This window comes from Psychrobacter sp. CLB018 (assembly GCF_041222815.1).
In the GTDB taxonomy this organism is placed as follows: Bacteria; Pseudomonadota; Gammaproteobacteria; order Pseudomonadales; family Moraxellaceae; genus Psychrobacter; species Psychrobacter faecalis.
Genome location: NZ_CP166085.1, coordinates 1 through 57,671, shown reverse-complemented (window position 1 = coordinate 57,671; position 57,671 = coordinate 1). Strand labels below are relative to the sequence as shown.

The following is a 57,671-nucleotide window of genomic DNA, read 5'->3' as shown; positions in this document are numbered from 1 at the left end:
AAAAAAGGGAGAGCCTGAGCTCTCCCTTTTTTTATATCGACGAGTTTTTATAGTCCCTATATTTACAGTCACTATATTAAGCGCTTAAACAATCACGCTGTCACCCTACCTTGACAATTTTTTATTGAAAACGCGCTTCCATTTCTTCTAAATTTGTCATCGCTAGCAACAGCTTATCTTCATTGTCGCTATGCTGCTGCTGGAGCGCAGTTTGCTCATCTAACAACAGCAATAAATCAGCTTTGCGACTTTCTTCGTACAACTCAGTATTGGCAAGCTTGGTTTCTAAGATGGCCAATTTTTCATCAATTTCAGCCAAAGCTTTTTCTGTATTTTCAATCTCACGGCGTATCGGTGCGGTGAGCTTACGCTGCTCAGCGGCCAATTTGCGCTGCTCTTCTTTGCTAATCAAAGGCTGAGCGGCTTTATTACTTGCAGGTGCAGTTGACGCTTTACTGCTCACTTGGTTGCCTGATTGGCTGGTTGATGGTTTGGTTATTTGACTGTTTGCCGAACCTGTATCTGTTTCACGTGAAACAGATTTCTTATCGTCTTTTTTGTTCTTTTTCTTACCGGTATTTTTGTCCGAGGCATTTTCTTGTTTGCGCTTTTCTGCTAGCCATTTACCGTAGTCGCTGATATCGCCATCGAACTCGTCGATTTGGCCGTCATGCACTAAAAACAGCTCGTCGCAGACATTGGCAATCAGCTCACGGTCATGCGATACCAGCACCACTGCCCCTTTAAACCCTTGCAGGGCGATGGTCAAAGCCTGACGCATTTGTAAGTCTAAATGGTTAGTTGGCTCATCGAGAACCAGCACGTTTGGACGCTGCCAAACGATTAATGCCAAAGTCAAACGCGCGCGCTCGCCACCAGAGAATAGCTCACTTGCTGTATCGATACGGTCGCCGCGAAAGTCAAAACTACCAAGGAACGAGCGCAGTTCGGCATCAGAGGTTTTGCCTGCTAGGCGGCGCAGCATTTGCATCGGTGTCGCTGCGGCGTCTAAAGTATCCATTTGATGCTGATTAAAATAGCCAAGCTTTAAGGTGTCAGAGACGCGATAGCTGCCTGATAAAATACCAATTTCGCCAACCAAGGCTTTAATCAAGGTCGATTTACCCGCGCCATTCATTCCCAACAAACCGAGGCGGGTGTCGGGCGTTACTTGGACGTTGGCATTATGCAAAAGCGGCGTCTCGCTATAGCCGATATCAGCATTGCTCATTTCTATCAGCGGCGAGCTCATATTGGCCGGCTCATAAAAGCGAAACGAGAACGGATTGTCCGCCATCATCGGCGACAGCTCTGCCATGCGCTCAAGCTGCTTGATGCGGCTTTGCGCTTGTTTGGCTTTACTGGCCTTGGCACGGAAACGACGAATAAAGTCGTCCAAATGGGCTTTGGTCGCTTGTTGCTTCTCAAACGCTTGCTGCTGCTGCGCCATACGCTCGTGACGGGTACGGATAAACTGCTGATAATTACCCGTATAAAGGGTGATTTTTTGTTGTTCGACGTGCAAGATATGACCGACGGTGGCGTCCAAAAACGCTTGGTCATGCGAGATAACAATTACCAAACCGGTATAAGCATTAATCCAAGTCTCAAGCCAAAGAATGGCGTCCAAATCCAAATGGTTGGTTGGCTCATCAAGGAGCATTAAATCGGCGCGGCTCATCAAGGTTTTGGCAAGGTTTAAACGCATACGCCAGCCACCCGAGAACCCTTCAACGGGCAATTCATGCTGACTGGTCTTAAAACCAAGACCTGCCATGATTTGGGCCGCTTTGGTCGGCGTCCGATAGCCGTCAATCTCATCAAACTGCTGATGCAAAACGCCAATCTGATCGTCACTGACACTGCTTAAATCATTTAACGCCGCATTAATCTCATACCACTGCTCATCACCGCTTAGCACATAATCTATCGCCGTCTGCGTGCTCGCCCCGACTTCCTGCGCCATGTGCGCCACCTGCCAGCTATCAGGAATGCTGACTTCGCCTCTATCAAGCGTCACTTCGGTATCGCCGGTGCCCATTTGCGTCAATAATAAGGCAAACAAGGTCGATTTACCGGTGCCGTTATTGCCCGTCAAGCCAACTTTGTGGCCCGGATGGAGCTGAAAGCTTGCCCCTGCAAACAACTCACGACCATCACGGCGAACGCCAACGTCTTTAAATTCGATCATATAATTTCTTCATCTCAACAATAATATAAAACATAAGGCAATAAAAACATCCGTCTGGCATGTTTACAGGCGGCTATTATTTCAAACGCTTGGCGCATAGGCAAACGATTAAATAACTATTTTAAATTCAACCCTTTATACAGCTAAAAACCACTTGCTATCATAATAGCTTACGAACGATTAAAAATTTGGTAACTAAAACCGCTATTTGACATGTAAAACTACTATATAGTTGCAAACCCTGCTGTCACCCTTGACAAATCAATCAGCACCCCAATTATGTTATACTAGTAAAACACTATTGACATCATGCAGTTAGGTATTTGAAATTGGGCCTTTAAAGTTAAGTAGCGGCCGCAGTGCTATTCGCCAAACCGCTATGCCACAATATTTCAATGCTAAGTTATATTGCTAAAATGTTACATTACTAAATGCCTTAACAAATATAAAAAATTTTACCGTAGCCTAGGCGTTATCAGCCGCTACTTATCAGTCGCCCTATCCAGTATAAATAGACGACCTCGCAGAAATAAAAAATAAATCATTTGATTTTAGCAACTGAGGTAGATATGAACGAATCAGCCAATCAATTTAATCCAAGTACAAGTCAACCAGTCGACCCAACCGCCTTAAACCTGACCGATAGCGCGGCAAAAAAAGTACGTCGCCTACGTGAAGAAGAAGGTGATAGCAATCTTATGCTGCGTGTCTATGTGACGGGCGGCGGCTGTTCAGGTTTCTCTTATGGCTTTAACTTTGCCAATGAGCTCAATGAAGATGATGCCAATTTCGATAATGACGATGTGACCTTAGTCGTCGATTCGCTAAGCTATCAATATTTGCAAGGCTCGACCGTCGACTATACCGAAGGCTTAGAGGGCGCACGCTTTATTGTCACCAATCCAAACGCCACTACGACTTGCGGCTGCGGTTCATCGTTCTCACTTTAAGTAAGTCGAGATAATAGTTTCGTTATAGAAGTAGCCTAGTCAAGCAATACAGTCCGTTTGGATAAAACTTAGTATACAATCGTAAACTGAAAAAGTCGTTTTTGACCGATAGTCTGGTAAAAAGCGGCTTTAGTCGGTTTGCGATTGTTTTTTTATAGGAATGTGCTTAAATCCCGCCTTCTTTTGAGTAGCTAGACTAATTAATCCTGTATTTTAGTGAGCGCTTAACATGTTTTGTAACGCTACTATTTGCGAGCCTTTTATTAAAAGATTTTTGTGAGAAGATTTTTTATTAAAGGATTTTGCTCATAAAGAATAATCACTAAAAAATAATCCTACCTCTATCCCAAATTATTAAGGCATACCCTCATGGCGAAGTTATCACTTGACGCATTAAATGACATTGACGGCTTTATCGCCGCCGCCCTAGTAGACAGCGAATCTGGTCTTGCAATGGCTACTCTTGGTTCTGGTATTGACCTTGAGCTAGCAGCGGCTGGCAACACCGAAGTACTACGCTCTAAGCGCAAAGTAGCAGCAGCGCTAAATTTAGATGAGAACATCGAAGACATTCTTATCACTTTGAGCAAGCAGTATCATTTGCTACGTCCATTAGTACGTAATGACAACTTGTTTTTATACCTTGTACTTGACCGTCAAAAATCAAACCTTGCCATGGCGCGTCATATTCTAAAAGGTTTTGAGACTGAACTAGAATTTTCGTAAGCCTGTTTATATTAAGTAATGAGTTATCTAAAGCATCTACCTGATAAGTAGATGTTTTTTTGTTTTCTAGGTATTTACTTTAAGCCATTAGATTTGGTTAATAACTGCGCGGAGCCGCCATCTTTACAAGTCAAATAACCGTTATTTGAGCGCCAGTGAAGCTTACTGTATTTGTAATTGTACGTGGTTTTTGGGGCGGCTTTGGGCTAAACTGACGTGATTCTATAACCCATTTTTTCGGTTGCACAGCGATTGCGTGGCGACCGACCATAACTAATAACAACAGATGACTATTATGAGTAATTTTGCGAGCAGCTTTGTCGATTTTAAAATTCCAAACTGGTTTGATAGCAAGCATTTAAGCGGCATGCTGCGCGGTATTGAAAAAGAAGGGCTGCGGGTTAAACCTGATGGCTACTTGGCACAAACTCCACATCCAGCCAAGCTTGGCTCCAAGCTCACGCATCCATTTATCACCACCGATTACTCTGAAAGTCTGCTCGAACTTATTACTGACCCAAAGACTTCTCCAAAAGAAACACTAACCATGCTGCGCCAATTGCATTTATTGGTTTATCAAGGTATGCCTGAAGGCGAGCTGATGTGGCCATTGTCAATGCCGTGTATGCTGTCATCAAAAGATGAAGATATTCCGCTAGCAGACTATGGCAGCTCTAATACGGGTAAGCTAAAAACCCTCTATCGTAGTGGACTTGGTATCCGTTATGGTCGCCGTATGCAGACGATTGCTGGTTTACATTATAACCTGTCATTTGGCGATGATTTATTTGCCGCATGGCAAGCGCAAAGGCCAAACGCGCAAGATTTGACCCTGACAGAATTTAAAAATGACAAGTATCTGGGATTGATTCGTAACTTTAAACGTCTGACCAGTTTGGTACTGTACTTATTAGGGGCAAGCCCTAGCGTTTGTCCGTGCTTTGTGTCAGGTATCGACCATGATCTTGAGCTGCTCAATGACTCAACCTACTATAGACCGACGGCGACCAGCCTACGTATGGGCAAGCTTGGCTATACCAACAGCGTGCAAGAACATCTCGATATTCGTTATAATAATTTGCCCGAGTATATCAAAGGACTGCGCCGTGCGATTCAGACCCCGCATGCAAGCTTTGAGAAACTTGGCTTAGACGATGCCGACGGTAATCCGATACAAATCAATGACCATATTCTACAAATAGAAAATGAATACTATAGTCCGATTCGCCCCAAACAAATCGCGATGAGTGGCGAGAGCCCAACCGAAGCGCTTGAGCGCCGCGGTATCGCTTACGTTGAGTTTCGTGCTATCGACCTTGACCCTTATAGCGATATTGGCATTCGTTTATCTAGCGCCTGCTTTTTAGAAGTGATGGCATTATACTGCCTGCTCAGTGATTCGCCAGAGCTCATGCCAGCAGAAGAAGAAGCGTTGGCGGTTAATGTCGAGCGCGTGGTCAACGAAGGTCGCCGCGAAAACTTGCAAATCATTAATAATGGTGATGAGCAAACCCTTGAAAGCTGGATGCTTATGCACTTAAGCCGTATGCAGCCATTGGCAGAGCTGCTTGACGCGCATTATGGGGGTAATGAATATCGGACAGCGGTTGCCTTGATGCAAGGTAAAGCGGGGCATCCTGAGTCAACCATCTCAGCACAAGTGAACTCGGATAGTGAACGTTTGGGTAGCTTGTGGCAGCTTGGCTTTACTTTGGCGCAGCAGCATCGTGAGTCGATATTACAGCAGACGTTGAGCCCAAACACCCAAGCCAAATATGAAGTACTGGCGGAAAAATCTATCTTGCAGCAGGCAGAGCTTGAAGCTGCCGAAACCGAAGATTTTATGGAATTTTTACAACAGTACCGTTAATGGTTGATTAATTTGACCTTTTAACAGTCTACTTTTTGTTAGTTTTATCCTATATCAATGAGCACTTTATAAGAGTATTCGCCCCATGCGACAGCTGACCACTTACCGTAATCTACAAGTGTTTTTAGTAATCATGGCCGTGATCGGCATGAGCTTTGCGCTATTTTTCTTACAGCGTTATATGGGGTTTTCGCCTTGTCCGCTATGTATCTTTCAGCGCATCGGTCTGATGATTATGGGCGGCTTTGCTTTGATTGCCGCTATATTTGACCCAAAATCAAAAATCGTCCGCTTACTATTGTGGCTTGGCAGTTTGGCAGGTATTGGCTGGGCAGCAGTAGTTGCCGGTCGGCACGTATGGCTACAGCATTTGCCCGCCGACCAAGTGCCCTCATGTGGACCCGGCTTAGATTATTGGCTTGATACCCTACCGATGCAGCAAGTATTAAAAGAAGTATTTGCCGGCTCTGGTGAATGCGCGTCTATTGAGTGGACGTTTATGGGTTTGAGTATCCCTGAGCAATCTTTGATTTTATTTAGCATTTTGATATTGGTACATGTATTAATTTTATGGCGTATCGTGCGCCCTGCACGCTAACCTGCTTCTACTACCCTTATGAGTAGCCAATAACCGTCCTGCATCAATGCATGGACGGTTATTTTTTTGGCTCATATTTCAGGCGTTTTTAGCACGGTTAAAGCCATAGCGTTTAATTAACGACACGCTCTAGTCACTTTTACACTTTGATATATCCAAGGTGTTTATTTACCCTATTGGAATAACGGTAGTCTTAATTGCGCTTTAAACGTATATAGCTGGTGTTTCCAAAGCCAAATGGCGAAGTGTGTTATCAAAACCATGAGGTCTATCACATAATTTAACGAAGTGAGGGTCGCAAGCACTGCCTGTTGGCGCTAAGATTGTCCCTTACAATTTCTTTAACTTTTACCAAGACTTTAATTAGTTATCCTACTGACAAGGCTTAAACCCACTATTAAAAAATGTTTTTTGGTAACATTATGATTACTATCTTACCCTATTCCTCCGCTGCAATTACCGCTATGAGACGCTGTACGCGCTCCTTGCTAGCGCTGCCGCTCTGTTTGCTACTCACGAGCTGTGATAGCGCCTCATCTTCTACGACTGCCAATAACACAACAACGCAAGGTGCTCAGACTACTAATACGGTGGCACTTGTTGACTTGCAGGATATTGATGTTCAAAACAATCTGACCGACGCTGCAGTGAATGAGACAAATAATGCAGAAGGCCAATCACTGATAGCAGCGGCAAACTCAAGTGATAACAGTCGCCGCGCGCCGATGATTTCGGCCGCCAGTAGCGACAGCAGCTTACAAGCCACCTTGATGGGCGATTATGGCGGTGTGGTACCGTGCGCTTCTTGCGATAATATCGAGATTACCTTAAATTTGTTCGCTGATGGCTCTGTGCTAAAAACTAGTGTTTTTAATAATGCGGCGCCGACCGTTCCGCCTTTGTTAGAATCAGGGGTTTATCGCCAAGATGACGATAAAATCACCATCGTTTATGAGAGAAAAAACATCGAAACCTATAAAATCAGTGACAACCATTTGATTATGATGGACACTGATGCCAATCTTAACGATGACTACACCCTTTCTCGTAAATAAATAACTGCCTACCTCAGCCAAATTGAGAGTCCACACAACGCCTACCGACTAGGCGTTTTTTATTGGTCATCTTATGGTGTTTACTTTACAATGAGGCTTTGATTATTGGGCTGCCTACCGAACTGCCAGCTCTACTAATCACTGTTGGCTGACATTCAAGCTCAATTCCCTTTTTTCAAGCGTGTACGGAACATCTATGCATATTCATATTCTTGGTATTTGCGGTACTTTTATGGGCTCGCTAGCGTTACTGGCGCGCAGCCTTGGGCATACTGTCACAGGCTCAGACGCCAATGTCTATCCGCCGATGTCCACCCAACTTGAAAATGCGGGCGTGACCATTGCCGAAGGTTATTTGGTCGAACATTTGCAGCCAGCGCCTGATTTGGTAGTGGTTGGGAACGCTATGAAGCGTGGCATGGATGTTATCGAATATATGCTCGATAGCGGTCTGCGCTACACCTCAGGGCCGCAGTTCTTATCCGAGCAAGTGCTGCAATCGCGCCATGTCATTGCCGTGGCAGGTACGCATGGTAAAACCACCACGACCACCATGCTGGCGTGGATATTACATTATGCCGGTATTGATACAGGATTTTTGATTGGCGGCGTGCCCTTGGTTAATACTAGTGATGAACACCTGCAACAAGTCTTTGCCCATAGCAGCTATTTGGGTGCTAAAAAAGTCGCTGATGGCAGTGGAGGAAAAACCGGCTACTTCGTTATTGAGGCCGATGAATACGATTCAGCGTTTTTTGATAAACGCTCAAAGTTCGTCCATTATCGCCCGCGTACCGCTATTTTAAACAATCTTGAATTTGACCATGCCGATATCTTCGCTGACCTAAACGCCATCCAAACCCAGTTTCACCATATGGTGCGCATGATTCCAAGTAGCGGCAAAATCATTATGCCAGCGGCGACCATTAGCTTAGAGGAGACTTTAGCAAAAGGTGTTTGGACGCCAGTTTGGCGGACGGCGGTTATTGATAAACAGTCAGTTGATCATAAAAAAGACGAGCAGAATTTACAGCACACTAACGACTGGCAAGCCGAACTTATCAGCGCTGATGGCGGTCAATTTAGCGTCAGCTTTGTAGGGAACGATGAGCATACAGCGATCGTCGATTGGTCGATGAGCGGTATTCATAACGTCAATAATGCGCTAGTTGCGGTTGCCGCCGCTTATAATGTTGGTGTCGATATTAAAACCGCCTGCGCAGCATTATCCGCTTTCGCTGGTATCAAACGTCGTATGGAGCTGATTGGCGATGTCAACGACATCTTGGTATTTGATGATTTCGCCCATCATCCGACCGCTATTACGACTACCTTAGATGGCGCTAAAAAGAAACTGGCAGACAGACGGATTTGGGCGATTATCGAGCCGCGCAGCAACACCATGAAAATGGGCATTCACCAAGACAGCTTGGCTGAATCCGCCGCCCTCGCCGACCATACTTTATGGTATGAACCAACCGGACTTGAATGGGGCCTAAAAGACGTCGTTGATAATGCCAAAGCTAACAAGCCCAATATCGCAAGCCAGCAAGTATTGTCTAGTACCGAGGCGATTATTAGGTATATTATTAATAACGCTCAAGCGGGCGATGCGATTGTCATTATGTCGAATGGCGGCTTTGAAGGGATTCACCAGCGTCTATTGACCGCGCTGCGCAATAAATAAATCTCCACTTATATAGCAAGCGTATTAAAGACTGATTGTTTCTAAAAGCATAGTTCGTTAAACGAGCTATGCTTTTTTTATAGCTAGTTTCCTTCCTATAGATAGCTCCTTCAACGTTTATAAGTCCATATAATTATTTGAATAATTTACACATGATAGTAATCAACACTTTGTTACGTTAGCGACTTTACTACCTTTTTAACCTGCCGTTTACCTATTTCATCTGCTTGATAGCAAATATGGCTTTTTTCTCACATAGCCCGTACACAGATAACATTTCGTCGTTACTTTTTATAGTGGCTAATGATTACAATGAGTTCATCAAATAAGTAACAGATTATAAATAACCATATAAATTAAAAACATTAGGAGAATAACAATGAGCTTTATTTGGATGATTATCGTAGGTTTGGTCGCAGGTTTATTGGCACGCGCTATTAAACCGGGCAACGACCCGATGGGTTGGATTATGACCATCGTATTGGGTATCGTTGGTGCGATGCTTGGTGGTTTTGTCGCCGGCTTAATCGGTATCAATGCTGATGGCGGCTTTACCGGACTTATCTTCTCAGTAATCGGTGCGATTATCTTACTGTTTATCTATGAGATGATTATGAACAAACGCCGCGTATAACAAGCGCAAGCCATTACTCGTATTAAATTAGAGCATATGAAAAAGGTCTTACCCAGCGTAAGACCTTTTTTAATGACTGCACTTTCTATGTGGATTATGAGCTATAAGTTTTGCTTATGTTATTACCTAAGAAAAACTGGCTATTGATATGCATTACTTTTGCCCCCATTTATCTTATAATATCAGTCCTATTTTATCTTTATCATTGAGGTGAGCCTTATGGCGTTACTCCCTATTTTAAGCTATCCCGACCCGCGCTTACGCACGATTGCTAAGCCTGTCAAGGAAGTTACGGCTGAAATCAAAACCTTAATCGCCGATATGATTGAGACGATGTATGATGCCCAAGGTATTGGTTTGGCGGCAAGCCAAGTCGACCGTCATATTCAGCTTATCGTCATGGATTTATCGGAAGATAAAAACAGCCCAAGGGTATTTATTAACCCGAAAGTTACGCCATTGGTAGAAGAAAAGCAGCCGTACGAAGAGGGCTGTTTGTCGGTGCCTGAAGTCTATGATAAGGTTGAACGTCCAACCAAAGTACGTATCGAGGCCTTGGATGAAAATGGCAATAAAATTGATGAAGAAGTCGAAGGCTTACTTGCCGTCTGTATCCAACATGAAATGGATCATTTAAATGGCGTCATCTTTGTCGATTATTTATCGCGTCTTAAACAAACGCGGGCGCGTGATAAAGTGCGTAAAGTGCTTAAAATACGCGAAAAACAGGGCGAGCAAATCGCGGATAAACAGCCACAAACCACCAACTCTTAATACATTTATATTTTAAGCCACGTTTGTTGTCCTATCATTATCGTTAAAAATAATGGCTTTATGATGATAAAATTGGCTTTTATATCCTAACGTTTTAATTCTCTGCTATTTTTATTCTCCGACATTCACTGTCTTCATTAAAGGTTTCCCCACCATGACCATGATCAAAATTGACCAATATTTTGACCCTGCCGGCTGGCAGAAATTTACCAAAGCTGCCGAAGGTCGCGAAACCCCGTTTTTGGTGGTCGACTTAAGCCGCATTAAAACGAAATATGCGGAAATGGTTGGTTTTTTTCCAAAGGCGAAGATTCATTATGCTATGAAGGCAAGTCCTGCGGTTGAAGTCATTAACTTATTGGCTGAGCTTGGGTCAAACTTTGACTGTGCGTCTATCTATGAGCTGGATCGGGTGCTTGATTGCGGCGTTGAGCCATCGCGTATCTCTTATGGCAACACCATTAAAAAAGCGCAGCATGTCAAATATGCCTTTGAAAAAGGTATTGATTTGTATGCAACCGATTCTGAAGCGGATTTAAAAAATATCGCTAAGCACGCGCCTGGTTCAAAAGTATTTGTGCGTATCTTAGTACAAGGCTCTGAAACCGCTGAATGGCCGCTATCACGTAAATTTGGTTGCCATCCAAATATGGCAATTGACCTGTTGATTCAAGCGCGCGAATTGGGCTTGGTGCCGTATGGTATCTCGTTCCACGTCGGTAGCCAGCAAAAAGACGTGGCTGCTTGGGATGATGCGCTCGCCAAGGTCAAATATATGTTCGACTGGATGAAAAATGAGGAAGGTATTAAGCTGCAAATGATTAATTTGGGCGGCGGCTTTCCGGCGAACTATATCAGCGAAGTCAATCCGGTCAAAGTCTATGCAGAAGAGATTACCAGTTATTTGACTGATGACTACAATGAAGATGAGATGCCAGAGATTATCCTTGAGCCTGGTCGTTCATTGGTTGGCGGCTCGGGTGTCTTGGTCAGCGATGTGGTGCTGATTTCGCGTAAATCAGATACGGATTTGACCCGCTGGGTATATACCGATGTGGGCTTATTCCAAGGCTTAATCGAGACTCTAGGCGAAGCGATCAAGTATCCTGTCTATACGCCTAAAATGGAAACCTCAACCAGCGAAGGCACGGTTGTATTGGCAGGGCCAACGTGTGACTCAACCGACATCATGTATGAAGAAGCGGGTTATCAGTTGCCAGAAGAGCTAGAGATTGGCGATAAAATCTTTTGGTTAACCACGGGTGCTTATACCAACTCGTATTCGTCGGTCGAGTTCAATGGTTTTCCGCCATTAGAGGTGGTTTATATTGATTAATTTTTAACCAATTAATATCAATAACAGTAACAGTAACAAAGCGCGGTACTGCTTATCACAGTGCCGCGCTTTGTTATTTTTGCTTCGCGACAACATTAATAATCAGCTACTGTACCAATAATGAAATAGGTACGCTATTACTGCTATTTAACGTCCTATTACTGGCATAACCTGAGCTTTGGCTTTGATTGTTTTGTGAGATTTGTCCAATATTGACCCACTGCCCACGTGGGACGACAATGGTGCTATTCAATATTTGCCCTTGCACGCTATTATTATAGCCATAGCGATTATAAGAAGGATTAGCGCGCACGAGCTGTTCTTCTACTTGGGATAATGTTACTTCGACCTGCCCGTTCGGTAGTAGCCTTGGCATCACCGTAATCCCTTGCGTCGTCGGCAATAATACTTGCTGCTGAATAATAATTTGCCCCGCTAGACGTTTATAGGTCGGATAGCTATTGGCAATATAGCTTTGGTTTAATGAGTAAAGCATGCCGGTGCTGATGCTTGCTGCACTGCCAGACAAGGTTTGTACTTGATATAAATTATTACTTTGTTGTTGGCTATTACTTTGGTTGATTACGCCAGTACCTTGAATACCGTGATTACTAATAACAACCCGACCTTGCTGGATATTACCTTGGGATTGCCGACTATTACCGACACGCACAGCAACGGTCAACGCCTGCGGTTGACCGTCAATCTGACTAAGTAACTGCTGTACTTTTTGATAATTAGCAGCCGTGGTATGTAATACGAGCTTATCTTGATAAGTCGACACCGTACCGCCATCGCGACTGCTACTTAACTCTTGACGCACCGCTGGTAATAAGCGCTCGCCACCATAGGTATGAATCACATAAGTTTGATAAGCGGCCGCTTGTACGACGATTGGCAATACCGTTAAACTTAAGGTAAATGCTATCAGACACGTATAACTTATGATTTTGGTAGCTTTTATCATAGCCAGCGTACGACTAAAATAGGCTATTAGATGTTCGCTAAACTTATTCATGTCTGACTCCTAGCAGTCATTCTGCTTTATCAATAAATAACCGCTACCAAACCATCAATGAGAAACCTTAATATTTTAGGCTTTAGTCATTTAACCCTAAAACATCCTGCATGTTATATTGTCCAACTTCTTGCTTAATCACCCAAGTTGCCGCACGTACCGCACCAGCGGCAAAGGTCATGCGCGCTCGGGCACGATGGGTAATTTCAACCACTTCACCGTCAGCGATAAACATTACGGTATGATCACCGATGATTTCACCGCCGCGTATCGCATGAATGCCAATACTGCCAGCTTCGCGCTCGCCCGTTTGCCCTTCGCGGCCATAAATGGCAACGTCTTTTAAGTTCTGTCCGCGCGCTTCTGCAACCGCCTCTGCCATCATATAAGCCGTGCCCGATGGTGCGTCGATTTTGTGTTTATGATGGGCTTCGATAACTTCTACATCGGCATCATTGCCAAAGGCTTTTGCGGCCATAGCGAGCAGCTTTAAGGACAAATTAACGCCCGTTGAATAATTACCCGCATAGACGATAGCGATTTGCTTACTGGCTTCTTTTAATACTTGCTCTTGTTGCTCATTAAAACCTGTGGTGCCAATCACCATCGCAACTTTATTCGCAGCGCAGATTTGCATATTTTGCTCGGTCGCATCCGGCAAACTAAAATCAATCAGCACATCAATGTCATTAATAACGGCTTTTAAATCATCGACAATTTGTACCTCTAGGCGGCCAATCGCTGCAACTTCGCCAGCATCGGCGCCGACAAGGCTTGAGCCTTGACGTTCAATCGCGGCATTTAGCGTGGTTTGTGGGTTGTCCTGTACGGCTTCGATAAGCATACGTCCCATACGTCCGCCAGCACCGATGACACCAACGTTAATAGTTTGCTCTTCTGTTTGTTGACTCATATCTTGTCCTAAATGTTTTATTTTCGATAGATTGGTTATTAAATTTATGAGGATAAGTTTAGCAAATATAATGGTTAAATGGTTTTTTATAGCATCAGCAAAAAGGCCTATCGTTTCACGTGAAACAATAGGCCTTAAAATGACTTAAACAGTAGGGCTTAGCTATCTATCTATCAATCAAACAAATCACCAATCTTTTTAAAGAATGACTTTTTATGGGGAGACTGCTGATGCTTGCTGTCACCATCAAGTGTATCTTGGAATTGACGTAATAAGTCTTTTTGCTCGCGCGTTAGATTCACTGGCGTCTCGATGACCACACGACAAATCAAATCGCCCTTCATCGTCGTACGTACTGGCGTCACACCTTTACCGCGCACACGCAGCAGTTTGCCACTTTGCGTCCCTTCAGCGACCTTGATTTTGACTTTGCCGTCTAGGGTTGGGATTTCGACTTCTTTACCGAGTGCCGCATCAGTAATGCTCACTGGCACGTCCATATAGAGGTCAGCGCCTTGACGGTTAAAGACGTCGTGCGGTTTCACACGTACTTCAACGTATAAGTCACCGTTTTGCACGCCAGCGCCGCCCGCTTCGCCTTCACCTGCTAGGCGGACACGGTCACCATCGTCAACGCCCGCTGGGATAGACACTTCAAGCGTGCGCGATTTATCTTTTACGCCGCTGCCATGACAGTCAGAGCAAGGGTTTTTAATCTGTTTACCAGAGCCGCCACACTGCGGACACGTCTGCTGCACGGCAAAAAAGCCTTGCTGCATACGCACTTGGCCTTGACCATGACACATCTGACAAGTGACCACATCAGAAGCGTCTTTTGCACCCTTACCATCGCAGGTATCACACGGCGCAGGTGCCGTAAAGCTGATTTCTTTTTTACAGCCACGCACCGCTTCTTCTAAGGTCAGCTCAATCACATAGCGTAAGTCTGAACCGCGGCGCGAACGGCTACCGCCGCCACGTGATTGGCCAAAAATATCACCAAAGTTGCCAAAAATATCGCCAAAGATATCTTGGAAGTTGCCACCGCCGCCAAAACCGCCGCCGCCCATGCCGTTTTCAAACGCCGCGTGCCCCATGCGATCATAGGCTGAGCGCTTGTCTTCATCGCTCAATACTTCATAAGCCATCGACGCTTCTTTAAATTTGTCTTCAGCATCAGGATCATCAGAATTGCGGTCAGGATGGTATTTCATGGCCAGCTTGCGGTAAGCTCGCTTAATTTCCTTGCTGTCGGCGGTTTTACTGACACCTAATACTTCATAAAAATCGCGCTTACTCATGGGCTCTCCTATCGTCTTCACAGTCCACCGGTCGGCCGATTCATCAACCCGAGTCAATCTTCTCCTTTATACTACCCGCAAACGCTTAAAGGTTTCACATGAAACGTGGTAAATAGGTTGCAAAAAGAGGATAACTTATGAATCTTGCCAGCGAATACGGCGGGATGCTGCTTAACCAAATCAATTATTAAAAGTTTGCGCTATTTATGGAGATGATGGCGGGATTTATCAAGCACTGAGGCGTCTAAATTATAAATTATGAGGCTGTAGATGCCCTAAAAAAGGATTTATTAAGAATTGCACAAAGGTTTCCATACCTTTATCAGATGTAGGCATGCTAATATTTAGCGCAATATTGATATATATAAATACTGTTTTAATTTTTTAACCATTAGATTTGCGCTAAGGTCGTATTTTTATGAAAAAGCTGATTGTTTTGTTGATTGTCATTGCCGTCGCTATTTATGGCGGTTCGCCTTATTACAGCGCTTATCAGCTTAAAAATGCCTATGATGCCAAAGATGGTGCAACGATCGCAGCGGCGATTGATTATGAGCAGGTGCGACCCAGTATTCAAAATCAGCTGACCAGTCAGTTTGCAGTGACCATGACCAAATACCCATTGGTCGCCGAACTTGGCGGCGCACCATTAACCGAAGCGGCCAATGGTTTTATCACTCAAGCGGTCGATGGCGCTATTACCCCGCAAAATATTGAAAAATTGATTAACACCCAAGGTCAAGCCAATACCGCGACCAAGGAGCTTGCCGCAGCATGGGCGATTGCTAGTAATCAAGTCGATCTTAAAAACCTGATTCAAAATTTAATCATTCAGCGCGGCGACGTCAATGCCGTAGTCAAAAACCAAATGCAGCAAATCATGCAAAAGCAAGCGGCCGAGCTTGAGCAACAAGCGGCGCAAGGTACGGATAGTGACAAGCCAAAACTGGCTTATTGCGGGATTAACTGCTTTACCATTAGCGGTCAGGTGAAAGGTTATCCGCTGACTATTGAGATGCAGCGCGATGGTTTGATAAACTGGAAAATCGTCGATATTGTTTTGCCGCAATAGCTGTCACTGAGATAGACGGATAGAATCAATCGTTAAGCACCATTAAAAACTGCCCTATGGACATCGCTCATAGGGCAGTTTTTAACGGTTACTTTCTATGTTATAGATTTTTTAATAATCAGAGCTATTAATAAACAAACTTCCTAATCATTTATTCTACACCCAAGAACTCTAAAAACTCTGGGGTCTCAAAGCTGGCTTGATAAAGGACACCGTCTTCGCGGTAAATAGCCGGCGTTGCCATGACCGCAAGCCCTGCTGATTTTTCACGGTTAGGCGTTACATAATCGGCTTTACAGCTGGCTGGTGCCGGCGTCATTTTACCTTGTAGCATTGCTTTATCAAAAGCTGTGCGGCGGCTGTCCTCACTGCCCTGACACCAGATAGCGCGCATCTGCTCAGGCGACTTTTCATAGATTGGATAACCGATGGTTTTTACCGTCACGCCTTTGGCATTGAGCATGGGTAGCTGCTGATGGAGACGGCGACAATAAGGACAATTGACGTCATTAGCGACATAAATAACCGCTTTCTCAGGGCTGGTGGCAGGATAAGTAATCAATTGGCTGTGGTCTAAGGTTGCAAATACCGACTGATTTTTAAGGCGCTCAAAGTTGCTATCAAGCCCGATAAACTGACCGTTTTCAATCACTGATATCTCACCATCGGTGATATATTGCCCATCGTCTGATAATAGAAATGGCACACCTTCTAGCGTCGCACCCCAAATGATTCCCGGCACGGCAGTATAAAAGAACGGCGTTTTAGTACTCATGTTTTTAAGCGCGCCCATATTTGCCAATAGGTCAGATTTTAGGCTGGCACTGACGGGCTTGCCCACTTGCAAGCTGCTGCTACGCGCTGGTGTTTCTGTGACGACGCGTTTGCTTGGATTCTTTTGTAGCTCGCCTTGGATGACATACTTGCCCTCTTTGGTGATATGCAGCGGCGGCTGGCCTGCCAAATTCACTTGATACATATTGGGCAATTTAGAGGGCACAATAGAAGTGATTTGCGTTTTGATACCAGCTTGGCTCAGCAGTTGGCGTAATTGACTATCGACAGCTTTGCTCACACTGCTAGACGCTTGCGTACTTTGTATACTTGCACTATTTTGCGGCGCTTGGTTGACATTATTTTTGATAGTGTCAGTGGCGCTTTGCTGCGCACAAGCGGTGGTGGTCAATAATATGACACTCATTAAGCTGGCGGATTTTAACAGAGAGAATTTCACAGAAGACTGTCCTAATGATTTTTAATAGCAATACTTTAAAAATGCTCATTATTAATAAAGCTGACTATATTATGTAAAAATATAGATTAAAAAAGATAGGCAGACTTTAGCACAAGGGCAGTTTTTGCAAAGTTTAAAAGCCTCAATTTTGCAAAATTGCTACTTAGCTTTAAGAGATAGGCAACACAGACAGTAGCCAAGGAGTATAACGGTAAACAGTGGACATTAAAAAAGCAGCGCACTTTTTCGTGGCTGCTTTTTTGTAGAAAATTTTGATGACTGTTTAAGATGCAGCAGAGCCTAATTTTAGAATTTAGCGACTTCTTCCGGCGTTAAGAAACGACTGTCACCTTTCTCCAAACCGTCTAAGGTAATATGACCAATGCTGGCGCGATGCAGCTCGGTGACCCGATTACCAAAATAGCCCATCATACGTTTTACTTGATGGTATTTACCCTGCTCCAGGGTCAAGCGTGCATGGGTTTCATCGATAAACTCAAGGGTAGCAGGCTTAGTTTCTTCATGATCGCCTTCGAGCAAGATACCTTCAGCCACTTCTTTGACGGCATTGGCTTGCGCGTCGCTGTCCATGGGACTTGCTAATGTGAGCTCGTATATTTTGGCATGCTCATGTTTAGGGCTGGTCACGCGGTGCAACCAGCTGCCATCGTCACTGATAAGTAGGGCGCCCGTGGTATCGACATCGAGGCGTCCTGCAATACGCAAGCTGCCAAGCTCAGGTACAGCGATTAGCTCGGTAACGATAGGATATTCTTTGGCTTTTAAAGAGCATTCAAAGCCTTCGGGTTTGTGGAGCAAGATATAGCGATTGCCAGTCGCAACCGACAATGGCTCGCCCGCCCACAGTACTTCATCGTTGACGATATTGACATGCAGCCCTGGATCTTTGACCACCGCATCATTTACCGTCACTTCACCGGCGTGCAAAATCCGCTTTGATTCTTTGCGCGACAGCTCAGTGGCTTTACTTATAAATTTATCTAGACGCATACGCTTGACTACCATTCGTTTTATACTACCAACCTCGTATTAAAAGCCAACCATACAAGCACGGCTCTCGCGCTTGTCCGCTGTCTTAAACAGTGAGAAGTGGTACTATAATAAAAAATTAAATGAACACTGCGCCCAATACGGCAGGCAGTGAAAGTTAAGTAAGTTTACCATATCCAACTTAGACCTGATGAAATATGAGTTATCAAACGCTAAAACATGCGGTCAGCGCGCGCTTAGACATTAAAAAGTCTGAGTTTATTGCCTACGCCTATCCTGTAACCTCGCGCGAGCAAGCTATGTTTCACGTGGAACAGCTACGCGTGCAATATGCCGATGCGCGTCATCACTGCTGGGCGTATATCATTGGCGACCCTAATAACACCACCAGCGCAGGCTTTGACGACGATGGCGAACCAAATGGTACCGCAGGACGACCGATATTAAACGTCTTACAGCATAAATCTATCGGCAACGTCATTATTATCGTGGTGCGTTATTTTGGCGGTATCAAACTCGGTGCAGGCGGTCTAACTCGCGCTTATGCAGGTTCTGCGCAGGCGGCCGTCGATGAAATGGTACTGCTCCCGTACGTGCCGATGGCGCAAGTACAAATAATCGCTGAGTTTGCCACCGAAGCGCAGTGTCGCTACGTGGTTGAGGACTTGGACGGGCATATTGATGATGTGACTTATAGTAAACAAGTGACCTTGACCGTAACGCTTGCTGAAGCAGATATCGATCACTTGAAAGAGCGGCTGGCGATGGATGGGCGTGTCTTAGAGTCGCGATAATTGATAAGTATGTATGCAGAGCCATTTTTCTTAGTTCTTCTTAATGGTAGTTCTAGATGAATTGCTTTGAGTGACCATACGTTCACTGAGCGTTCACTGAAAAGCATTGGTTTTAGCAACCGCCGTCGGTATGATAAGGCATTGATTGTTAAAGACGATTTTAACGATCATTCATATAACCATTAAATAAGAAACCTTTATGCCAACATCGAAACCACATAAAACCTTTACCCCTGCCCCATTTAAACCGCCATTTTGGTTAAGCAATCCACACTTACAAAGCATTTTACCCAAATTTTTTGCCCCTAAAACGCCGACTTACCGCCGCGTGGTCGAAAAAGACTCGCTGGATGAAAGCGATATTGCCTATGACTTTTATGATGCGCATCCTATAGACGCCGATTTTATAAACTCAGCAGGTAATGGCGAGCTTGAGCAAACCCCATTAATCGTATTGTTTCACGGTATGGAAGGCAGTAGCGACAGTCATTATGCGCGCGCGTTGGCCTATCAGATGCATGCGCAAGGATGGCACTTTGTCGTCGCTCACTTTCGTAGCTGCGGCGGTATTCCGGCGAGCGGTCGCGTCTTTTATAACGCCGGTGACACCGGCGAGCTGCATCATATGCTTGAGAACTTGCGCAAAAATTTTGCCCATATCTATGCGGTAGGTGTGTCCTTAGGCGGTAATGCACTGGCAAAATATATGGGCGAATATGGCGACAAAGCACTCTGTGACGGCGCGGCGGTTATTTCAGCACCTGTCGATATGTCGTCGGCGGCGCTTAGTATGCACAGCTTTTTGAGTCACCGTATTTATACGCCGTATCTGCTGAATCCCATTATCAAAAAAGCCTTGGCGAATGACATTACTAAAGATGAGATTGACTCTATCAAAGCCGTCAATCGTATCAGTGACTTTGATGATATCTTTACCGCTCCGCGTCATGGCTACCGCTCTAATAACCATTATTATCACGCTTCATCGGCGCTGCCTTATTTGATAAAAGTAACCAAACCTTTATTATTAATCAGCGCTAAAGACGACCCTTTCCTTGGGTTTACCGCCACGCCAAACGACGTCTCCGATACTGTCACGCTTTTAGAAACTGAGCATGGCGGGCACGTGGGCTTTATTCGTTATAACGTCGATAAAGACAAATCGACGCATCTTTATAAACAATCAAGATTTGATATCAACTGGTTACCCGAAACGGTCAGCGCTTATTTTGAGTCTATTGGCGTGCCGTCTAACCATTGATAATGACATTTGCCACTCTGCCAAACTTTACTTTTTTTACTTAACCTCCACCTCTTTGAGATTGCGCCATGTATCCATTTATTCGTTATACCAGCACCATCGCTCGCGCCGCGCTACAAGTAAAAAAGGGCAATACCTTAACGTTTAAAGATACCAGCGAGATTAGCTTTCGCTGTCGTCTGACCGACATTGATAATTTCTTGGAGATGAATAATGGTCGCGTGCTGACCCTTTTTGATATGGGGCGTACCGATTTTGCGGTACGGAGCGGACTTGGTACACAGCTCTTAAAACAGCGTTGGGGTTTGGTGGTCGCTGGCAGTACCATCCAATATCGCAAACGCATTCGCGCCTTCGATAAAGTCACCATGAAAACTCGTATCGTCGGCTTCGATGAGCGCTGGATATATATTGAGCAGTCGATGTGGGTCAAAGGCAAGCCTTGCTCCTCTGCCCTACTGCGAACTGGCGTCACCGAAGGCGGCAAAGTGATCGAAACCTCGCGTGTCTTAGCGGCGCTAAATCAAGCAGATTGGGAGCTAGCGCCGAGTGGTTACGTGGCAGAATGGATTATCAGTGATGCCGACCGTCCGTGGCCGCCAGTGGGTTAGGATACGATTGTTCGATAAGCGCCTTACGGTCATCAGTGGTGATGACGTGGTTGGGTTATTGATGAATGCCAAAGGGTTTTTGCAGTTGAATTAAGCAGTAAGTAAGTTTAAAGAAATGGGTCAGTTTTTTCGGTCATCGCCTTGATGATTTAAAAAGCTGACCTTTTTTTATCAATTAGTGAGTACTAATCTTAAAAAACATTGGTTTCATAATAAAAATCCACTACTTTTATTGCATAACTAAATACACATTCTCTAACACGCGTATCCCTCAGCTTTGTTAAAGTAAGTCATGCAAATTTTTTCATAACATAACAAGGACGCCCGTCATGACCTTACTAAATACCTTTGATTTAACCTACCCTATCGTACAAGCGCCGATGGCAGGAGCAACCACGCCTGAGCTGGCAGCGACAGTAAGTAATTTTGGTGGACTGGGGTCATTGGGAGGCGGGACGACGGCGCCAACGGTTTTAAATGAGCATATTAATACCCTTAAATCACTGACTGATCGCCCTTTTATGATCAATTTAATGGTGTTATCCGAGCACGATTCTAATACCTTGGATAGCGAGATTCCTGCTTGGTTAAACGATTATTATAAAAAAAACAACATAGATATGGCGTTACCTAAACGTCCCGCATTTAATTTTTCTGAGCAACTTCAAGTCCTTTATGACAATCCCGTGCCTGTCGCTAGCTTTACTTTTGGTATTATCAGCGCCGAGCAGGTGCAGGGTTTAAAGGATTTGGGTACACGCGTCATTGGTACTGCCAATCATCCGTTGGAAGCGAAAGCATGGGCAGATATTGGCGTCGATGCGGTCTGTATTCAGGGCTCGGAAGCGGGCGGCCATCGCGGTGGTTGGTTGCCACAAAGCGCGAGCGATCCATTGGGTTTACTGACACTGATTAGTCAAACGCGTGCTTGCACCGATATTCCTTTGATTGCAGCGGGCGGCATTATGACGGGGCAAGCGATTAAAGCGGTGCAAACCGCTGGCGCTGAGCTGGCGCAAATAGGCACGGCGTTTTTGACCACCGATACATGCGCTATTAATGATACGTATAAACAAGCGCTACTCGATGCCAGTCTGGGTAAGCGCAGTAGCGAAACACGTTTGACGCGACTGTTTTCAGGTAAGCAAGCACGCGGATTGTTAAATGACTATTTGCGCGATTTTGGTCAATTTGAGAGCGCGCATGAGTTACCGCCCTACCCACAATTAAATGCCATGACCAAAAACTTGCGTGCCCATGCGAAAAATAACCTCAATGCCGAACATCAGTCTTTATGGGCAGGACAAGGGGTCGCGTTGGTCAGACAAGAAAGTACGCTTGAATTGCTCGAGCGACTAGTAAAAGATTTATAACTTAAACGACTTCATTAAAATCTTATAGACAATAAAAGAAACACCAGAGCATCTGATGTTTCTTTTTTATTTTAAAATAAATACTTTTAACCAATTCCTAACGCTGTGCGTCTACTATACTTCTAAACGCTTTGTAATCGTCTGCCGTTTGTTCCACCGCCTCGATCATCGGTACATGACCAATTTCTGGCATCATAATCACCTGCGCTTGCGGGATGATTTTTTTTATGAGATTGACCGTTTCAGGTTTGATGATCTGATCTTTATCACCCCAAACGACGAGCGTTGGGATTTTATATTGGGCAATGATTTTGGCGCGCTCTTCGACATTATCGGTGACGATTTGCTCGAGGATTTTGGCGTCCAGCTCTTTATTTTTGATACGTTCTTGGGCAAACACCGCTTTGACCGATTTTGGCAAATATGGCGGCTTATACATGACAAAATCATACATTTTGTAGAAGTCTTCATTGCTATTAATCAACAGCGGATTATTCTCTAATGTTGCGCCTTCTAATGATTTAGGAATGCCAGCTGACCAAAAACCTGCGCTATCGACGAGCCATAGGCTTTTGACGTCTTTAGGATATTTTGTTGCGTAAGCTACACTGATAGCGCCGCCCATCGAGTTGCCGCCGACATGAATATTGGACGCTAAGCCTTTGGCTTGCAGCAACTCATGTAAGCGCGTCGCTTGCGCCTCCGAGCGATAATCAGCGCTCATCGGTTTGCTCGACTCACCAAAACCAAGCAAATCAGGAATGATCAAATGGTAACCTTCTAACTGACGCGCGATACGGGTAAAGTTATCTTTATTACCGCCAAAGCCATGAATGAGTAATAACGGCTCGCCAGCCACGTTGCCGTTTTCGGCATAGACCATCTTATCGCCAGAGGCCAATGTCAGCGCTTTGATTTCTAAATCAGACTTATTACGCTCGTATTGAATAATCTTTTGCGTGGTATTGACCGCTAATTGATTGGGCGCGGTGGTACAACCGACTATAGAAAGACTAAAAAGCGCGGCAAGAGCTAGGCGTTTTAAGAGCATCGAAACATCCTTGTTATAGTTATTAGAGAAAAAAGTTAAAGGCGGTTAAATCGCAATCTTAACATAAGACTATTAAAGGCTAGTTTATTTAGTCAACAATTTATCGATGTAATCGGTAGCCTTGTCGTATCTATCATCATAGTTGCCGCTGATAATTTGATAGCGCACCCCAAACTCATTTAATAAAGATTTTAGAAATTGATTGTTTTTATCGCGAACTTGCACTTCACCAAAAGACCTCAAGCCGTCACCGACCCACTCAATATCTGTTTCCAAAAACAACCACAAGTCATAATCTTGTAGTTCGGCGATTTCATCAAGTACACTTTGTCTTATGCCCAGATAAGCCATCGAAAAAAACTGGGTCGTAATTGCTTCTGTATCCACGAAATACACCTTGTTTGCCGTCTTTCTAGCTTGCCTCTCATGATATTTATGTTCATAAGCAATCTGGGGAAAATCTTCAAGCAAGACAATTTCAGCGTTTATTTCCTCATAAAACTTGCGCCCTGCTTCTTCGACATAGCAAGTGTCGTAACGATGGGCTAAATTTTTTGCTAATGTAGTTTTTCCCGTACTTTCTGTACCAACGATAACGACACTTTTGACAAAACAAGGCTTTACCGCGTCGGGCAACATATCCCAATACTCAATCGCGCCGTCACGACGTAGCTGGCTTGCGGATATAGGATAAAGCTTACGGTCGGCGTCGATGACAATATGCTTTGTTTTAGGATATAAGTCATCGAAGTAATCACTATAACTTGGTTCAGAACTAAAAATAAAATCAATGGGCTTGCGTATTAATGCTTTAATCCTATCAGCGCAGCTTTGCCAGTCAGGCTCAGCGTTAGCATGAGCTTGGGAATAAGCATTAGTACCAACATCGATATGAGTATCAGCATTTTTCTTAATATTGGTTTCTTCTATTGCATAGACGTGTACATTATCCAGCTCTTTAGTAATTTCATGCCACCAACGCAGTCTTTGCTCCACCGCTATCGGGGCGATTTTACTTTTATGAAAATAAACCTCACGTTCAAACATCACGTTATAAGTCACTATGAGGTAAAGCTTATCGACCATAGCTGCCGCTTTGCGCATCGCATGCACATGCCCTTTATGTACTATTAAGAACTTGCCACCAAACATACCTATCGTTTCTTTTTTCATATTGTCATTGTTTACTCTCGATTAGCTTTAGTACTACTACTGCCTATTAATACATTATATAAAAAAACGTTACCAGTCTAACCAAGATAGCACAGACAAGGTCATCTATAATGAGGGTTTTTATGTCATAAAATATAGCCAATTTGGATGGCGCAAAAGGATAAACATTGAGTAAGACAACTACCTCCACTGCTAAAAGCCGTGACCTCACCCAAGGGTCAATTGCCAAAACCATGCTGCTATTTGCCTTGCCAACCCTTGGCTCATCAGCCTTGCAGTCGTTGAACGGCTCGATTAATGCCGTCTGGGTAGGTCGATTTTTAGGGGAAGAGGCGCTGGCTGCGACGGCAAACGGCAACATCTTGATGTTTATCCTCATCTCCTTCGTTTTCGGTTTTGGTATGGCGGCGACTATTTTGATAGGTCAAGCTATGGGACGCCGTAATGATACGATGGTGAAAAGAACCATGGGCACGGCGCTGGGTAGTATTATTCCGATCAGTATATTGGTATCGGCAATCGGCTGGCTATTTGCTCCACTGCTGCTTAACCTGCTTGGGACACCAGCAAGTGCGGTAGAGCTTGCGCTGACCTATCTGCGGATGATTTTTGTAGCGATGCCTGTCACTTTAACTTTTACGCTGATCATGATGGCACTACGCGGAACGGGCGACTCTACCACGCCGCTTTGGTTTATCATTATTTCGGTCGTTATCGACCTGATTTTGACGCCGGTGCTGATTTTGGGTATCGGCCCCTTTCCTGAATGGGGTATCTTTGGCTCGGCTTTTGCAACTGCTGTCGCCAATGCTCTAGCGCTGATTGGTATGATTGTCACTATGTATTTGCGTGGTTCTGTGCTGACACTTAAGTTACCCGAGCTGCGTTTTTTACGCGCAGACCGAGATATCCTAAAGTCGATGTTTTCAAAGGGTCTGCCGATGGGGCTGCAGATGATTGTTATCTCATCAGCAGCGCTCACAATGCTGTCGCTCATTAACCGCGAGGGCGTACAGACAACGGCCGCTTATAGCGCGACGCAGCAGCTTTGGACCTATGTGCAGATGCCAGCGATGGCGCTCAGTGCAGCGGCCAGTGCCATGGTCGCACAAAATATCGGTGCCAATCAATGGAACCGTGTGGCGGGCATCACGCGCTGGGGGCTTATCTTTAACGTGATATTGACGGGCGCTATGATTGGGGTACTAAGCATTTTTGATGAGACTATTTTGGAGCTATTCCTTGGTAGTGACAGCGCCGCCGTGCCGATTGGGCGCCATATTCAGTTGATGGCGACATGGGGCTTTATCTTTTTTGGCATTGCGCAAGTATTCTTTGGCACCATGCGTGCCAACGGTTATGTGGTTTGGCCGCTTATCGTCATGGTGATTTCGATGTATCCTGTGCGCCTTGGCTTTGCGTTCGGGCTTTATCCACTCCTTGGAGCCGATGCGCTTTGGCTATCGTTTCCAGCTGGCATGGTAGCAACGGCGTTGATGGGCGCAGGATTATATCTATACGGCGGCTGGCGCAAAGGTAAAAACATGCCCGCCGAAGAAGCAGCGCAAAGGTCGGAGGAATTTCGCGCTCATACCGGCACCAGTGCCTCGTTTCGTGATATTTTACCGACCACAGTGTGGAAACTCTCGCCTTTACGCCGTATTACAAGGCTGCGTCGTCGACTACAAAAACGCCTGCAAAAACACCGTATGAGAAGAAAACATAAACGTTCCTCGCGCGGTTTATAGGTAGTCAATGCAATGGGTTTAAGTTCAACCGTTTTAAAATTAACTATTTTAAAATCACTAACCTTAAAATCAAGAACTTAATAAAAAATCCACCGCTGCTGCTGCATGAATTGCAGTGGTATCAAATACGGGAATGGGGCTGTCTGCTTGCTGAATCAGCAATCCAATTTCGGTACAGCCCAAAATGACGCCCTTTGCGCCTTTATCCGCTAAGCCTTCAATCACTTGCTGATAATACTGGCGTGAGCTATCAAGTAGCTGACCTTGACACAGCTCCTCATAAATAATGCGATGTACCTCTACCCGTGTGCCTGTCTCTGGTATTAACACTTGCAAGCCTGCATCTATCAAACGCTGTTTATAAAAATTCTCTGTCATGGTGAACTGTGTACCAAGTAGCGCAACTTTGGTTAGCCCTTGCTCCTTAATCGCCGCAGCGGTGACATCAGCAATATGAATAATCGGTAAGTTGGTAGCGGCTTGAACGTCATCGACGACTTTATGCATGGTATTAGTCGCGATAAGCAAACCTTGCGCGCCAGCCGCTTGCAGACGTTTGCCGCTATTGGCCAATACTTTACCCATTTCATCCCATGCGCCTTGTGCTTGCAGCGCCTCAATCGGTGCAAAGTCCACGCTATGAATCAGTAAATCTGCTGAATGCAAATTGCCAAGTCTAGCTTTGACACCCTCATTTATCAGTCGATAATAGCTTTCGGTACTCTCCCAACTCATGCCGCCGATGATGCCAAGCGTCCTTTGTTTACATGAGTTTTTGGATAAATGTTTTTCTACGTTCTGCGCTAAATTACTTGGATTGGCAGACATTTTTATCCTCATAGAGTTGTTTTGGATAGTGCTAAGTTTACTTCATCAACATGAATGGCGACAAATTATTAAAACTGAATGATAACAATATAATAAGGCGGACTTGATGATTGATAATAACCATTTTACCTCGCAGTCATCACGCGTTATCATAGTCGCCGCTAAGCATGAACAATGCTTTATCTCATCCTCTCTCATCGCAAAATATCACGTTTACAGCAGCAGTGAAACGTGGCTCTCATCAAGCAGGACAACAGAACATTATGGCAAACTTCCCGACCGTCAGAATACGCACGCGGCGCAAATACTATCGGCTGATTTTCACCTTTTTAATGGCGCTGATGATGTCGACGATTATCTCGACGGCCCTGCTACTGATCAATGTAGGATTTGTCGAAGGCTTTTTTATCACGCTGTTTAATTCGTGGAAATATGCCTTTATGGTCGCTTGGCCGAGCGCCTATATTTGCGCCTATTTAATCCAAGAGCACCTGCTGAGTAGGATTGAGTTTTATTAAAACATAAAAGTTAATAAATCATAAAATTTAGTAATTTATAAACTTTAGTACATTATGCCAGCGTAAAAACAGCTAAGATAGGCTAAAAACCGTTTTTAATCAGAGGCGACTATGAGCCACGCACGGCGTACTATTGAGCAGTTACTGCAGCAAGATATCCTCTCTCTTAAAAATGCCGAGGCAGCAGCAACGCATCTAGAAGTCTATCCGAGTAAACGCAGGTGGCTAGACTTTTTTGATAAGGCGCTGCTGATTATTGGCGCGGTAGCACTGGTCTTATCCCTAGTGTTTTTTATCGCTTATAACTGGCAAAACTTGGGCAAAATAGGCAAATTCGCTTTAGTTGAAGGAGCGCTGACGATCACTATTGCGCTTTATGTAGCACTGTCTTTTAGGCGACAATTTCAACTGATTCGGCAGTTATTATTACTTATCGCTAGTATTATTACCGGTAGCTTATTGGCGCTATTTGGGCAGGTCTATCAAACAGGCGCTGATACGTGGCAGCTTTTCTTTGCTTGGGCGATACTGATTACACCTTGGGTAGTTATCGCCCGTTTCCCTGCGCTCTGGCTGCTTTGGTTAGGGCTAATCAATGCATTTTTGCTACTCTATTTAGATGTCGCAAATCTACAATTTATTAAATATAGCCTGCAAAACGTCTCTCAAGTAGCCATCCTTGCACTATTTAATTTTATTGCCTTTTATAGTTGGCTGATTGGTTTCGATAATAAAACTTCCTCTTCTACTCCCTATCTGTTTCATCGCATTAACGTTAAAAAATCCACTGCTCAAATAAACAGCGCTCAAACCAATTCCAGCTTGCATTGGAGCACTTATGTCGTCGGTTTATTAAGCACGTTTTTTATGACGTATCTGGCGATTGTCACGGTCTTTGATAATGGCAATATCTGGGCGACGCTTATCGCTACCATAGTATGGTTAGGCTGGTGCGGCTTTATGCTTTGGCAGTTTTATCAGCGCCGTCTTGATTTACTGATGCTGACCTATTTGTCGTTTTCTATCATTATTGTGGTGATGTTTCGGGTCGGCAAATGGCTGTTAGATGATTTTGAGGGGGGTGGATTTCTACTATTAGCCTTGCTACTTGTTGGCATGAGCTCTGCGGCAGTTGTGTGGCTGCGCAAAGTTGCTTATATCAACAATGATGACACTATCTCTTCTATTATTAAGGGAGACAGTGATGAACAATGAGCTGAATAATATCAACCATAACAAGCAACAGCCCGAGATTTTGCTATTACAACAGCAGGGATTCATCGACGCACAAAACGTCAATGATAAGCTTTTAAATAATGCAGCTGCAGCGCCTAGCCCGTGGTTTATCAGTTTGCTTTTTGGTTTTAGTGGCGTATTTGCCAGTTTATTTTTTATCGGGTTTTTGACCTTAATTTTAGACAACACCGGCTTGCTTGATAGTACGCTAGCGCTATTTATTATTGGCGCGATATTAAGCGTTAGTGGCGGATTCTTATTTTATAACGCCCGCTTGCGCCATAGCGCTTTTTGGAACAGTTTAGCCTTTGCAGTTACTCTAGCAGGTCAAGGTTATATCGCCTATGCTTTACTAGCGAGTGAGATTACAGAGCCGCTCAGTATAGTACTATTGTTCCTTGTACAACTGTTGATGACGGTTGTCATTCCCAATTTTGTCTATCGTTTATTGAGCGCAACCTTGGCTTTAGTCTGCCTACTTTACCTGTTAAATTACTATCACTTATCCGAAGTCAGCTTAGGATTATTGGCTTTGATAACCAGCGTGACTCATTTACAGCGTTATACACTCGCTGTATTTATCCCGAGAAAATGGCGAATGAATGCGTTAGAAATCATGAGTGCTATGGGCTATGCGAGCGCCTATGTCTTGCTCAGCATTTCCGTCTATTTTATCGCTGCGGAATATGGCAATAGCTTTGATAGTGATGGAAAAGCCTTTAGCTATAACTACTACCTGGCCCAAGGGCTATTAACGCTTGCCAGTCTTTATGCTGCTTATCTCATTTTAAAGCGCTATCACAGCAAATTATTATCAACAGCAGGACTACTCATTAGCGCTGCGATTGTATTACTTGGGATCATGTCTATTTATGTCTCAGGCTTATTGGCCACCAGTTTGATTATTATCATTGCTACTGCTAATAGCCAACGCGTGCTATTAGGACTGGGCATTATTGCCTTGGTCGGTTATATCTTTTGGTATTACTATCAGCTCGATACTTCTTTATTGGTCAAGTCCGTTTCCCTGTTTGTTATTGGAATCGCGCTATTGTTGCTGCGCTGGCTGCTTATCAAAAGCTATTTTACGAAGATAAAACCAAGCGCTAACGACAATCAGGAGCGGCTGTCATGAATGATAAAATTTTGACCAAGCGCTTGCTTAAGGGCACATCAAAGACCCATTGGCTACGAAAACCGGCTGTCACGATTATTATTGCCCTTCTTGGATTGGCGCTGGTATTGGTGGTGATGACGAGGAATATTATTAAATACGAAAACCATCTCGCGACTGGCGATACGGTTTTATTAGCGCTTGCACCCGTTGATCCACGCGGCTTTATGCAGGGCGACTATATGACGCTTAGCTATGCGCTAGAGCGTGACGTATTTGCCGCCTTAAATAAAGACCCCGGTAGCTATCCTATTAACGAACAAGGCTATGTCATTGTCGCTTTAGACCAACATAATGTCGGACAGTTTAAGCGCTTAGCGGCTAATCAGCCTAGAAATCTAGCCTCTAATGAGATGGCGCTTCACTACCGTATCCGTAACGGCGTAATGCAGCTTGCGACCAATGCTTTTTTCTTCCAAGAAGGTCATGGCGAAGCATTTGAGGCAGCAGAATATGGGCTATTTCGGATTAATGATAAAGGGGAGCCGCTACTGACCAATTTAGTAGATGACGATTTTAAGGTTATTAGTCCAGAGCAGGCACATGCAGAACAAATAACCACAGAACAAACTGCTAATGATTAATGAAACCAACTAAATGCTGCTCACTTAACGCTGACTACTTTGCTTTACCAAAGTAATATTGCGACAAGCAAGCTGGGTTTGCTACTGTTGATGGCTACAAATTTATTCGCTCGTCAAAAACATTTGAAACAAACTTAAAATTAAAAAAAGGATTTATTATGCGTAGTGCAACCTATGATCATTTTGGCAAACCAACTGAAGTATTGAGCCTCGGCGACCGTCCTATCCCCGAGCCAAAAGCCAATGAGGTGCGCGTCAAAACCATTCTCGCCTCCATCCATAACCATGACCTACTTACCATTCGCGGTCAGTACGGCTTTAAACCTGAAATGCCGGCTATCGGTGGTAGCGAAGCCTTAGGCATTATCGATGCCGTTGGTAGTGAGGTTAAAGACTTAAAAGTCGGGCAACGCGTGGCAGCTGCCAGTGTGCAAGCAACGTGGGCAGAGTATTTTGTCGCATCAGCCGATATGGTGTTTCCTATCCCTGATAGTTTAGAAGATAAAATGGCCGCGCAGCTGATTGCCATGCCGCTGAGTGCGTTGATGCTATTAGAGTTCTTAGAAGTAGAAAGCGGTCAATGGGTTATTCATAACGCCGCCAACGGTGCCGTTGGTAAATCGCTTGCCATGCTAGCGGCGGCGCGCGGCGTCAAAACCATTAATCTGGTAAGAAGTGACGATGCCATAAAAGAGTTAGATACTCTCGGTATCAAAAACAATATCAACACCTCAGATGATGACTGGAAAGAGCAAGTCAAAGCGATCATCGGTGATGATAAAATCAGTGCGGCGGTCGATTCAGTCGGCGGTGAAAATAGCGGCGATTTGTTATCGTTACTCGGTCATGGTGGCACCTTCGCCGCCTTTGGCGCGATGTCGGGCAAACCTATGGTCATCAATCCTACCCATATGATTTTCAAGCAAGCGGTGATGAAAGGCTTTTGGGGCAGTAAGCTCAGTCAAGAGATGAGTGTGCAGAATAAACAGCGCCTAGTGAATGAACTGATCGATAGAGCGGTAGACGGACAATTAAAACTGCCTGTAGAAGCGGTATTTGATTTGGCCGATATCGTAAAAGCGGTCGATGGCAAATTGCAGTCAGGCAAAAAAGGTAAGGTATTGCTAAAGCCTTAAACTATCGTTAACTTGTAACTTAACTAACCTTCGTTTTATTGACCATGGCAGCGTTCTTTATTAAGAGCGCTGCCATTTTTTATGGCGACTTTTTATAACCTATCTCTTATAGCCTACCGCGCAATATCCTGATAAATAGCAACAACGTTCCTTTACCAAAGTCAGGTTGCGGCTTGCAAGACCCGCTTGTTAAGGTTGATGGGCAATTATCTACTGACGTCGCTTAAAAATTAAAACATTGAATTAAAATAATAAAGGAAATCATCATGCGTAGCGCTACTTATAACGAATTTGGCAAACCTTCAGAAGTACTGAGTATCACCGACAGCCCTACCCCAGAACCCAAAAACAACGAAGTCCGTATCAAGACCATCCTGTCCTCTATTCACAATCACGACATCGTGACCATAAAAGGCGAATACGGTCATAAACCTGATTTGCCTGCCACTGGTGGCTCTGAGGCGGTTGGTACGATTTATACGTTAGGTAAAGACGTCAAAGGTTTTAAACAAGGTCAGCGTGTCGTCGTGTCTGGCGTATCAGGAACTTGGGCGGAATATTTTATCGCGCCGGCAAAAAGCATTATCCCTATTCCAGATGCCATCGATGATGAAATGGCCGCCCAGTTAATTGCCATGCCGATGAGTGCACTGCTATTGATTGAATTTTTAAATATTAAGCCCGGTCAATGGCTTATCCAAAATGCCGCCAATGGTGCGGTCGGTGAATCGATGGCGATGCTAGCGCCTGAGCGTCATATCAATACGATTAACTTGGTACGCAGTAAAGAGTCAGAACAAGAGCTTATCGAGCTTGGTATCACTGAAAATAACATCGTGACCGATGATGACGACTGGAAAGAGCAAGTACAAAAAATCGTTGGTGACGCCAAAATAAGCGGCGCGGTCGATGCGGTCGGCGGCAAATCAGGCGGTGAGCTGCTGTCACTACTCGGTAAGCATGGCGCAATGGCATCATTGGGGTCGGTGTCTGGCGAACCGCTGATGCTAAACCCGAGCAATCTGATTTTCAATTTGACTAAAGTTAAAGGTTTTTGGGCAAGCGATTTGATGCAAGAAATCAGCGCCGATGATAAGCAGCGTTTAATTAAAGAGCTGATTGAGCGTGCCTCAAGCGGTATCCTAAAACTCCCTACTGGCGGCATCTATGATTTAGACGATATTCAAAAAGCGGTTTCAGAAGACGTCCAGTCAGAGAAAAAAGGTAAGATATTGATTAAGCCTTAAGCTGCTTTTGCAAAGAGCATTTACTATAAAAGCAATAAAAAAGGATTCAGACAATGTCGAATAACAAAACCTTTAAAGCCTTAGTGGTTCACGAGACTAGCAACGGTGAATTTAAAAAAAGCATTGAGCAGCGCAGTGTCAGCGACTTGCCTGACAATGATTTATTAATCGAAGTCCATTATTCATCATTAAACTTCAAAGATGCTATGTCAGCATCCGGCAACAAAAGAATCACCAAACACTACCCGCACACACCCGGTATTGATGCCGCTGGTGTGGTGGTCAGTGATAAGTCTGGAACCTTTACGGAGGGTCAAGAAGTCGTAGTCTTTGGCTATGATTTGGGCATGGATACCGATGGCGGTCTCGCTCAGATGATATCTATCCCTGCCGATTGGGCGGTCGAATGTCCGTCTTCGCTCACGCTAAAAGAAGCCATGATCTATGGTACGGGCGGTTTAACCGCAGCGTTAAGTGTGCAAAAGCTTGAGAAAATGGGCGCAAAACCGGAAGACGGTCCAGTCGCGGTGACGGGTGCAACGGGCGGCGTCGGTAGTATCAGCATCGCTATATTAAGTCAGCTTGGCTATGAGGTCATCGCCTTCTCTGGAAAGCCTGAGCAAAGCGACTATCTAAAAGCGCTTGGCGCAAGCGAAGTCCGTCATCGCGATAGCATCAATGAGATCGGCGATAAACCTGTCGGTCGCGAGCTATGGGCAAATGCTATTGACACCATCGGCGGCGACTATCTGGCAAACCTACTAAAGCAAACCAAAGCGGGCGGCGCAGTGACCTCTTGCGGCTTGGCGAGCGGCGCTGAATTTACGATGACGGTATTGCCGTTTATCACTCGCGCGGTGTCCCTACTCGGTATCGATTCGGTCTATATTCCCCTAGCTGATAAAAAAGCCATTTGGCAGCGCGTCAGTACTGATATGAAGTTGCCTAATTTAGAGAATTATTGCGAAGAGATTACGCTTGAGCAAACGCCGGAATACTTAGATCGCTTTATGGCTAGTCAGACGGTTGGGCGTTATGTGGTGAATGTGCGGGGTTAAAGCTTAGATTGTTAACAGCTAAATTTTATAAGCAGTGGCGGTGTTCTTCACTTTGGAGAGCACCGCTATTTTTTTAAATCTTATAATAGAATTTTATAAACTCCAAAAATTGCGATTTAATGCAAGAACCATAAAAACACTTATCAACTATAGTAAACTCTATTAGCTTAATAAGAAAATAAGGAAGCCATAGTGTTTGAAATAGGAAAAATCTATAACCGTCGTTCTGATATACACAGTATATATAAAGGGCAACAATATGGTGGCATAGCAACGCCAGCCGAGCATCCATATATATTTATTTTTACCGGCGATGCTGGCGGCGAATATGGCTATATTGATGATTTTGACCCTAACGGCACCTTTAAATATACGGGTGAAGGCCAAGAAGGCGACATGAGAATGACCAAAGGTAATTTGGCAATTCATGACCATCAAAAAAACAATAAAGAAATTCTACTTTTCGAATCAACATCACGAGGCTTTGTACGGTTTTTAGGGTATTGTAATTACGTTTTTCATCATATTGCAGAACGACCAGATAGAAATGGCGAGCTTCGTGACGCTATCGTTTTTCATCTAGATATAGTTAATACTAAAAATACTGATATAGCTCAAACTCTGTCCCCTAAAGTAGTTGAAGCCCCTAAAGCCGTTTATATCACTAAGCCTAGTAAAGGTAAGTCATTACAGCAATTACGAGAGATTGCCTTAAGTTCAACACCAACCCACGCAAGCACTAAAGAAAAAATTCAATCTATTCAAAACCGTAGTACAGCCATTAAGCTATATGCCAAAAAAAGAGCTAATGGTATATGCGAGGGATGTAATGAGACAGCTCCATTTGAAACTAAATCTGGACCTTATCTCGAAATCCATCATCTAACTAGGTTGGCAGATGGTGGTGCGGACTTACCTCAAAACATTATTGCGTTATGTCCTACCTGTCATCGAAAAGCTCACTACTCTTTAGACTGTTTAGAATTTAATAATCAGTTAATAAACAAAGTTGCTGCTATCGAAGCAAAACTTATCGAGTAAAACTTTTATGTTTAAAACAAAAAACACCCAACCAAGTTGAGTGTTTTAACTAAAGAGAAGTGCCGCTAAATCAAATTATTTTTTCTTCTTTTTCTCAGCACGTTTTTTCTCAATCAGGGTTTGAGCAGTAGTATTTTCTTCCCACCAATCGCCCATATCTTGCCAGTAGAGATAAGCCTGCTCTTTACCACCAATTTCGATACCATAACTATTGATACCCATACCGCGTGGTCTAGGATGACGCTTTTTAAGAATTTCATGCGCCACTTCAGGCAAGTTATCTTTTGCGATATCCCACTCTTTTTCAGCCTTATCTAATTTATCTTGATAACAGTAAGCCAGCACCTTACCGAAAGCGATATTTGCAAGCATATCCTCTGGATAGTTGCCGCAAATTCGAATTATTTTCTGATACTCTTCGGTAAACATGTACCATTCTATCAGCGCTTCACGCATACCTAGGTTATCATTAGGGCAAACTTGTAGCAGCCTTTCTCCCTGCTCGCAGGCTTCATCAAAGCTCATATTGTCAGCATAGACATTTGCCAGCTGAAACAGCGCTCGCAAAAAGGGACGGTTCTCCATGATGCCCCATGGCAGCTTACTTTTTTGCCAATTAAAGTTTTTGGGGAAATACTCTAAGTATAGGCGCATACATTCGCGGCTACTCAATAGTGCTAAAAAGCTGTCGTCATGCTGCTCACACAAAAATGCTAAGTTAAAGTAAGCATCAGGGTCATTCATATTCTCTAATACTAAAAACTGAGCAATATCACGAGCCACTTCATAACCTTCTTTCTCCAGCGTCATCTGTATCACTTGGAATGAGGTTGGCGGCTGCTCATCAAAGTCTTGCACAATTTCATGCTGAAATTTGGTCATGACTTCATTCATAATATCGTTGATATCACGACCTCTTTTTACCTCGGCATCTACAAAGGCTTTTATTTTAAGATTAAGCGCTCTACCAGCGCCAAGCGCATTTGATCTATTGTCAGCCAACTTATCGCTAACGTCATCTTCAAACATCCACTCGTTTTGTCCCACATGAACCAGTTTCATAGTCCATCACTCCTTTGCGTTGATATTACAATCATAGCGTATGAATAATTATTCCCACTCAATCGTCGCCGGCGGCTTACTCGACACATCATAAGTCACGCGAGATACTTCCGCGATTTCATTCATGATGCGGTTCGATACCGTCTCAATCAAATCATACGGCAGATGCGCAAAGCGAGCCGTCATAAAGTCTACGGTCTCAACGGCACGTAGCGCGATCACCCACGCATAGCGGCGACCATCACCGACCACGCCGACTGATTTAATCGGTTGGAATACCGCAAATGCTTGCGCAGTCTTGTCATACCAGCCTGAGCGCTCCAGCTCTTGCATAAAGATGGCATCGGCAAGGCGCAGGATATCGGCATATTCCTTTTTGACTTCGCCAAGGATACGCACGCCCAAACCCGGACCTGGGAACGGATGACGGTAGATCATTTTCTCTGGTAGGCCAAGGGTGATACCAAGTTTACGCACTTCATCTTTAAACAAATCGCGTAATGGCTCGACCAACTCAAACGCCAAATCGTCTGGCAGACCGCCAACGTTATGATGGCTCTTAATGACATGCGCTTTGCCTTGATGCGATTTTGCTGATTCGATAACGTCAGGGTAAATCGTCCCTTGTGCCAAAAATTCAATGACTTTGCCATCGCTTTGCGCGCTGATTTCACGGGCGCTATTGGCGAACACATCGATAAAGGTTTTGCCGATGATTTTACGTTTGGCTTCGGGATCAGACTCGCCTGCTAAGGCGTTTAAGAATAAATCTTCGGCATCGACACGGATGACTTTGACACCCATGTTTTCAGCGAACACTTGCATCACCTGATCGCCTTCGTGCAAACGCAAGAGACCATTATCAACGAACACACAGGTCAGCTGATCGCCAATGGCTTTATGCAATAGCGCGGCAACCACTGAGCTATCGACACCGCCGGATAAACCGAGCAATACTTGTTTGTCACCGATTTGCTCTTTGAGCTGTGCCACGCGCATATCGATAATATTGTCAGGCGTCCAATCGCCGGCGCAGTCGCAAACCTGATGGACAAAACGACCCAATAACGCTTGACCTTGTAAAGTATGCGTCACTTCAGGGTGGAACTGTAGACCATAGTACTGCTTGTCGTCATTGGCCATAATGGCAATCGGACAGCTCGGCGTACTGGCGATAATATCAAAGCCTTGCGGCGCTTCGATCACTTTATCACCATGACTCATCCAAACGTTTAGCGTGGTCGCGTTGTCTTCACTGACGTGGTCTTCGATACCTTCGGTTAATTTTGAATGACCATCGACATTGATGGTCGCGGCACCAAATTCATGGATATCGCTGGCATGAACTTTACCGCCGAAACGATCCGCCATTGCCTGCATACCGTAGCAAATGCCCAATACTGGCACACCAAGCTCAAACACGGCGTCATTGATACGCGGGCTATTTTCCGCATGCACGCTCTCAGGGCCGCCCGATAGGATGACACCTTTTGCGCCAAAGTCCGTGATGCGCTGGGTGTCGATATCATAAGGGAACATCTCACAAAAAACGCCAGAGTCGCGTACACGGCGAGCAATCAGTTGGCTATATTGCGAGCCAAAATCAAGAATAAGAATACGATCTTCTTTGATAGTAGGGATAGCAGCGGCAGTGGTCATAAATCGATGTCCATCAAGAAAAAATTAGTGCCCTATTTTAACAAGTTTGCGCCTATTAATGGCTATTAGATGGTGAATTATTGACGATTTTTGCGAGATATTACGCCTTGATAAGAATAATACGCCAACGCGAACCCCAATAATGCCGCTACTAAATAAAAGTCATAAATTTTTATTATACAAAAGACGAGTCTATATGAAATATTTGTTTATATTGTGCTATGCTCAAACGATAAATATGTTTGCTTTAGGATTGGTGATTGGCATAAGCGCTTAATATCGTATGATTTTTACGATAACCCTGAGCCTAATCATTCATCTATGCTGAGTAGAAAAACTGAGTCAGCTTCAACCGAATCCTTTAGTATAAAAACTGTGATAACGAATCGACAGGTATGTCCCTATGAGCATAATCAAATCTCTTATTCGTAAAACCACCAACTTTCCTGCTACCAAAAACACTGATAATAATTTAGAACCTATCCAAAAAAATAATACGGCTACTAATTCGACTGCCAATACGCCTATTGAGCAGACGCGCTGGAACGGTTGGGGCAATGTCAGTATCAATAAAACTGTCTCGCCGCATGGTGCAAAATTAATAAAATCACATATCGGTAAAACCAAAAAACTGTCCTCTGTGAGCTTACAACAGGTACTCAAAACCGTACCAAAATCACGCCTGCCTGCTGCGCTCACCGACCTTAATATCGTCTCAACTGATAAAGAAGTGAGGCTCAGACATGCGCGCGGTCAAAGCTTCCCTGATTGGATAGCGATGCATGGCGGCGACTTTGAAGTATTTCCTGATGGAGTCGCTTTTCCTGAATCGACCGCTGATGTCGAGACTTTATTAACGCTCGCCAATGAGCATGACTTAATTGTCATTCCTTTTGGTGGCGGCACCTCAGTCGTTGGACATATCAACCCACAAAAGGGTTCACGTCCAGTCCTTACCATCGCCATGAGCAAGATGGATCAGCTGCTTGACTTAGATTTTGAGAGCCAAATCGCAACCTTTGGCGCGGGCACACAAGGGCCAGCTGTCGAAGCGCAATTGGACGCGCACGGTTACCGCCTAGGACATTATCCGCAGTCTTGGGAGCTATCAACGCTTGGTGGTTGGATTGCCGCGCGCTCTAGCGGTCAGCAGTCATTGGGCTACGGACGCATCGAGCAGCTATTTGCCGGTGGTACATTAGTCACTCCGCAAGGTGTGCTCAATATCGCCGATATTCCAGCGTCATCAGCAGGACCTGATTTGCGTGAGATGATGATGGGCACTGAGGGTCGTGCTGGTATTTTTACGACAGTCAAAATGCGTGTACAACCGCAGCCTGAGGAAGAACTGTTTAAAGTGGCTTTCCTGCCTAATTGGGAAGCAGGTAAAGAAGTGCTTAGACAAGCGGTGCAAAAAAATGTTCGCTTATCTATGTTACGTCTCAGTAATGCCGTCGAAACTGATGCGCATCTGCATTTAGGCACGTCACCGAGTCAATTTTTAGCCATTAGCACCTATCTAAAAGCCCGTGGACTAAGCTCAGATAAGGTTATGCTCACTTACGGCGTATCAGGCGATAAAGCGCAGAATAAATTGGCGCTGACACAGTTTAATAAGCTGTTAAAGCAGCACGGTAGTGTCACGGGTAAAATCACTGATATCATGGGCAGTGTTTGGACGCATGGGCGCTTTAAATTCCCTTATTTGCGTGGCACTTTATGGGACAAAGGCATCATGGTCGATACCTTTGAGACCGCGACCAATTGGAATAATATCGACGAGCAGATGCAGCAGATGCAAGAAGCGGTGCAAAACGCCTTGGCAGATGAAAATGAGGCGGTTATGGCCTTTACTCATATCTCACACGTCTATAAGCAAGGTGCGAGCCTTTATACCACCTACTTTTTTCGCGCGGCAAAAGACCATGCGACTACCTTAAGCCGCTGGCAAAAAATCAAACATGCTGCCAGTGTTAGCCTTGCTAATGGTAAAGCGACCATCTCGCATCAACACGGCGTTGGCCGTGATCATGCGCCATACCTTGCCGCCGAAAAAGGCAAGCTTGGCATGCAAGTAACCCATGATATGCTCAAAAGCTTAGACCCTGAACAGCGTATGAACCCGGGTGTATTGCTTGAGAAGTAATAAACAAATTAAGAAGAGTGAGATATGACTCAAACCAAGCAACGGCAACAAGCATTAGCGCCTTTATCTTGTGGCTCGTCTCAAGCAGAACCTTGGGATATGCTGATTATCGGTGGCGGTATCACCGGTGCTGGGATTGCGCGCGAAGCGGCACGGCGCGACCTTAAAGTTTTACTTATTGAGCAAAAAGACTTTGCTTGGGGTACATCAAGCCGCTCGAGTAAAATGGTACATGGTGGGTTACGTTACATTGCCTCGGGTGATTATAAAACCACCTTGCTTAGCGTGCGCGAGCGTGAGCGTATGCTCAGTGAAGCAAGCGGCCTAGTCAATGAAATGCACTACATCATGCCGCATTATAAAGGCAAGTTTCCGCCGCCATGGATATTTAATACTTTATTACGCGTTTACGATGGACTGGCGGGCAAGCGCTACTCTAAGTACTTTAAAAAAGATGCTTTTCTTAGCCTGAACCCAAATATCAAACAAGACAAGTTTTTAGGTGCCAGTCAATTTAGCGATGCGGTGACCGATGACTCGCGGCTGGTGATGCGCGTCCTTGCTGAGGCGATTCACGACGGTGCGCAGGCGATTAATTACCTAAAAGCCGAAACGTTGATTACCAATGAACAAGGCTTGGTAGTAGGCGCAACGCTCAAAGACACTTCTTCTGAGGACAATGCTCAAAATAATGTTCAAAGCAATGCTGAAAGTTACAATGTTTACGCCAAAGTGGTGGTCAGCGCGACTGGTGCTTGGGCGGATACTTTACGGATGCAAGCCAGTAAGCAAACCGAACAAAGCTTCCATAAGCAAATCCGTCCGTCACGCGGCAGTCATTTGGTCGTGAGCAAAGAGCGTTTGCCGATCGAGCAAGCCTATACCTTTTTGCATCCTGTCGATAAAAGAGCGGTATTTGTCTTTCCGTGGGAAAATCGTACGGTACTTGGCACCACTGATTTGGATCATCCACCTTTGGACGATAGCGAGGTCGGCATCACGAATGAAGAGGTCGATTATCTATTAACGGCGACTAACGAACTGTTTAATGATGTCAAGCTTAACCGAAAAGATGTCATCAGTACGTGGGCAGGTGTGCGTCCGCTGATATCAGAAGGCGGCGATGGCAAACGCGTCAGCCCCAGTAAAGAAAAGCGCGACCACAGCGTGTGGCTCGACAATAACCTCGTCACCGTTAGCGGCGGCAAGCTAACAACCTTTCGCCTTATTGCTTTAGATGTCCTTGAAAAGTGTCAAGAAGTGCTCACCCTTGATAAGTCTGTCATTCAAAAGCAAACCTTAAATGATGATCACGTTTTTAGCAATACCGCGCCAACCAATCCTAAATTTTTTACTTTACCAAAAGCTCTACAACAACGCTTACAAGGGTTTTACGGTCGCCAGCTTGATACTTTACTTGAGCTTGCGCATGAAGATGATTTGGCTTATGTCACCGACAGCAATACCATTTGGGCAGAGATCCGTTTTGCCGCGCGCCATGAGCAAGTCATGCATTTAGATGATTTATTACTGCGGCGTACGCGCTTGGGTTTAATCCTACCGAATGGGGCAATGACGCCGTTAATTAGCGCTAGACTGAAGCAGATATGTCAGCAAGAGCTCGGCTGGAATGAGCAAAAATGGCAGCAAGAAGCCCAGCGCTATCAAAATTTATGGCAACGCTATTATCATTTGCCTGCGGCTTAGCGCTTTTCTATTATATTAATAGCCATTGCTACTGGTATAACTTTTTCTTGCTCGCTGTGCCTGCGTAGACAGAGGCTGCGGAAAATTTACATCAGTAGCAAGCGATAATCATAGTGTGTTTTTATTTTGCGCTACCTATCTATTTTTACATAGTTAAGGACGACTATGACCACTACTTTTGATGCACCTATTTACTTCTTAGCCATCGATAATGGCACCCAAAGCGTCAGAGCACTTATCTTTGACCAATTTGGCACTGAGATTGTTAAAGCGCGCGTTCCTATCGAGCCTTATTTCTCTACTGAGCCCAATTTTGCTGAGCAGCACGCTGACTATTATTGGCAAAAGCTAAGCGAATCTTGTCAGCAATTGTGGCAAAGCTGCGATATTAAACCTGAGCAAATCGCGGGCGTTAGTCTCGCCACCCAGCGCTATACCATGATATGTCTGGATAAAGATATGCAGCCACTGCGCCCAACTATTGTATGGATGGATTTACGCCGCGGCGAAACCAACGATATTGGTTTTTTAAGCCCACTAACCAAAATTATTGGCATGGGCGAATTGGTACAAGAGGCACAGCAAAAAGCCCGCTGTAATTGGCTTGCATACCATGAGCCAGAGATGTGGGCAAAGACCGCCCATTACGTCAATCTATCTGCGTATCTTACTTATCAGCTGACAGGCGAATTAGCCGATTCCAACGGCCATGCCCTAGGCTATCTGCCTTACGATTATAAAGCGCAAACATGGCTGAAACCTAAAGATCTTAAATGGCGCTTCTTTAGCTGTCGACCTGAGCAAATGCCTAAGATTGTTCCGCCAGGTCAGCCACTTGGTCATATTAGCGCCAAAGCGGCTAAAGCCACAGGGATTTTAGAAGGTACGCCGATGATTGCTGCCGCTAGCGATAAAGCGTGCGAAGCGTTGGGGTCGGCAGGTCTCGCTGCTGACACTGCCTGCTTAAGCTTTGGCACTACTGCGACTATCAATACCACCTCGAGCAATTACGTCGAAATCCTTAAGCATATGCCCGCCTACACCGCAGCCGCGCCAAACTACTACAATCATGAGTACATGATTTATCGCGGCTTTTGGATGGTCAGCTGGTTTAAAGAGCAATTTGCTCACTATGAAGAACAACTTGCGAAAACCCAAGGCATCGATACCGAAAAACTCCTCGATCAAGCAGTTAAAGATATTCCAGCCGGTTGTATGGGGCTGATGATGCAGCCGTATTGGTCACCTGGCGTCCGTCATCCGGGACTTGAGGGCAAAGGCGCGCTCATTGGTTTTGGTGATGTGCATACGCGGGCGCACGTTTATCGCGCTATCTTAGAGGGGCTGGCTTACGAGCTGAAACTGGGCTTTGATACCATTGAAAAACGTACGAGTAAAACTATCAAAAACCTCCGGGTCTCGGGTGGCGGCTCGCAGAGTGACTCAGCGATGCAGCTTACTGCCGATATATTTGGCATGCCCGCTTATCGACCGCATACTTATGAAGCGTCAGGCTTAGGCGCTGCCATCAACTGCGCAGTTGGACTCGGCGTCTACCCTGACCATGCAGCCGCAACTGAGGCAATGACTCATTTGGGCGATGAGTTCATCCCTATTGAGGCCAATGTCCAACTCTACAAACGCCTTTATAATGAAGTTTATCTAAAAATGTATGAGCGCTTAAAACCGTTATATCAAAGTATCCAAGACATCACAGGATATCCCGCCAAATAATATAAAATGTCTGCGTCAGGCTAGTCTTAATACAAATAAGGCATTTTGACTTTCGTAACTGGTTAACCGTCATTATTGTTTAAGGAGTGCTATTTAAAGCGCTATGAACACGATTTAATCCCTCTATCAATAGCGATTTAGGACAAGCAACATTCAGGCGCATTTTCAGATGCCCCTCCGCGCCATATTTAATCCCTGCATTAAGCTCAACTTTCGCCTCTCGCAGCTTGTCATAAAGCGCCTGATCATCATCACCGTAAGCCGAACAATCTAGCCAAATCAAGTACGAGGCTTCTGGGCGCATAATCTTAATGTCAGGCAGATACTGCTCTAAAAAGCCAATGGTTAAGTCAATATTGGCTTCGATATAATGAAGCGCCTGCTCCAGCCATTCTCCGCCATTTTCATAAGCGCTACGCATTACTTCATAAGCAAATAAATTGAGCTCATATTCATCATTTAACTGCTGCTGCTGACTTATTTTTTTGATTAATGAATTATCTTTAGTAAATATCATCGAGCCTTTAATACCCGCTATATTAAAGGTCTTGGTCATTGAGGTTAGACTAACGACGTTATGCGCGTAACCTGCTGCTTCTGCCAATTTTAAAAAAGGCGTAAAGGTATAACCACTCAAGGTTAAATCTTGATGAATCTCATCACTGACAATCGCCACATCATATTTTTTGCAAAGTGCCAGTAACGCTTCAAGCTCATCGGTCGTCCACACGCGTCCGCCAGGATTGTGCGGATTGCACAACAAATATAACTTTACCTTATGCTCGATAATTTTGGCTTCGATATCGACTAAATTCAGATGATACTTACCATCGACCTCCTTCAATAGCGATGTCACAAGTGTGCGACCGTTTTGCTCAACCTTGGTCATAAAAGGCGTATAAATAGGGTCATTAACCAGTACCGCATCGCCTGCTCCGGTAAAGACGTTCATCATCAGTGCGAGGCTTGGCACAACGCCCGGCGAAAACAAGATATTCTGCTTATCGAGTAGCAAGCCATAACGACTGCTATGCCACTGAATAATCGAATCATACAAAGCCGCAGTGGGTCTGGTATAGCCCAATATGCCATGCTGCGCGACTTGCTCAATCGCCTTTAAGATAGGCTGGGCAGTCTTAAAGTCCATATCCGCAACCCATAACGGAATCGTGTCATCGCTATAATGCCATTTAACTGAACCGGTATTACGTCTATCAATTATTTCATCGAAGTTGTATTGCACCACTATTCTCCTAAGGGGAAAATCTTTGAATAACTAACGTCCCTGAAACTCAGCTTCCCTTCTCTCAACCATCGCCATCGCTCCCTCTTTCGCATCTTCTGAATAAAATAAAGACGGCAGATAGCCATGAATATTGGCTAAAGCCGCTTTTGCGCCATTCCGACTGGCATCTTGCGCTGAGGACAATAATCCTTGTACGCCGAGCGGAGCTGCTTTACATATCTCTTGAGCAATAGTCATTGCTCGTTCGTATTCTGTGCCATTTGCCACTACTTCACTGACCAGATTTAACCTATCTGCGGTTTGTGTATCAAAGGCTTTACCAGTGAGCAAATACGGCATGGCTTTTTGCCAACCTGCTGCTGCGACGAAACGTACCGTTGCGCCACCAAACGGCATGATACCGCGCTGGACTTCCATCTGTGCAAAGTTGCAGTTATCACTTGCGATAACCACATCACTGTTTAGCATAAGCTCAATGCCCGCGGTAAAGCAGGTTCCTTGTACCGCGACGACCACAGGTTTGCTGCGTAATTTACCGCCAATTCCCCATGGGTCAATCTCATTATCACTAAACTCAAACGCGCCTTTATCCCACTTATCTTGCAACTCCATCAAATCAAGTCCGGCGGTGAAGTGCTCGCCATGGGCAAATATGAGCGCACAACGTAAGTTCTCGTCGTTTTCATAACGCGTCAGTGCTTCGGATAATTGCTTAATCATATGGCTATCAAAGGCGTTGCGTTTATCGGCACGATTGAGCCCGATTAGGCAGATATAGCCGTCAGTTTCATAGGTGATGCGGTTATCGGTACTGGGTTTATTACTTTCCGTTGTCATATTTTTATCCTTTTAAATGCATTTTTGTCATCTGCTGCGCTTATAAAATAGCCGCTTTATGCTCATTTGGCTTAGTTTCAATATAGACACCCCCATGCGATAACGCAAGGACAGATATACGCACTCAGGCAGATTGCGATTCTTATTTGCTATAGGCAAATCAGTAGCCATGGATAAACCGATAGACGGGCGTGAAATCTGCTAAACTGGGTGATTATATTCAAACATCGCAGTCCGAAACTATGACCAGTAAGCCCAGCACAAATACATCAAACGCCCGTAGAGTAAATGCTAACACTCATCGCAATCGCTCACCTGAGACCGCCAAAAAGCTCGGCAAGCTACACCCGCACAATCCGCACCAAGGGCGCTATGACTTTGCGCTATTGACCCGTGCCCTGCCTGAATTGGCTAAGCACACCATCACTAACCCGAAAGGTGAGCCGACGATTAACTTCTCTGATAGTGAGGCGGTACGCGTCCTCAATCAAGCGTTGCTCGCGCATTACTATGGCGTGAAGTTTTGGGATATTCCAGAAGGCTATCTCTGCCCGCCGATACCGGGTCGCGCCGATTATATCCATTATATTGCTGATTTACTCGCGCAAACCACGCACGTTAATGACGACAATACCCCGCCGACGGGAAAAGAGATTCACGCCCTTGATATTGGTACCGGTGCCAGTGCCATTTATCCGATTATCGGTAGCCAAAGCTATGGTTGGCGCTTTACCGCGAGCGATATTGACCCTATTTCAGTCAATACCGCCGCGCTGATTTGCGAAGCCAATCCAAAGCTAAAAAGTGCCGTTAAAGTGAAACTACAGCCTGAGCCTAAGTTTATTTTTAAAAACATCATCGGTCGTCAAGATTACTTCGATGTGGTCGTTTGCAACCCACCGTTTCATGCGTCATTAGAAGAAGCGATGCAAGCTAATACCCGCAAGCAGCATAATCTGCAACGCCATCGTGGTAAGAATGAAAACGAGCAAATCAGCCGCCATTCAACCAAGGCTGGAAATGCTGCGCAAAATCTCAACTTTGGTGGTCAGCATAAAGAGTTGTGGAGTGAGGGCGGCGAAATTGCCTTTTTGACCAAAATGATAAAAGAAAGTCAAGATTTTGCCGAGCACGTTGGCTGGTTTACCAGCTTGGTGTCAAAGTCAGAGAACGTGAAACCATTACAACTGTTATTAAAACAGCTTGATGTTGCCCAAATGCGCATCATCGAGATGAGCCAAGGTCAAAAGAACACCCGTGTTCTAGCGTGGCGCTTTAATATTGACGAAGCGTAATTAACCCCAGTTCGGGATAAGCCACATTGTAACTTATTGATACTATTTACAATGTGGCTACCTGTCCCTGCTGAGGCATGTTTTTGATGGTGGGTTTATAGGGAAACCAGCAATAAGCAATCAAACCTGACAGCAAGTTTGTGATAAACCCCGTGACACTACGATGGCGTGAGTGTTCGATTTGGCACAAGTTTTTAAGCTCTCCAAACACCGTTTCAATCAAAGAGCGATGATTGAGTAGTGCCTCATCTATAGGCTCAAGCAATTGGAGTTTCATATTACGCCGAAGTTTGGTGATCAACATGGTATCACTGTGTTTTGTGAGCCACTCGTTTAGTGCTTTACTGATATAGCCTCTATCCCCAAACACCTTGCCAAACACAGACGTTGCCATATCCTTAACAGGCACTCTGTCATCCGTATTACCCGCAGTGACTTTAACAGATAAAAGCTCGCCCTTATGATTGATAATGGCGTGCAGCTTAAAGCCATAGAACCAGCCCATGCTGCTTTTGCCTCGGGTTGCCATTCTTTCAAAGACTTTATGACGGTAGATACGCTTGTTATGACAAACTGCTATCTTGGTTGAATCAATATAGCTGATACCTGTACAGTCGCCCATCATGCTTTGCAAGTAGGCACATAATGGCATGATACTGCGTGGTATCAGCTCTATAAACCGTGAATAACTGGGCAAGTTTGGAAACTCCCGCTTCATCATGCCAAGCATGTGATGGTAGTAAAAAGACTTAAACTGTCGATACCGCAGTTGATGAAACAGTACCAAGATGGTCATCATCTCTGATACACTTATCTTGCATGCTCTTAGCCGTTGACGGCCCGTTGCGATTAAGTGAGCCTCAAACTCAGGTTTGAATTGCTGATAAAAGTCGTCAATATGGCAGTATAGTTCGGTTAGGTTGTCCATGTAAGAAGTCCTTTTTGCTTAAGTTTGTCTTGGTAAACTCACTTTAACAACTTCGGACTTCTTTTTTTATCTTTTTTTTGAGCCCTTATCCCGAACTGGGGTTAATTAATAAAAAATGACTATCTAAAAAATATTTATTTAACGTTTCACGTGAAACAAAAAAAACCGCTTTGTTTATCAAGGCGGTTTTCTTATAAGTAAGAACTTGAGGTTAATAAACTAGCTAAAGAAAATCACTTTTAAGCCAATGAGTATAAGTACAAATCCGCCAAGCGCTTCCGCCTTATCCTCAAGATACGTACCTGATTTTTTACCCAAATAAACACCAAAAACGCTAAAAATAGCAGTAATAATAGCGATAATCAAACAGGCTAGCCACGCATTAAGCGCCAACAAATTCAGCGTAAAGCCAGCTGCCATGGCATCAATACTGGTCGCTATCGCAAGGGTAAACATGGTGCGATGATTGATATTTTTCTTTAGGTTGTCATTTACAGAAACTGTCTCACTATTTATATGCAGGGCTTTATCTACAACCTCTTCTCCATCTCCAAAAAACACTTCATAAAGCATTTTTCCGCCAAGACCGATAAGGATAAAGCCACCAATCCAAGGTGCAGCCGCAGCCAACCAGCCTAATAAAGCGGCGCCCAATAAATAACCAATCAACGGCATCACGCCCTGCGCAATGCCAAAATACAAGCCCGCATAAATTGCCAAATGCAACACATAACGATGATGTTGTTTTTGTGATTTAGCTCCTAACCCAATCGCAACAGCAAACGCATCCATCGCAAGAGCAATAGCAAGTAATATAACTTCAATCATTTTATTCTTCGCTTATTTCTGCTTATTGCCATAAGTTTCACGTGAAACACTATATCAATCTAATCGTTTACCTTTTCCCAAAAACTACGCTTTTTACCATGCTTGTCTTTAAGGGTAATGACATATTCTTTATGGGTCGCAAGTTCACTGTAAGGCTTAGACGATTTACTAATAACCGTATCAAGCCTGGTTAGACGATCGAAGTAGCGAGCGGCGTGACCATAAGCTTTGCTGCGAGAGCTGTCTAGAATATCGTTAAGTAAAGTGCGGTAAATAATAACTTGAAGTAAATCTGTCTTAGTTGGCAAATCTTTTAACATGCTTGTGAGATCTGTGTAATGCACATCAGCAAACTGGGAATGACGGGCAACTGCAACCTCATTAGCAAGCTCAATCTCTCCTATTTCTAGCAGTAGCGATGTGGCCATAAATACATTTTCTTGTTGTTCTGCCAGCTCATAAGCTCTTTTTCGCCACTTAGATTGCTGAGCAGGACTGGCCACAGCCATGATAGCTTTTAACCGCGAAGGGGTTGATTGTAGCTCAAACGCCTCACCTAGCACCTCCATGAGCGCGTCGGTATCTTTTTGCATGTGATATATGTGACTCAGCCAATCCAAACGTCTGATCTTATCTAACAGACCATCGCTTTGCCACTCTTCATTTAAGTAGTGTAATGCCTTATCAAAAGCTCTTTGATTTAGCAGAAATGTTAGCAACTCTTCTAATCTTCGAGGATGAACCGGTCTAGTCTCTTGCATCTCAAAGAATATGGTTTCAAAAAAACCCACATCACCTAGCGCCCTTGTTAGGTTTTTTATGGCGATCTCAATTACCATTTTTTCATAGTTAATTGAAAAAGCATCATCACTTAAAGGGCTGTTTTGCCTTTCATTGAGCGTATCTTTAATTGCTTTTTTTGTTTGGATATTCTCACGCTCTTGTTGATAATCACCGATCAATCCACGTATCTCAGTCTCAGATAACAGTTGATCAATATTTTCTAATAAACTATCTTTGGTACCATAATCATTATCGTCAGCCAGCACTTTTACTTTCTTTATCCAAGCTTGACTGAGTATATCGCGCTCATCAACAGGTATGTCTCGCTTTTCTTGCTCATAGCAAGTGCTAGCCACTGCTAGCCAAAATGACGTCAAACTCCTATAAATATCACCGATATAACCGTTGGAATCATCAGCACGTTCTAGGCTAGCATTAGTAGACTCTATAAATAACTCAAGTAACGTCAAGCACTCTCGTGGTTGCGCAGGATAAAGGCTCATTATATCGCTGGCTAAGTGCTGAAGCTCAGTAGCAAATTCACTAGATTCCCAGTAATCTACAAACTTCCTTCGTCTTCTAAGTCCTTTTAGTGTAGTGGTTAACTTTTTTATAAGTTTAGGTTTATCTGATTGTAATAGCAGACGCTCAATTTTTTTATCGAGCATTTTATCTATACCATACACCTCAGAGACAAAATCAATTAAGGTCTTTTTTGATAGTTGTGACAAATACTTCTTTTGTTCTGCGTTTAGCATAGTATTCCCTTCACTACTTTATTGATAATATTTCACATGAAAAAAGCCACCTTGCGAGCAAGATGACTTTATACCAATAAACAATTATATTCAAACTTCAAAACTATAACTTCAAGGTCTATAAACTAAAAGCTTAAAAGCTAAATATCCAAATTAGACACGGTCAGCGCATTCTCTTCAATGAAAATACGACGTGGCTCGACATGGTCACCCATTAGGCAGGTAAACATATGGTCAGCGGCAATCGCATCTTCAATTGTCACGCGTAACATACGGCGGTTTTCAGGATCCATGGTGGTATCCCAAAGCTGATCAGCGTTCATCTCGCCCAGCCCTTTATAACGCTGAATCGCCAAACCACGACGCGCCTCAAGCATCATTTGTTGCCAGAGATAATCAAAGTCGCGTACTGGGATATCTTTGGTCGTACCTGCGCTTGCTTCACGGCGGATAAAGGCATCTTCTGCAAGCAAGGTATTCCATTCAGCGGATAAGCGCAGCAGCTTGGTATACTCACCTGAATTGATAAAACTGGCATCTAACAAATAATGATGCGCCAATTGATGCACATAAACGGTGATACGCGGTAACCATTGAGCTTTGGCAGATAAAGAATCACTGTCATCAGCAGATGTTTCACTTTCATCAAGTTCTACCACTGCGGTCATACCCAATAAATCAGCAGCGGCAGCATCCATATTTTTTGGTTGCGGCGCATGGATATTAACCAGTTCAATCTCAGGATTTAAATCACTACCAAAGTGCTCAAGCTGTGTTTGTAATGACGCTTTCCACGCTTCCATTACTGACTTATCATAAGTCATATCGGTGCTAAGCTTCGGCGTATGCGTCAATGCATCCAATAATACTGCAGGATAACGAATCTGCAAACGCGCTTTGATAAGCTGGGTTTGGTTATAGTCATTGAGCAAGGTCTCAAGCGCTTGCCCAGTAATAGCAGGCGCATCAGCACTGATATGCAACTTAGTATTATCGATCGTCGAGGATAATAAATACGCTTTTAAGGCTTCATCGTCTTTTAAATACAGCTCTTGACGACCTTTTTTTACTTTATAAAGTGGTGGCTGAGCGATATAAATATAACCGCGCTCAATCAATTCTGGCGTTTGACGGAAGAAAAAGGTCAACAGCAGCGTACGAATATGCGAACCATCGACGTCCGCATCGGTCATGATGATGATTTTATGATAGCGTACTTTGTCAGGATTATATTCATCCGGACCAATGCCGCAACCAAGCGCGGTAATCAAGTTACCGACTTCAGCAGATGACAGCATTTTGTCAAAACGAGCACGCTCAACGTTAAGAATCTTACCTTTTAGGGGCAAAATTGCTTGGGTCTTACGGCTACGACCTTGCTTAGCTGAACCACCAGCAGAATCCCCTTCCACAATATAAAGCTCTGACAATGCCGGATCTTTTTCTTGACAATCTGCCAATTTACCCGGTAAACCTGCGATATCTAGCGTGGTTTTACGGCGAGTCATCTCGCGGGCTTTACGCGCCGCATCACGCGCACGCGCCGCATCGATAATCTTATTGGCAATTGCTTTACCGGCACTTGGGTTTTCAAGCAAATAGTCGTTAAACTTATCATGCATGGCCGATTCAACGGCAGATTTCACTTCGCTTGAAACCAGCTTATCTTTGGTCTGACTTGAGAATTTTGGATCGGGCACTTTTACCGAGACAATCGCTGTCAAACCTTCACGCGCATCATCACCCGTGGCGACGATTTTCTCTTTTTTGAATAAGTTTTCGCGATCCATATAGCTGTTAAGACCGCGCGTCAAAGCTGAGCGGAAGCCAGATAAATGCGTCCCACCATCACGCTGTGGGATATTATTGGTAAAACACAATACTTTTTCGTTATAGGTGTCCGTCCACTGTAGCGCCACTTCGACACTGATGCCATCGTCTTGCTCGCTGGTGAAATGAAAGACTTCATTGATACCGTCTTTGCCCGCATTGATGTAGCTGACAAATTCTGACAAGCCGCCCTTGTGCTCAAACTCATGACGTTTATCGATGCGCTCATCGGTTAGGACAATGCGCACACCAGAGTTTAAGAATGATAGCTCACGTAAGCGTTTGGCTAAAATATCGTACTCAAAAATGGTACCAGTAAAGACATCGTTACTTGGATAAAAACGGATTTGCGTACCAGTTTTATCGGTCGCCTCCATCTGCTGAATATCGGCATCAGGAACGCCATCGGTATAGGTTTGATGATAATGATAGCCTTCGCGCCAAATATTCATCTCAAGCTTTTTAGACAAGGCGTTTACAACTGAAACACCGACGCCGTGTAGGCCGCCCGATACTTTATAGCTGTTGTCATCAAATTTACCGCCAGCATGCAGTACGGTCATAATAACCTGTGCTGCCGATACGCCCTCTTCTGGATGGATATCCACAGGGACGCCGCGACCGTTATCCATGACACTGACCGACTCGTCTTCATGGATAATGATATCAATTTGGTCGCAATGACCAGCCAGCGCCTCATCGATAGAGTTATCCACCACCTCAAAGACCATATGATGCAAGCCGGTACCATCATCGGTATCACCAATATACATACCCGGACGTACGCGCACCGCTTCTAGTCCGCGCAATACACGAATATCTTTGGAGCTATAATCAGAGGGCATTCCTTCAGGGGCTGCAGCAGGCGCAGTAATCTCTACAGCGCTGTCGCTCATCAATTGTTCGTGGTCGGTAGGTAATGAATCACTCATGTGTATTCCTTAATCTAGCCATTATCAGCTATATGTCATCTGCTCACCACAATGGCAACGCTCGACGACGTTATCTTAAATTTAACGTTTCATGGTCAAAATATGTAGTTATAGAGTTAGCAAAAGTTTTATCAGAAGTCGCCTAAAAGAAGATAAAACAGTAATAAAAAAGTGGACTTAAATACAGCCAATTTCTCAAAGACTGTTTTTAATATACGCTGTCATTTCTTTTACGTTTCATTAAAACAGCTTAGAAATAAGCATATATCTATCAAGCACTTAGAAGCTGAATATTATCAAAAAACCCTTAAACAATACTGATAAAAATTTATAAGATAACTTGCTGAGAACAGGGCAAAAATAAAGCTCTATTTTAACATTTTTCTGGCGCTAAGTCACTGTTTACTGACAGTTTTCTCGGTATCAAGCAAGTATTTTAGCAAGATCACTTTTCTACTACACCCACAAGCATAACAATGAAATTTTTCGGAAAATATGAAGTGTGGTTGATAAAAATGAAGCCCAAACTTAGCTGATATTCACCATCAAAACCAGTTTATAAAAGCGTTTTTTATAAACGTATTAGGCTTCCTTGTTTCACGTGAAACACGTTAGGTTCTGACCAATACTCATGCACCAACGGTAAGATATCTTCGGTTAAGCTGGTCATAAATACCTGACATGGCAGCTGCGCCAATGTCGACAACAGAATCTCTATCGCCCTAGCATCAAGTTCAGCGGTAATATCGTCTAGTAGCACTACTGGCGTGGCTCGCGCTTTATTATGGTCATTTGGCAAAATAACACTGCTATTGTCCTTTTCTATCGCATGGGTAGAAGTGTTTTCATTAAGCAATAACGGCAATTGTGATAAGCGTAGAGCGGTAATTAACAGTTTTTTCTCGCCGCGAGAGAGAACGTTAGCAGCCTGTTCTTTTATAGTCGGTAGTTTGGCCGCGGTGTCTGCTTTTTCTATGGTTTTTGATACTGCGTTCGCATTGCTGTCTGCTTCGTTGTTAGCATGCTCTGATAAATCACTAGAGCGCCAATGTACATGAATATCGGCGCGGTGATTACCTATCCGCGTATAACCCAGCTGCAAATCCTGCTCCAAACGCTCGTTAAGCTGGATATCTAACGGGATATTGGTGTCGTAGCCAGCGTTATAGCTTAAGCTTAGTTGCTCAGCGTAGGTAGGCAATAACTGCGTGATACTCTTCGCAAAGTAAGGCTGCCAATCGCTAAAGACTCGCTCACGATAATGATCAATAAGAGCCGCATGACTAGCAAGCCCTTTGTCCCATGATTTTAACTCAGCAAGCTGCACTGGCGTTAAGTAACGGCTCTTTTTTAGCAAACTATTGCGCTGTTTTAGTAAACGCTGATAAGCGACCCATTGCGGATGGAAACCCTGTTTCATGTGAAACACTAGCCAATCTAATAGTTGCCGGCGACTGGCACTGCCCTGCTCTAACATATCCATCGACGACGGATCTATCAGTAATGTGGGTAGTTGCTCGGTTAAGATACTTTGGTTATAAACCGTGGTTTGATTCAGCCGTAGAACCGTCGTCGCATCTGTTTGCTTTTGAATAGCTAAGGTATTGCTATCATTGAGCTTAGCGTGCACCGTTGCCGCATTTTGATGGTGCTGAATATAGCGTTTAGGCTGATGATGGCGGAAGCTTTTACCTCTTGAAAGCAAGAATATCGCTTCAAGTAACGAGGTTTTGCCACTGCCATTTGCACCGATAATAACGTTGCAAGCAGCAGTATTTAAACTGATCTGGGTTAGATTACGCAGGTGTGAAATTTGTAGACGTTCAATCATAAGGGTGACAGCCGCCTATATTACGCCCACTATTTAGTAAGCAAAAGTTTATTACTGTTATTTTTCATAAGGTCACCAAGTTATATACGCATAGGCATAATAACATACTGATGAAAGTCATCATTGAGCTGATTGACCAATACCGAGGCATTGGATTGGCTCATATGCATTTGCAAATCACCTTGAATCACGCCCAAAACGTCTTGTAGATACGCCGCATTAAATGACAACTCCATCGGCTCGCCTTGGTACTTTGCTTGTATCATCTCGACTGCCTCGTCTTGCTCAGCATTATTAGCACGAACTTCTACCATGCCATCACTGGCAAAATTAAACACCACACCGCGAGATTTCTCATTACTTAAAATTGCCACACGGCGCAGCACATCAGTCATTTTTTCTTGGTTAAATAGTGCCAATTTATCTGTATTACTTGGCATGACACGGCGATAATCCGGGAATTTACCATCGATAAGACGCGCGGTAAAGGTCACCATTAAATCATCACTCACCTGCCCTGTACTATCCACATCACCAAAGGGTAAGCTTACTTGTAAGAATTCACGGCCAAAACTCAATGTCACAGCGTTATCTTTGTCGCCCAGCATCTTGCCGAGCTCAGAAGCCAAACGCTCAAGCTCAATCACCGCTTTACGCGGCAAAATCGCTTGCATACTTAAGTCGCTACTGACATCAATAGCACTACGCGCTAACGCCAATCTATGGCCGTCAGTCGCAACCGTAGTCAGTTGCTGCTGTGACACATCAAATAGCATACCAGTCAAATAGTAACGAACATCTTGGATAGCCATTGCAAATTGGGTTTTATGAATTAAGTCGGTCAAACGACTACGACTGATAGTCAAAGGTGTGATATTTTCAGGATTACCAAGACTTGGATAGTCTTCGCTTGGTAATGTGCCTAAAGTAAAACGACTTTTACCACTGGTCAGCAGGCAACGCTCATTTTCTTGAGTGGTCAGATTGACCTGCGCTTGCGACGGCAATGATTTACAGATGTCTCTGAGCTTTGTGGCAGGTAATGTGGTGGTACCTGCTTCGATACAGGCACCAGCAGGCAATTTTAATGTCGATGTCAGCTCTACTTCTAAGTCAGAAGCAGTTAAAATAAGCGCCCCCTCAGACAATTGCAGCTTAATATTGCCCAAGATAACCATGTTGTGGCGCTTATCGGCGGCCTTGGCAATCAAGTTAATGGCTTTTAGTAACGACTCTCGATTAATCGATAATTGCATGCTTAGTTACTCTTGTTTATTAGTTGCTCTTATTAAAAGAATTTTTATACGTTTTTAAATCATAGGGTTTTAAAATAATGGCTTAATAATACCTTGTCTACTGATGATAATCCATACAGCGTCTGTCCGCTAATCATTAAAATATTATAAATCATATCGACTCGTGACAACATTATGACGCCATAAGCTTCTAACCCGCTTGCAACATCAAGGCAAGCGTTTTGTAATCCTTATCAAACGCGGGGTCAGCGGCGCGTAGCTCATTGACCTTATCACAAGCATGCATCACTGTCGTGTGGTCGCGTCCACCAAATGACTGACCAATCTCAGGAAAGCTATCACTGGTTAATTCGCGTGATAACGCCATCGCTATTTGTCGTGGTCTAGCAATGCTGCGCGTACGTTTACGACCCATGATATCTTTTACGCTTACATCGTAGTATTCGGCGACCACTTTACGAATATTATCCATATTTACCGCTTGCACACGCATCGCAACGATATCTTTTAGGGCGTATTGCACCATCTCAAGTGTAATGGGCGCTCCCGTCAAGTTGGCATTGGCAAACACTTGGTTTAATGCACCTTCTAATCGCCTGACATTAGAAACCACGTTTTGAGCGATGAATAGGGCACACTCTTTAGGCAGGCTCATGCCGTACGATGCCGCCTTTCTTTGTAAAATTTGTACTCGAGTGTCAATCTCAGGTGGATCTACTGCAACCGTCAAACCCCAAGAAAAGCGCGACCTGAAACGCTCGTCAAACTCCGTCATTTGTGATGGATGACGATCTGATGCCAGAATCAGTTGCTTATCACCGCTGGTAAAATCTGCAAATAAGGTTAAAAACTCATTACTACTTTTTGTTTTACCAGCTAATACATGAATATCATCTACAATTAATAAATCTACTTTTTTTATTTTCTTTTTAAAATCTTCTATTTTATTATTTCTTAATGAATAAACTAATTGATTAATAAATTTTTCGGAAGTGAAATAGTAGAAAGTTAGATTATTTTTTAAATAGCGATGCGCTACAGAATGCATTAAATGCGTTTTTCCCAAACCAGAAGGTCCGTATATAAATAAAGGATTGTGACGATTTTTTGATTGGCGTTTTCCAAGCTCGTAACAGGCCTTATAAGCTAAGTTATTAGACTTACCAGTGACAAAGGTTTCAAAGGTGAAGTCAGGATTCAGATAGCTTAATGATTTGGCATCGGCAGACTCAATCAGTTCTGCATGACGCATATTGGCATCGATATCCGCTCTAGCAATATCATTATGCGTGCTTTGAAAGTTGTAATCAGCAGAGGGAGGGGAGGGCTGGTCTTCTTCAAACAATGAGCCTGACTGGGCCAGATTACTATCAACCATCTCACGGCCAGCATTATCAACACGTACAATAACGGCTTCAATACTACCTTGGCTATGTTTAGCAACCAACTGCTCGATGTCGTGTAAATGATTCTTTTTGATATAGGTTACAAAGTAATCATTAGGAGCAAGAATAATCAAGCTATTGGCTTCTTGATGTGCAGATAACGGTCTCAACCACATCGTAAAGACATTATCTTTAACATGATAACGTAAGTCGTTTAGGCATTTATCCCAAATAGTTGCTGTATCAATCAT

Annotated in this window: 48 protein-coding genes; 28 read left to right on the top strand and 20 right to left on the bottom strand. The window is 44.2% G+C overall.

The window, feature by feature from the left end:
• Window positions 1–121 precede the first annotated feature (121 nt).
• On the bottom strand, window positions 122–2,191 hold the full coding sequence (locus AB8P72_RS00240; RefSeq protein ID WP_369957877.1) for an ATP-binding cassette domain-containing protein: 2,070 nt from the start codon (window positions 2,189–2,191) through the stop codon (window positions 122–124).
• Window positions 2,192–2,760: 569 nt separating this feature from the next.
• On the opposite strand from AB8P72_RS00240, the gene erpA reads away from it, so the two are divergent.
• The 9 genes from erpA to AB8P72_RS00195 all read left to right on the top strand — a co-directional run bounded on the left by erpA (window position 2,761) and on the right by AB8P72_RS00195 (window position 11,821).
• Window positions 2,761–3,141, top strand: a complete 381-nt coding sequence (erpA, locus tag AB8P72_RS00235; RefSeq protein ID WP_068407319.1) for an iron-sulfur cluster insertion protein ErpA — start codon at window positions 2,761–2,763, stop codon at window positions 3,139–3,141.
• Window positions 3,142–3,510: 369 nt separating this feature from the next.
• Window positions 3,511–3,867, top strand: a complete 357-nt coding sequence (locus tag AB8P72_RS00230; RefSeq protein WP_201589912.1) for a roadblock/LC7 domain-containing protein — start codon at window positions 3,511–3,513, stop codon at window positions 3,865–3,867.
• 295 nt (window positions 3,868–4,162) lie between these two features.
• Window positions 4,163–5,737 carry a glutamate--cysteine ligase gene (gene gshA / locus AB8P72_RS00225; RefSeq protein ID WP_369957876.1) on the top strand — a complete coding sequence of 525 codons (1,575 nt, stop codon included), beginning with the start codon at window positions 4,163–4,165 and terminating at the stop codon, window positions 5,735–5,737.
• Between the two features lie 85 nt (window positions 5,738–5,822).
• A complete protein-coding gene (locus AB8P72_RS00220; protein ID WP_201589908.1) occupies window positions 5,823–6,335 on the top strand; it encodes a disulfide bond formation protein B in 513 nt (170 codons plus the stop codon).
• 422 nt (window positions 6,336–6,757) lie between these two features.
• Window positions 6,758–7,390, top strand: coding sequence for a copper resistance protein NlpE N-terminal domain-containing protein (locus AB8P72_RS00215; protein WP_369957874.1), 633 nt, complete (start codon window positions 6,758–6,760; stop codon window positions 7,388–7,390).
• A 196-nt stretch (window positions 7,391–7,586) separates the two neighbouring features.
• Window positions 7,587–9,077: a UDP-N-acetylmuramate:L-alanyl-gamma-D-glutamyl-meso-diaminopimelate ligase gene (gene mpl / locus AB8P72_RS00210; protein ID WP_369957873.1), complete on the top strand. Its 1,491-nt coding sequence runs from the start codon at window positions 7,587–7,589 to the stop codon at window positions 9,075–9,077.
• A 379-nt stretch (window positions 9,078–9,456) separates the two neighbouring features.
• A complete protein-coding gene (locus AB8P72_RS00205; protein WP_068408390.1) occupies window positions 9,457–9,711 on the top strand; it encodes a GlsB/YeaQ/YmgE family stress response membrane protein in 255 nt (84 codons plus the stop codon).
• Window positions 9,712–9,930: 219 nt separating this feature from the next.
• Window positions 9,931–10,485 (top strand): peptide deformylase, encoded by a 555-nt coding sequence (def, locus tag AB8P72_RS00200; protein WP_144297325.1) that lies wholly within the window; start codon window positions 9,931–9,933, stop codon window positions 10,483–10,485.
• 160 nt (window positions 10,486–10,645) lie between these two features.
• Complete coding sequence (locus AB8P72_RS00195; RefSeq protein ID WP_191691813.1) at window positions 10,646–11,821, top strand: type III PLP-dependent enzyme; 1,176 nt, start codon at window positions 10,646–10,648, stop codon at window positions 11,819–11,821.
• Window positions 11,822–11,927: 106 nt separating this feature from the next.
• On the opposite strand, the gene AB8P72_RS00190 is transcribed toward AB8P72_RS00195, so the two are convergent.
• The 3 genes from AB8P72_RS00190 to dnaJ all read right to left on the bottom strand — a co-directional run bounded on the left by AB8P72_RS00190 (window position 11,928) and on the right by dnaJ (window position 15,053).
• Entirely contained in the window at window positions 11,928–12,839 is a 912-nt protein-coding gene (locus AB8P72_RS00190; RefSeq protein WP_201589901.1) for a hypothetical protein, read from the bottom strand.
• An 82-nt stretch (window positions 12,840–12,921) separates the two neighbouring features.
• Window positions 12,922–13,752: a 4-hydroxy-tetrahydrodipicolinate reductase gene (gene dapB, locus AB8P72_RS00185; RefSeq protein ID WP_144297327.1), complete on the bottom strand. Its 831-nt coding sequence runs from the start codon at window positions 13,750–13,752 to the stop codon at window positions 12,922–12,924.
• Between the two features lie 173 nt (window positions 13,753–13,925).
• Complete coding sequence (dnaJ, locus tag AB8P72_RS00180) at window positions 13,926–15,053, bottom strand: molecular chaperone DnaJ (RefSeq protein WP_201589898.1); 1,128 nt, start codon at window positions 15,051–15,053, stop codon at window positions 13,926–13,928.
• 418 nt (window positions 15,054–15,471) lie between these two features.
• On the opposite strand from dnaJ, the gene AB8P72_RS00175 reads away from it, so the two are divergent.
• The gene (locus AB8P72_RS00175) at window positions 15,472–16,125 is read left to right on the top strand and encodes a DUF2939 domain-containing protein (protein ID WP_305935954.1); all 654 of its coding nucleotides are present in this window, start codon (window positions 15,472–15,474) and stop codon (window positions 16,123–16,125) included.
• 151 nt (window positions 16,126–16,276) lie between these two features.
• Here AB8P72_RS00175 and AB8P72_RS00170 read toward each other — a convergent pair whose 3' ends face one another.
• Both AB8P72_RS00170 and AB8P72_RS00165 read right to left on the bottom strand, forming a co-directional pair.
• Window positions 16,277–17,359: a disulfide isomerase DsbC N-terminal domain-containing protein gene (locus tag AB8P72_RS00170; protein WP_305935955.1), complete on the bottom strand. Its 1,083-nt coding sequence runs from the start codon at window positions 17,357–17,359 to the stop codon at window positions 16,277–16,279.
• A 306-nt stretch (window positions 17,360–17,665) separates the two neighbouring features.
• Window positions 17,666–18,370, bottom strand: a complete 705-nt coding sequence (locus AB8P72_RS00165; RefSeq protein ID WP_305935956.1) for a pseudouridine synthase — start codon at window positions 18,368–18,370, stop codon at window positions 17,666–17,668.
• A gap of 197 nt (window positions 18,371–18,567) precedes the next feature.
• Between AB8P72_RS00165 and AB8P72_RS00160 the strand changes: the two genes are divergently transcribed.
• The 5 genes from AB8P72_RS00160 (at window position 18,568) to AB8P72_RS00140 (ending at window position 22,409) form a co-directional block, all read left to right on the top strand.
• Window positions 18,568–19,164: a YigZ family protein gene (locus AB8P72_RS00160; protein WP_305935957.1), complete on the top strand. Its 597-nt coding sequence runs from the start codon at window positions 18,568–18,570 to the stop codon at window positions 19,162–19,164.
• Between the two features lie 199 nt (window positions 19,165–19,363).
• Entirely contained in the window at window positions 19,364–20,425 is a 1,062-nt protein-coding gene (locus tag AB8P72_RS00155) for a YheT family hydrolase (RefSeq protein ID WP_200663004.1), read from the top strand.
• A gap of 68 nt (window positions 20,426–20,493) precedes the next feature.
• Window positions 20,494–21,036 carry an acyl-CoA thioesterase gene (locus tag AB8P72_RS00150; RefSeq protein WP_144297333.1) on the top strand — a complete coding sequence of 181 codons (543 nt, stop codon included), beginning with the start codon at window positions 20,494–20,496 and terminating at the stop codon, window positions 21,034–21,036.
• The gene (locus tag AB8P72_RS00145; RefSeq protein ID WP_369958302.1) at window positions 21,005–21,130 is read left to right on the top strand and encodes a hypothetical protein; all 126 of its coding nucleotides are present in this window, start codon (window positions 21,005–21,007) and stop codon (window positions 21,128–21,130) included. The genes AB8P72_RS00150 and AB8P72_RS00145 overlap by 32 nt, the downstream gene beginning before the upstream one ends.
• Window positions 21,131–21,365: 235 nt before the next feature.
• Window positions 21,366–22,409: an NAD(P)H-dependent flavin oxidoreductase gene (locus AB8P72_RS00140; protein WP_369957872.1), complete on the top strand. Its 1,044-nt coding sequence runs from the start codon at window positions 21,366–21,368 to the stop codon at window positions 22,407–22,409.
• A gap of 97 nt (window positions 22,410–22,506) precedes the next feature.
• Here AB8P72_RS00140 and AB8P72_RS00135 read toward each other — a convergent pair whose 3' ends face one another.
• Window positions 22,507–23,460, bottom strand: a complete 954-nt coding sequence (locus AB8P72_RS00135) for an alpha/beta hydrolase (protein ID WP_305935960.1) — start codon at window positions 23,458–23,460, stop codon at window positions 22,507–22,509.
• Window positions 23,461–23,544: 84 nt separating this feature from the next.
• Entirely contained in the window at window positions 23,545–24,633 is a 1,089-nt protein-coding gene (nadR, locus tag AB8P72_RS00130; protein WP_289051027.1) for a multifunctional transcriptional regulator/nicotinamide-nucleotide adenylyltransferase/ribosylnicotinamide kinase NadR, read from the bottom strand.
• 167 nt (window positions 24,634–24,800) lie between these two features.
• On the opposite strand from nadR, the gene AB8P72_RS00125 reads away from it, so the two are divergent.
• A complete protein-coding gene (locus AB8P72_RS00125; RefSeq protein WP_068405715.1) occupies window positions 24,801–26,381 on the top strand; it encodes an MATE family efflux transporter in 1,581 nt (526 codons plus the stop codon).
• Window positions 26,382–26,450: 69 nt separating this feature from the next.
• Here the strand turns inward: AB8P72_RS00125 and AB8P72_RS00120 are convergent, their stop codons facing one another.
• Window positions 26,451–27,116 carry an aspartate/glutamate racemase family protein gene (locus AB8P72_RS00120; RefSeq protein ID WP_068405765.1) on the bottom strand — a complete coding sequence of 222 codons (666 nt, stop codon included), beginning with the start codon at window positions 27,114–27,116 and terminating at the stop codon, window positions 26,451–26,453.
• A gap of 260 nt (window positions 27,117–27,376) precedes the next feature.
• On the opposite strand from AB8P72_RS00120, the gene AB8P72_RS00115 reads away from it, so the two are divergent.
• The 8 genes from AB8P72_RS00115 (at window position 27,377) to AB8P72_RS00080 (ending at window position 35,203) form a co-directional block, all read left to right on the top strand.
• Complete coding sequence (locus AB8P72_RS00115) at window positions 27,377–27,727, top strand: DUF2798 domain-containing protein (protein ID WP_305935961.1); 351 nt, start codon at window positions 27,377–27,379, stop codon at window positions 27,725–27,727.
• A 111-nt stretch (window positions 27,728–27,838) separates the two neighbouring features.
• Entirely contained in the window at window positions 27,839–28,942 is a 1,104-nt protein-coding gene (locus AB8P72_RS00110) for a DUF2157 domain-containing protein (RefSeq protein WP_068405718.1), read from the top strand.
• Window positions 28,932–30,098 carry a DUF4401 domain-containing protein gene (locus AB8P72_RS00105; RefSeq protein ID WP_289051024.1) on the top strand — a complete coding sequence of 389 codons (1,167 nt, stop codon included), beginning with the start codon at window positions 28,932–28,934 and terminating at the stop codon, window positions 30,096–30,098. The genes AB8P72_RS00110 and AB8P72_RS00105 overlap by 11 nt, the downstream gene beginning before the upstream one ends.
• Window positions 30,095–30,721: a GDYXXLXY domain-containing protein gene (locus AB8P72_RS00100; protein ID WP_082894313.1), complete on the top strand. Its 627-nt coding sequence runs from the start codon at window positions 30,095–30,097 to the stop codon at window positions 30,719–30,721. Before AB8P72_RS00105 ends, AB8P72_RS00100 begins: the two co-directional genes overlap by 4 nt.
• A 158-nt stretch (window positions 30,722–30,879) precedes the next feature.
• Entirely contained in the window at window positions 30,880–31,857 is a 978-nt protein-coding gene (locus AB8P72_RS00095; RefSeq protein WP_068405725.1) for a zinc-binding dehydrogenase, read from the top strand.
• 266 nt (window positions 31,858–32,123) lie between these two features.
• Complete coding sequence (locus tag AB8P72_RS00090; RefSeq protein WP_369957871.1) at window positions 32,124–33,104, top strand: zinc-binding dehydrogenase; 981 nt, start codon at window positions 32,124–32,126, stop codon at window positions 33,102–33,104.
• Between the two features lie 53 nt (window positions 33,105–33,157).
• Window positions 33,158–34,162: a YhdH/YhfP family quinone oxidoreductase gene (locus tag AB8P72_RS00085; protein WP_068405731.1), complete on the top strand. Its 1,005-nt coding sequence runs from the start codon at window positions 33,158–33,160 to the stop codon at window positions 34,160–34,162.
• A 192-nt stretch (window positions 34,163–34,354) separates the two neighbouring features.
• A complete protein-coding gene (locus AB8P72_RS00080) occupies window positions 34,355–35,203 on the top strand; it encodes an HNH endonuclease signature motif containing protein (protein ID WP_068405734.1) in 849 nt (282 codons plus the stop codon).
• Between the two features lie 75 nt (window positions 35,204–35,278).
• Here AB8P72_RS00080 and AB8P72_RS00075 read toward each other — a convergent pair whose 3' ends face one another.
• Entirely contained in the window at window positions 35,279–36,265 is a 987-nt protein-coding gene (locus AB8P72_RS00075) for a lipopolysaccharide assembly protein LapB (protein ID WP_068405737.1), read from the bottom strand.
• A gap of 48 nt (window positions 36,266–36,313) precedes the next feature.
• The gene (gene guaA / locus AB8P72_RS00070) at window positions 36,314–37,924 is read right to left on the bottom strand and encodes a glutamine-hydrolyzing GMP synthase (RefSeq protein ID WP_068405740.1); all 1,611 of its coding nucleotides are present in this window, start codon (window positions 37,922–37,924) and stop codon (window positions 36,314–36,316) included.
• Window positions 37,925–38,327: 403 nt separating this feature from the next.
• Here guaA and AB8P72_RS00065 point away from each other — a divergent pair, with 403 nt between their 5' ends.
• From AB8P72_RS00065 to AB8P72_RS00055, 3 genes are all read left to right on the top strand, one after another.
• Window positions 38,328–40,070 carry an FAD-binding oxidoreductase gene (locus AB8P72_RS00065; RefSeq protein WP_068405743.1) on the top strand — a complete coding sequence of 581 codons (1,743 nt, stop codon included), beginning with the start codon at window positions 38,328–38,330 and terminating at the stop codon, window positions 40,068–40,070.
• Window positions 40,071–40,094: 24 nt separating this feature from the next.
• Window positions 40,095–41,777 carry a glycerol-3-phosphate dehydrogenase/oxidase gene (locus tag AB8P72_RS00060; RefSeq protein ID WP_289051012.1) on the top strand — a complete coding sequence of 561 codons (1,683 nt, stop codon included), beginning with the start codon at window positions 40,095–40,097 and terminating at the stop codon, window positions 41,775–41,777.
• A 165-nt stretch (window positions 41,778–41,942) separates the two neighbouring features.
• Window positions 41,943–43,511 carry an FGGY-family carbohydrate kinase gene (locus AB8P72_RS00055; RefSeq protein WP_193030388.1) on the top strand — a complete coding sequence of 523 codons (1,569 nt, stop codon included), beginning with the start codon at window positions 41,943–41,945 and terminating at the stop codon, window positions 43,509–43,511.
• Window positions 43,512–43,590: 79 nt separating this feature from the next.
• Here the strand turns inward: AB8P72_RS00055 and AB8P72_RS00050 are convergent, their stop codons facing one another.
• Both AB8P72_RS00050 and AB8P72_RS00045 read right to left on the bottom strand, forming a co-directional pair.
• Window positions 43,591–44,754 (bottom strand): MalY/PatB family protein, encoded by a 1,164-nt coding sequence (locus AB8P72_RS00050; RefSeq protein ID WP_227678307.1) that lies wholly within the window; start codon window positions 44,752–44,754, stop codon window positions 43,591–43,593.
• 33 nt (window positions 44,755–44,787) lie between these two features.
• The gene (locus AB8P72_RS00045) at window positions 44,788–45,594 is read right to left on the bottom strand and encodes a crotonase/enoyl-CoA hydratase family protein (RefSeq protein ID WP_369957869.1); all 807 of its coding nucleotides are present in this window, start codon (window positions 45,592–45,594) and stop codon (window positions 44,788–44,790) included.
• Between the two features lie 242 nt (window positions 45,595–45,836).
• Between AB8P72_RS00045 and rlmF the strand changes: the two genes are divergently transcribed.
• On the top strand, window positions 45,837–46,889 hold the full coding sequence (gene rlmF, locus AB8P72_RS00040) for a 23S rRNA (adenine(1618)-N(6))-methyltransferase RlmF (RefSeq protein ID WP_068405776.1): 1,053 nt from the start codon (window positions 45,837–45,839) through the stop codon (window positions 46,887–46,889).
• 46 nt (window positions 46,890–46,935) lie between these two features.
• Here rlmF and AB8P72_RS00035 read toward each other — a convergent pair whose 3' ends face one another.
• The 7 genes from AB8P72_RS00035 to dnaA all read right to left on the bottom strand — a co-directional run bounded on the left by AB8P72_RS00035 (window position 46,936) and on the right by dnaA (window position 57,671).
• Window positions 46,936–47,817, bottom strand: coding sequence for an IS982 family transposase (locus AB8P72_RS00035; protein ID WP_369957868.1), 882 nt, complete (start codon window positions 47,815–47,817; stop codon window positions 46,936–46,938).
• A gap of 219 nt (window positions 47,818–48,036) precedes the next feature.
• Window positions 48,037–48,645 carry a manganese efflux pump gene (locus AB8P72_RS00030; RefSeq protein WP_144297356.1) on the bottom strand — a complete coding sequence of 203 codons (609 nt, stop codon included), beginning with the start codon at window positions 48,643–48,645 and terminating at the stop codon, window positions 48,037–48,039.
• 59 nt (window positions 48,646–48,704) lie between these two features.
• Entirely contained in the window at window positions 48,705–50,186 is a 1,482-nt protein-coding gene (locus tag AB8P72_RS00025; protein ID WP_198328100.1) for a DUF6880 family protein, read from the bottom strand.
• 140 nt (window positions 50,187–50,326) lie between these two features.
• A complete protein-coding gene (gene gyrB / locus AB8P72_RS00020) occupies window positions 50,327–52,861 on the bottom strand; it encodes a DNA topoisomerase (ATP-hydrolyzing) subunit B (RefSeq protein WP_068405063.1) in 2,535 nt (844 codons plus the stop codon).
• A gap of 658 nt (window positions 52,862–53,519) precedes the next feature.
• Window positions 53,520–54,779 carry a DNA replication/repair protein RecF gene (locus AB8P72_RS00015; protein WP_193030396.1) on the bottom strand — a complete coding sequence of 420 codons (1,260 nt, stop codon included), beginning with the start codon at window positions 54,777–54,779 and terminating at the stop codon, window positions 53,520–53,522.
• An 80-nt stretch (window positions 54,780–54,859) separates the two neighbouring features.
• Entirely contained in the window at window positions 54,860–56,035 is a 1,176-nt protein-coding gene (dnaN, locus tag AB8P72_RS00010; protein ID WP_068405050.1) for a DNA polymerase III subunit beta, read from the bottom strand.
• Between the two features lie 190 nt (window positions 56,036–56,225).
• Window positions 56,226–57,671, bottom strand: coding sequence for a chromosomal replication initiator protein DnaA (dnaA, locus tag AB8P72_RS00005; RefSeq protein ID WP_369957867.1), 1,446 nt, complete (start codon window positions 57,669–57,671; stop codon window positions 56,226–56,228).

Excerpts from the sequence above, each read along its gene's own strand:
- AB8P72_RS00240 (WP_369957877.1), bottom strand. The coding sequence starts at position 2,191 with ATGATCGAATTTAAAGACGTTGGCGTTCGCCGTGATGGTCGTGAGTTG.
- erpA (WP_068407319.1), top strand. The coding sequence starts at position 2,761 with ATGAACGAATCAGCCAATCAATTTAATCCAAGTACAAGTCAACCAGTC.
- AB8P72_RS00230 (WP_201589912.1), top strand. The coding sequence starts at position 3,511 with ATGGCGAAGTTATCACTTGACGCATTAAATGACATTGACGGCTTTATC.
- gshA (WP_369957876.1), top strand. The coding sequence starts at position 4,163 with ATGAGTAATTTTGCGAGCAGCTTTGTCGATTTTAAAATTCCAAACTGG.
- AB8P72_RS00220 (WP_201589908.1), top strand. The coding sequence starts at position 5,823 with ATGCGACAGCTGACCACTTACCGTAATCTACAAGTGTTTTTAGTAATC.
- AB8P72_RS00215 (WP_369957874.1), top strand. The coding sequence starts at position 6,758 with ATGATTACTATCTTACCCTATTCCTCCGCTGCAATTACCGCTATGAGA.
- mpl (WP_369957873.1), top strand. The coding sequence starts at position 7,587 with ATGCATATTCATATTCTTGGTATTTGCGGTACTTTTATGGGCTCGCTA.
- AB8P72_RS00205 (WP_068408390.1), top strand. The coding sequence starts at position 9,457 with ATGAGCTTTATTTGGATGATTATCGTAGGTTTGGTCGCAGGTTTATTG.
- def (WP_144297325.1), top strand. The coding sequence starts at position 9,931 with ATGGCGTTACTCCCTATTTTAAGCTATCCCGACCCGCGCTTACGCACG.
- AB8P72_RS00195 (WP_191691813.1), top strand. The coding sequence starts at position 10,646 with ATGATCAAAATTGACCAATATTTTGACCCTGCCGGCTGGCAGAAATTT.
- AB8P72_RS00190 (WP_201589901.1), bottom strand. The coding sequence starts at position 12,839 with ATGAATAAGTTTAGCGAACATCTAATAGCCTATTTTAGTCGTACGCTG.
- dapB (WP_144297327.1), bottom strand. The coding sequence starts at position 13,752 with ATGAGTCAACAAACAGAAGAGCAAACTATTAACGTTGGTGTCATCGGT.
- dnaJ (WP_201589898.1), bottom strand. The coding sequence starts at position 15,053 with ATGAGTAAGCGCGATTTTTATGAAGTATTAGGTGTCAGTAAAACCGCC.
- AB8P72_RS00175 (WP_305935954.1), top strand. The coding sequence starts at position 15,472 with ATGAAAAAGCTGATTGTTTTGTTGATTGTCATTGCCGTCGCTATTTAT.
- AB8P72_RS00165 (WP_305935956.1), bottom strand. The coding sequence starts at position 18,370 with ATGCGTCTAGATAAATTTATAAGTAAAGCCACTGAGCTGTCGCGCAAA.
- AB8P72_RS00160 (WP_305935957.1), top strand. The coding sequence starts at position 18,568 with ATGAGTTATCAAACGCTAAAACATGCGGTCAGCGCGCGCTTAGACATT.
- AB8P72_RS00155 (WP_200663004.1), top strand. The coding sequence starts at position 19,364 with ATGCCAACATCGAAACCACATAAAACCTTTACCCCTGCCCCATTTAAA.
- AB8P72_RS00150 (WP_144297333.1), top strand. The coding sequence starts at position 20,494 with ATGTATCCATTTATTCGTTATACCAGCACCATCGCTCGCGCCGCGCTA.
- AB8P72_RS00145 (WP_369958302.1), top strand. The coding sequence starts at position 21,005 with ATGCCGACCGTCCGTGGCCGCCAGTGGGTTAGGATACGATTGTTCGAT.
- AB8P72_RS00140 (WP_369957872.1), top strand. The coding sequence starts at position 21,366 with ATGACCTTACTAAATACCTTTGATTTAACCTACCCTATCGTACAAGCG.
- AB8P72_RS00135 (WP_305935960.1), bottom strand. The coding sequence starts at position 23,460 with ATGCTCTTAAAACGCCTAGCTCTTGCCGCGCTTTTTAGTCTTTCTATA.
- nadR (WP_289051027.1), bottom strand. The coding sequence starts at position 24,633 with ATGAAAAAAGAAACGATAGGTATGTTTGGTGGCAAGTTCTTAATAGTA.
- AB8P72_RS00120 (WP_068405765.1), bottom strand. The coding sequence starts at position 27,116 with ATGAGTTGGGAGAGTACCGAAAGCTATTATCGACTGATAAATGAGGGT.
- AB8P72_RS00115 (WP_305935961.1), top strand. The coding sequence starts at position 27,377 with ATGAACAATGCTTTATCTCATCCTCTCTCATCGCAAAATATCACGTTT.
- AB8P72_RS00110 (WP_068405718.1), top strand. The coding sequence starts at position 27,839 with ATGAGCCACGCACGGCGTACTATTGAGCAGTTACTGCAGCAAGATATC.
- AB8P72_RS00105 (WP_289051024.1), top strand. The coding sequence starts at position 28,932 with ATGAACAATGAGCTGAATAATATCAACCATAACAAGCAACAGCCCGAG.
- AB8P72_RS00100 (WP_082894313.1), top strand. The coding sequence starts at position 30,095 with ATGAATGATAAAATTTTGACCAAGCGCTTGCTTAAGGGCACATCAAAG.
- AB8P72_RS00095 (WP_068405725.1), top strand. The coding sequence starts at position 30,880 with ATGCGTAGTGCAACCTATGATCATTTTGGCAAACCAACTGAAGTATTG.
- AB8P72_RS00090 (WP_369957871.1), top strand. The coding sequence starts at position 32,124 with ATGCGTAGCGCTACTTATAACGAATTTGGCAAACCTTCAGAAGTACTG.
- AB8P72_RS00085 (WP_068405731.1), top strand. The coding sequence starts at position 33,158 with ATGTCGAATAACAAAACCTTTAAAGCCTTAGTGGTTCACGAGACTAGC.
- AB8P72_RS00075 (WP_068405737.1), bottom strand. The coding sequence starts at position 36,265 with ATGAAACTGGTTCATGTGGGACAAAACGAGTGGATGTTTGAAGATGAC.
- guaA (WP_068405740.1), bottom strand. The coding sequence starts at position 37,924 with ATGACCACTGCCGCTGCTATCCCTACTATCAAAGAAGATCGTATTCTT.
- AB8P72_RS00065 (WP_068405743.1), top strand. The coding sequence starts at position 38,328 with ATGAGCATAATCAAATCTCTTATTCGTAAAACCACCAACTTTCCTGCT.
- AB8P72_RS00060 (WP_289051012.1), top strand. The coding sequence starts at position 40,095 with ATGACTCAAACCAAGCAACGGCAACAAGCATTAGCGCCTTTATCTTGT.
- AB8P72_RS00055 (WP_193030388.1), top strand. The coding sequence starts at position 41,943 with ATGACCACTACTTTTGATGCACCTATTTACTTCTTAGCCATCGATAAT.
- AB8P72_RS00045 (WP_369957869.1), bottom strand. The coding sequence starts at position 45,594 with ATGACAACGGAAAGTAATAAACCCAGTACCGATAACCGCATCACCTAT.
- rlmF (WP_068405776.1), top strand. The coding sequence starts at position 45,837 with ATGACCAGTAAGCCCAGCACAAATACATCAAACGCCCGTAGAGTAAAT.
- AB8P72_RS00035 (WP_369957868.1), bottom strand. The coding sequence starts at position 47,817 with ATGGACAACCTAACCGAACTATACTGCCATATTGACGACTTTTATCAG.
- AB8P72_RS00030 (WP_144297356.1), bottom strand. The coding sequence starts at position 48,645 with ATGATTGAAGTTATATTACTTGCTATTGCTCTTGCGATGGATGCGTTT.
- AB8P72_RS00025 (WP_198328100.1), bottom strand. The coding sequence starts at position 50,186 with ATGCTAAACGCAGAACAAAAGAAGTATTTGTCACAACTATCAAAAAAG.
- gyrB (WP_068405063.1), bottom strand. The coding sequence starts at position 52,861 with ATGCCCTCTGATTATAGCTCCAAAGATATTCGTGTATTGCGCGGACTA.
- AB8P72_RS00015 (WP_193030396.1), bottom strand. The coding sequence starts at position 54,779 with ATGATTGAACGTCTACAAATTTCACACCTGCGTAATCTAACCCAGATC.
- dnaN (WP_068405050.1), bottom strand. The coding sequence starts at position 56,035 with ATGCAATTATCGATTAATCGAGAGTCGTTACTAAAAGCCATTAACTTG.
- dnaA (WP_369957867.1), bottom strand. The coding sequence starts at position 57,671 with ATGATTGATACAGCAACTATTTGGGATAAATGCCTAAACGACTTACGT.